The organism is Pseudomonas sp. MT92, from assembly GCF_058792515.1.
The window spans coordinates 57,366-105,710 of sequence record NZ_JBXAFA010000019.1; the positions used below are offsets into that span (position 1 = coordinate 57,366).

At 53.0% G+C, this 48,345-nt stretch carries 40 protein-coding genes and 9 pseudogenes; 19 read left to right on the top strand and 30 right to left on the bottom strand.

Annotated elements, in window-relative coordinates; all coding sequences use genetic code 11:
• Positions 1-236: 236 nt before the first annotated feature.
• The 6 genes from AC1Q6D_RS28650 to AC1Q6D_RS28675 all read left to right on the top strand — a co-directional run bounded on the left by AC1Q6D_RS28650 (position 237) and on the right by AC1Q6D_RS28675 (position 4,872).
• Entirely contained in the window at positions 237-842 is a 606-nt protein-coding gene (locus AC1Q6D_RS28650) for an RNA polymerase sigma factor (protein WP_103404573.1), read from the top strand.
• 11 nt (positions 843-853) lie between these two features.
• Positions 854-1,063 carry a hypothetical protein gene (locus tag AC1Q6D_RS28655; protein WP_483312756.1) on the top strand — a complete coding sequence of 70 codons (210 nt, stop codon included), beginning with the start codon at positions 854-856 and terminating at the stop codon, positions 1,061-1,063.
• A gap of 710 nt (positions 1,064-1,773) precedes the next feature.
• Complete coding sequence (locus tag AC1Q6D_RS28660; protein ID WP_103404571.1) at positions 1,774-2,472, top strand: TIGR04282 family arsenosugar biosynthesis glycosyltransferase; 699 nt, start codon at positions 1,774-1,776, stop codon at positions 2,470-2,472.
• Positions 2,465-3,166, top strand: coding sequence for a glycosyltransferase (locus tag AC1Q6D_RS28665; RefSeq protein WP_103404570.1), 702 nt, complete (start codon positions 2,465-2,467; stop codon positions 3,164-3,166). Before AC1Q6D_RS28660 ends, AC1Q6D_RS28665 begins: the two co-directional genes overlap by 8 nt.
• Positions 3,167-3,191: 25 nt before the next feature.
• Positions 3,192-3,983, top strand: coding sequence for a DUF547 domain-containing protein (locus AC1Q6D_RS28670; protein WP_103404569.1), 792 nt, complete (start codon positions 3,192-3,194; stop codon positions 3,981-3,983).
• 19 nt (positions 3,984-4,002) lie between these two features.
• Entirely contained in the window at positions 4,003-4,872 is an 870-nt protein-coding gene (locus AC1Q6D_RS28675) for a patatin-like phospholipase family protein (RefSeq protein ID WP_103404568.1), read from the top strand.
• 51 nt (positions 4,873-4,923) lie between these two features.
• Here the strand turns inward: AC1Q6D_RS28675 and AC1Q6D_RS28680 are convergent.
• The 3 genes and pseudogenes from AC1Q6D_RS28680 to AC1Q6D_RS28690 all read right to left on the bottom strand — a co-directional run.
• A pseudogene (locus tag AC1Q6D_RS28680) lies at positions 4,924-5,065 on the bottom strand (transposase domain-containing protein); the annotation flags it as partial.
• 199 nt (positions 5,066-5,264) lie between these two features.
• Entirely contained in the window at positions 5,265-7,622 is a 2,358-nt protein-coding gene (locus tag AC1Q6D_RS28685; protein ID WP_103404567.1) for a heavy metal translocating P-type ATPase, read from the bottom strand.
• Entirely contained in the window at positions 7,564-7,779 is a 216-nt protein-coding gene (locus AC1Q6D_RS28690; RefSeq protein ID WP_256590260.1) for a DUF2933 domain-containing protein, read from the bottom strand. The genes AC1Q6D_RS28685 and AC1Q6D_RS28690 overlap by 59 nt, the downstream gene beginning before the upstream one ends.
• Positions 7,780-8,002: 223 nt before the next feature.
• Here AC1Q6D_RS28690 and AC1Q6D_RS28695 point away from each other — a divergent pair.
• Positions 8,003-8,644: pseudogene (locus AC1Q6D_RS28695) on the top strand (Na+/H+ antiporter NhaA); the annotation flags it as partial.
• Between the two features lie 399 nt (positions 8,645-9,043).
• On the opposite strand, the gene AC1Q6D_RS28700 reads toward AC1Q6D_RS28695, so the two are convergent.
• The 4 genes and pseudogenes from AC1Q6D_RS28700 to AC1Q6D_RS28715 all read right to left on the bottom strand — a co-directional run bounded on the left by AC1Q6D_RS28700 (position 9,044) and on the right by AC1Q6D_RS28715 (position 11,283).
• A complete protein-coding gene (locus tag AC1Q6D_RS28700) occupies positions 9,044-9,316 on the bottom strand; it encodes a DUF202 domain-containing protein (RefSeq protein WP_103404565.1) in 273 nt (90 codons plus the stop codon).
• A 3-nt stretch (positions 9,317-9,319) separates the two neighbouring features.
• Positions 9,320-9,541, bottom strand: a pseudogene (locus AC1Q6D_RS28705) (transposase domain-containing protein); the annotation flags it as partial.
• 114 nt (positions 9,542-9,655) lie between these two features.
• Complete coding sequence (gene ltrA / locus AC1Q6D_RS28710) at positions 9,656-11,038, bottom strand: group II intron reverse transcriptase/maturase (protein ID WP_305887963.1); 1,383 nt, start codon at positions 11,036-11,038, stop codon at positions 9,656-9,658.
• A 113-nt stretch (positions 11,039-11,151) separates the two neighbouring features.
• Complete coding sequence (locus tag AC1Q6D_RS28715) at positions 11,152-11,283, bottom strand: reverse transcriptase N-terminal domain-containing protein (RefSeq protein WP_256590258.1); 132 nt, start codon at positions 11,281-11,283, stop codon at positions 11,152-11,154.
• A gap of 402 nt (positions 11,284-11,685) precedes the next feature.
• Between AC1Q6D_RS28715 and AC1Q6D_RS28720 the strand changes: the two genes are divergently transcribed.
• Complete coding sequence (locus tag AC1Q6D_RS28720; RefSeq protein ID WP_103404564.1) at positions 11,686-12,702, top strand: IS110 family RNA-guided transposase; 1,017 nt, start codon at positions 11,686-11,688, stop codon at positions 12,700-12,702.
• Positions 12,703-13,211: 509 nt separating this feature from the next.
• Here the strand turns inward: AC1Q6D_RS28720 and tnpC (AC1Q6D_RS28725) are convergent.
• Positions 13,212-14,457, bottom strand: a pseudogene (gene tnpC / locus AC1Q6D_RS28725) (IS66 family transposase); the annotation flags it as partial.
• Between the two features lie 56 nt (positions 14,458-14,513).
• Here tnpC (AC1Q6D_RS28725) and AC1Q6D_RS28730 point away from each other — a divergent pair.
• Positions 14,514-14,738 (top strand): annotated as a pseudogene (locus AC1Q6D_RS28730) (inorganic diphosphatase); the annotation flags it as partial.
• A 391-nt stretch (positions 14,739-15,129) separates the two neighbouring features.
• Here the strand turns inward: AC1Q6D_RS28730 and AC1Q6D_RS28735 are convergent.
• The 3 genes from AC1Q6D_RS28735 to AC1Q6D_RS28745 form a co-directional block, all read right to left on the bottom strand.
• Entirely contained in the window at positions 15,130-15,564 is a 435-nt protein-coding gene (locus AC1Q6D_RS28735; RefSeq protein ID WP_103404563.1) for a universal stress protein, read from the bottom strand.
• Between the two features lie 67 nt (positions 15,565-15,631).
• Positions 15,632-18,364, bottom strand: a complete 2,733-nt coding sequence (locus tag AC1Q6D_RS28740) for a cation-transporting P-type ATPase (RefSeq protein WP_103404562.1) — start codon at positions 18,362-18,364, stop codon at positions 15,632-15,634.
• A gap of 400 nt (positions 18,365-18,764) precedes the next feature.
• Positions 18,765-20,975: an LTA synthase family protein gene (locus tag AC1Q6D_RS28745; RefSeq protein ID WP_103404561.1), complete on the bottom strand. Its 2,211-nt coding sequence runs from the start codon at positions 20,973-20,975 to the stop codon at positions 18,765-18,767.
• Between the two features lie 295 nt (positions 20,976-21,270).
• On the opposite strand from AC1Q6D_RS28745, the gene nhaA reads away from it, so the two are divergent.
• Positions 21,271-22,467 (top strand): Na+/H+ antiporter NhaA, encoded by a 1,197-nt coding sequence (gene nhaA / locus AC1Q6D_RS28750; protein WP_103404560.1) that lies wholly within the window; start codon positions 21,271-21,273, stop codon positions 22,465-22,467.
• 169 nt (positions 22,468-22,636) lie between these two features.
• Here nhaA and AC1Q6D_RS28755 read toward each other — a convergent pair whose 3' ends face one another.
• The 3 genes from AC1Q6D_RS28755 to AC1Q6D_RS28765 all read right to left on the bottom strand — a co-directional run bounded on the left by AC1Q6D_RS28755 (position 22,637) and on the right by AC1Q6D_RS28765 (position 25,623).
• Entirely contained in the window at positions 22,637-23,179 is a 543-nt protein-coding gene (locus AC1Q6D_RS28755) for an NUDIX hydrolase (RefSeq protein ID WP_103404559.1), read from the bottom strand.
• 93 nt (positions 23,180-23,272) lie between these two features.
• Positions 23,273-24,124, bottom strand: coding sequence for a universal stress protein (locus AC1Q6D_RS28760; RefSeq protein ID WP_103404558.1), 852 nt, complete (start codon positions 24,122-24,124; stop codon positions 23,273-23,275).
• 11 nt (positions 24,125-24,135) lie between these two features.
• A complete protein-coding gene (locus AC1Q6D_RS28765; RefSeq protein WP_103404557.1) occupies positions 24,136-25,623 on the bottom strand; it encodes a SulP family inorganic anion transporter in 1,488 nt (495 codons plus the stop codon).
• A gap of 625 nt (positions 25,624-26,248) precedes the next feature.
• Here AC1Q6D_RS28765 and AC1Q6D_RS28770 point away from each other — a divergent pair.
• From AC1Q6D_RS28770 to AC1Q6D_RS28785, 4 genes and pseudogenes are all read left to right on the top strand, one after another.
• On the top strand, positions 26,249-27,706 hold the full coding sequence (locus AC1Q6D_RS28770) for a TrkH family potassium uptake protein (protein ID WP_103404556.1): 1,458 nt from the start codon (positions 26,249-26,251) through the stop codon (positions 27,704-27,706).
• Between the two features lie 145 nt (positions 27,707-27,851).
• The gene (locus AC1Q6D_RS28775; protein WP_103404555.1) at positions 27,852-28,217 is read left to right on the top strand and encodes a histone-like nucleoid-structuring protein, MvaT/MvaU family; all 366 of its coding nucleotides are present in this window, start codon (positions 27,852-27,854) and stop codon (positions 28,215-28,217) included.
• A 571-nt stretch (positions 28,218-28,788) separates the two neighbouring features.
• Positions 28,789-29,882: pseudogene (gene ltrA / locus AC1Q6D_RS28780) on the top strand (group II intron reverse transcriptase/maturase); the annotation flags it as partial.
• A gap of 29 nt (positions 29,883-29,911) precedes the next feature.
• Positions 29,912-30,785 (top strand): annotated as a pseudogene (locus AC1Q6D_RS28785) (IS5 family transposase); the annotation flags it as partial.
• A 246-nt stretch (positions 30,786-31,031) separates the two neighbouring features.
• Here the strand turns inward: AC1Q6D_RS28785 and nrtS are convergent.
• Complete coding sequence (gene nrtS, locus AC1Q6D_RS28790) at positions 31,032-31,262, bottom strand: nitrate/nitrite transporter NrtS (RefSeq protein WP_103404552.1); 231 nt, start codon at positions 31,260-31,262, stop codon at positions 31,032-31,034.
• A 567-nt stretch (positions 31,263-31,829) separates the two neighbouring features.
• Between nrtS and AC1Q6D_RS28795 the strand changes: the two genes are divergently transcribed.
• Positions 31,830-32,066 (top strand): site-specific integrase, encoded by a 237-nt coding sequence (locus tag AC1Q6D_RS28795; protein WP_207291509.1) that lies wholly within the window; start codon positions 31,830-31,832, stop codon positions 32,064-32,066.
• 73 nt (positions 32,067-32,139) lie between these two features.
• Here AC1Q6D_RS28795 and AC1Q6D_RS28800 read toward each other — a convergent pair.
• The 4 genes and pseudogenes from AC1Q6D_RS28800 to ltrA (AC1Q6D_RS28815) form a co-directional block, all read right to left on the bottom strand.
• Positions 32,140-33,201 (bottom strand): annotated as a pseudogene (locus AC1Q6D_RS28800) (IS630 family transposase).
• A 344-nt stretch (positions 33,202-33,545) separates the two neighbouring features.
• The gene (locus tag AC1Q6D_RS28805) at positions 33,546-34,130 is read right to left on the bottom strand and encodes a trypsin-like serine protease (RefSeq protein ID WP_158249390.1); all 585 of its coding nucleotides are present in this window, start codon (positions 34,128-34,130) and stop codon (positions 33,546-33,548) included.
• The gene (locus AC1Q6D_RS28810) at positions 34,127-35,242 is read right to left on the bottom strand and encodes a hypothetical protein (protein WP_103404550.1); all 1,116 of its coding nucleotides are present in this window, start codon (positions 35,240-35,242) and stop codon (positions 34,127-34,129) included. The genes AC1Q6D_RS28805 and AC1Q6D_RS28810 overlap by 4 nt, the downstream gene beginning before the upstream one ends.
• A gap of 34 nt (positions 35,243-35,276) precedes the next feature.
• Positions 35,277-36,827, bottom strand: coding sequence for a group II intron reverse transcriptase/maturase (gene ltrA / locus AC1Q6D_RS28815; protein WP_371919915.1), 1,551 nt, complete (start codon positions 36,825-36,827; stop codon positions 35,277-35,279).
• A gap of 389 nt (positions 36,828-37,216) precedes the next feature.
• Between ltrA (AC1Q6D_RS28815) and tnpB the strand changes: the two genes are divergently transcribed.
• Both tnpB and tnpC (AC1Q6D_RS28825) read left to right on the top strand, forming a co-directional pair.
• Positions 37,217-37,576 carry an IS66 family insertion sequence element accessory protein TnpB gene (gene tnpB, locus AC1Q6D_RS28820; protein WP_049285761.1) on the top strand — a complete coding sequence of 120 codons (360 nt, stop codon included), beginning with the start codon at positions 37,217-37,219 and terminating at the stop codon, positions 37,574-37,576.
• An 18-nt stretch (positions 37,577-37,594) separates the two neighbouring features.
• Positions 37,595-38,606: pseudogene (gene tnpC, locus AC1Q6D_RS28825) on the top strand (IS66 family transposase); the annotation flags it as partial.
• Between the two features lie 499 nt (positions 38,607-39,105).
• Here the strand turns inward: tnpC (AC1Q6D_RS28825) and AC1Q6D_RS28830 are convergent.
• Positions 39,106-39,324, bottom strand: coding sequence for a hypothetical protein (locus tag AC1Q6D_RS28830; RefSeq protein WP_146041495.1), 219 nt, complete (start codon positions 39,322-39,324; stop codon positions 39,106-39,108).
• Positions 39,325-39,751: 427 nt separating this feature from the next.
• Positions 39,752-41,107 carry a site-specific integrase gene (locus tag AC1Q6D_RS28835; protein ID WP_103404548.1) on the bottom strand — a complete coding sequence of 452 codons (1,356 nt, stop codon included), beginning with the start codon at positions 41,105-41,107 and terminating at the stop codon, positions 39,752-39,754.
• On the opposite strand from AC1Q6D_RS28835, the gene AC1Q6D_RS28840 reads away from it, so the two are divergent.
• Positions 41,106-41,429 (top strand): hypothetical protein, encoded by a 324-nt coding sequence (locus tag AC1Q6D_RS28840; protein ID WP_103404547.1) that lies wholly within the window; start codon positions 41,106-41,108, stop codon positions 41,427-41,429. The genes AC1Q6D_RS28835 and AC1Q6D_RS28840 overlap by 2 nt on opposite strands.
• Before the next feature lie 236 nt (positions 41,430-41,665).
• A complete protein-coding gene (locus tag AC1Q6D_RS28845; protein WP_050682290.1) occupies positions 41,666-42,454 on the top strand; it encodes a hypothetical protein in 789 nt (262 codons plus the stop codon).
• 27 nt (positions 42,455-42,481) lie between these two features.
• Here AC1Q6D_RS28845 and AC1Q6D_RS28850 read toward each other — a convergent pair whose 3' ends face one another.
• From AC1Q6D_RS28850 to AC1Q6D_RS28890, 9 genes are all read right to left on the bottom strand, one after another.
• The gene (locus AC1Q6D_RS28850) at positions 42,482-42,886 is read right to left on the bottom strand and encodes a hypothetical protein (protein ID WP_146041494.1); all 405 of its coding nucleotides are present in this window, start codon (positions 42,884-42,886) and stop codon (positions 42,482-42,484) included.
• 22 nt (positions 42,887-42,908) lie between these two features.
• Positions 42,909-43,634 carry a hypothetical protein gene (locus tag AC1Q6D_RS28855; protein WP_103404545.1) on the bottom strand — a complete coding sequence of 242 codons (726 nt, stop codon included), beginning with the start codon at positions 43,632-43,634 and terminating at the stop codon, positions 42,909-42,911.
• A gap of 114 nt (positions 43,635-43,748) precedes the next feature.
• Entirely contained in the window at positions 43,749-44,045 is a 297-nt protein-coding gene (locus tag AC1Q6D_RS28860; RefSeq protein WP_103404544.1) for a hypothetical protein, read from the bottom strand.
• A complete protein-coding gene (locus AC1Q6D_RS28865; RefSeq protein WP_050682294.1) occupies positions 44,045-45,172 on the bottom strand; it encodes a DUF7146 domain-containing protein in 1,128 nt (375 codons plus the stop codon). The genes AC1Q6D_RS28860 and AC1Q6D_RS28865 overlap by 1 nt, the downstream gene beginning before the upstream one ends.
• Positions 45,173-45,309: 137 nt before the next feature.
• Entirely contained in the window at positions 45,310-46,092 is a 783-nt protein-coding gene (locus tag AC1Q6D_RS28870; protein ID WP_103404543.1) for a hypothetical protein, read from the bottom strand.
• A gap of 69 nt (positions 46,093-46,161) precedes the next feature.
• The gene (locus AC1Q6D_RS28875) at positions 46,162-46,500 is read right to left on the bottom strand and encodes a hypothetical protein (protein WP_256590257.1); all 339 of its coding nucleotides are present in this window, start codon (positions 46,498-46,500) and stop codon (positions 46,162-46,164) included.
• Positions 46,497-46,655: a hypothetical protein gene (locus AC1Q6D_RS28880; protein ID WP_158249389.1), complete on the bottom strand. Its 159-nt coding sequence runs from the start codon at positions 46,653-46,655 to the stop codon at positions 46,497-46,499. Before AC1Q6D_RS28880 ends, AC1Q6D_RS28875 begins: the two co-directional genes overlap by 4 nt.
• A gap of 597 nt (positions 46,656-47,252) precedes the next feature.
• The gene (locus AC1Q6D_RS28885; RefSeq protein WP_103404542.1) at positions 47,253-47,624 is read right to left on the bottom strand and encodes a hypothetical protein; all 372 of its coding nucleotides are present in this window, start codon (positions 47,622-47,624) and stop codon (positions 47,253-47,255) included.
• Between the two features lie 102 nt (positions 47,625-47,726).
• A complete protein-coding gene (locus tag AC1Q6D_RS28890; RefSeq protein ID WP_050682298.1) occupies positions 47,727-48,044 on the bottom strand; it encodes a hypothetical protein in 318 nt (105 codons plus the stop codon).
• Positions 48,045-48,345: the final 301 nt, after the last annotated feature.

Below are 48,345 nucleotides of genomic sequence, written 5' to 3' on the forward strand. Positions count from 1 at the left end.
GATGGTTAGAAGTCTCAGGGAGCCTGTATACGTTTTCATGACGTCATCCTCCTTCGGATGTGACTGTCATGAATAGGATGACGCGCCGAGCTCGTCGTTACAGCTAATGCAGTTATTTCTATAACCTTAGAAATGACCTGTAACAAACCCTGCCTCGGAACACTCAATTTATGAGGGCACTGTCCTGTAGCTCATTTGGCCACTATGCTTGGCACCGCCATGACTAGGAGAGTGAGATGGACGACGAACAGGAAATGATCCAACGCTTAAAGCGTGGAGACCCAGCGGCGTGTGAGACGGCAATCAAAGCTCATCATCGTTTTTTGATTGCCATGACGGTCCCTTTGGTCGGTCGTGATCTGGCTGATGACGTGGCTCAGGAGACGTGGATCAAAGCTTTTGCAGCTGTTGAAAAATTTGAAGGAAGATCGGCGTTTCGTACGTGGCTAGCGAGAATTGCGCTCAATGAGGCTAGAGCGATGCGTCGCAAGTACAGTCGTGAGGTTTCTCTAGACAGTTGGGGAGTAGATCCTGGCTCCCCTATAACTCAACGCTTCACTGATGATGGGGCCTGGAGCACGCCTCCATCGCAATGGCACCATGAGACGCCAGAGGAGATCCTTACGGAAGCTGAGTTGCAAGAATGTATTCGTAAGCACTTGCACAAGCTTCCAAGTGATCAGCAATCGGTAGTCATGATGCGAGAGTTGGCAGGACTTGAGTTTAATGAAATTGCTCATGCATTGGGTCTTGCAGAGGGTAATATTCGTGTGTTGTTACACCGTGGACGACAACGAATGCATACAATGCTTGAGCACTTTGAGGAGGAAGGGACATGTTGACGTGTCGCGAAATGTCAGAACTTGGCTCAGATATTATTGATCATCGACTAACCTTTAAAACGCGTCTCGGGGTACTTATGCATTTAAGTATGTGTGTACGCTGCCGCAATTATATAAAACAGCTAGAGCTGACCTCGAACACACTTAAAAAAATCTCTATCGATGACGAATATGTCGATACAGACTCCATACTGAAGTCTGTCCGCAAGCCTGATGCCTGAGTTTGGAGGCTTCAAGCAATGACATTGATGCTGAAAATAAGTGTGTGTGATCTAACCCTCCTGCGTGGTGATGCCGCAATAGTGCGTCTGCGTGGGTGGCCACCTACGTGGGCCCGCAAGAAGTATACAGATTTCGCTTGTTGTGCATTATTGTTTAGAGTTGCTGAGACTAACTCTCTTGCGACCTTTAGTTGTACTGGGGTTTGAATTAATCATGTTTCTAGATTGCACTTCCGAACCATCCACTCTTTAGTGGTCTCAATACAATATTCACGTGATGGGTAAATTAATGGTTATAGTTTTTCGCTAATTGATCATCAACATATTCATTCCGCTACGACAGGTGCTGCGCGTTATTTCTTTACTGGTGTGTTAGCACGATTTCAGGTTGATATTTAGGCTGATATCCTTGCGTGCAGCATTGCGGCATCCTGTTAATCACTTACAATGTTATTATAGCCGAAATTGCGAGATGAATCTGCTGCCAGTCTTCAGCTTTCGTCCTTCTGAATCGGACATTATCATTTTCTCAAGATGCAGGACCGTAAGCCGCCCTTAGAGCATACAGGGCTGCGCGAGGGAAGGGAGAGAGCGGAAATCTTCACTGTGGCCGTAACATTTTCAAACCTTTTCTATCTGATGTAGATAGCCGCGCTCCATACTGGGTTGAATGGAGGCTTTTTTGTTCAACGTAAACGACGGAGATCTGTATGACCCATAGCTTTTTTGAGCAGACTCCTACACCGACGCCAACGCTGGTGCTGGTTTGTAAGCGACCCTCCCTAGGTTTCGGTAAGCAACGGCTTGCGGCCCAGATAGGCATAGAGCGTGCGTACGTGGTCGCTGAGTGCTTGCTCGACTGTGGTGTTGAAGATCTGTATCAATGGCCTGGTATTGCCATAATTGCACCTGATCATGCCGATCATCTCGGCTGGGCAAAATCGAGGGCACCTTTTGCTCAATGCATACCCCAAGCTCAAGGAAATCTTGGTGAACGATTAAATACCCTTGACCAGACACTTCGAACTCAAAGCCATGAGCGTTTAATTTTCATTGGTAGTGATTCGCCGGCAATCACGCTGACAGACTATCAAAATGTGCTCAATGCGCTCTGTGAGCACGATACAGTGTTAATCAACGCTCGTGATGGAGGTGTTGTGCTTATGGCCTCATCCAAACCGTGGCCAAGCCTAGTAAATCTACCGTGGAGTACTGCGAGTTTAGGAGGTGCACTACGAAGCACCTGTCTAGATAACGGTCACTCTGTTGTGTGTATCGGTGAATGCTTCGACATTGATGAGGCAATAGACTTCGATATATTACGATCAAGTTTAAAGTTTGATTTGCGCCCCGCAAGATTACGATTGATTGAAGCGATTTCTGACCTTAAAGAAGCACTTTATGACTAATCACAATCGCCTCAGTGTTGTGATCCCTTGCTGGCATGATGAACTGGAGCTTCCAAGACTGCTCACCGAACTGGCTGAGTGCTCTTTCACAAGTCTCACTGAGTTGCAGGTGATAGTCGTCGATTCTGGAAATAGTGAGCTCTGTCGAGAAATCTGCCGGAACCACAATGCAACATGGGTGTCATCTCAACCTAATCGTGGGCTTCAACTGCGTTTCGGTGCAAGTTTGGCGGAATCTGACTTGCTGTGGTTCTTGCATGCTGATGCCAAGCTCACTGGTGATCCTATCGGCAATATAAGAATCGCTCTACAGAATGGTGCAGTGGGGGGCTATTTTGCTTTTCGCTTTGCAGGCAAGCCTGAGTGGCAAGGACGTCTGCTTGAGTATCTAATCAACTTGCGAAATACGTTCGGTGTCCCCTATGGTGACCAAGGTATTTTCGTTCGACGATCAGCTTACTTGGCGGCGGGACAACATGCCTCCTGGCCATTGTTCGAAGAGGTCCCTCTCATCAAAGGACTTCGATGTTTGGGTAGAGTCGATAAAGTCAGTCAAGGTCTATTAGTCAATCCTCGTCGCTGGCACCGCGACGGTTGGTGGCGCCGATCACTAAAAAACCGAGTCCTCGCTCTCGGTTTTGCATTAGGCATTCCTGCAGTTCGTCTAGCCAAATTCTATGCTAAAAATAGTTAGCGTCAACTTCCCCAAAGGTAAAATAATGCGCTATCTAATGATTTGGGTTATGCTTTGTGTTAGCGGTCTAACACATGCGCAAACAACATACGACCACAGAAATATAACATGGAACACATTGCTTCAGAATAACGTCCACTGGGTTCGTGGCGGACTTGCCAGCGAGGTCGATTACTCTGGCTTCAAGCGAAATGAAAAAGACCTCACTGATTTCTTAGATGAACTGTCAGCGGTCAAGCGGCAAGAATTTGATGTTTGGAGTAAATATCAACAGTTAGCTTTCCTTATTAATGCGTACAACGCTTTTACCGTTAAATTGGTTCTCGAACACTACCCAGTCAAGTCGATCAAGGATGTTGGTAGTATCTTCCAGAGCCCATGGAGTCAGGCGTTTATTCCCCTTCTGGGGCAAACCATAAGTCTCGACTATCTTGAACACTCTTTGATCCGACGACCTGGTGTGTATAACGATCCTCGTATTCATTTCGCGGTAAATTGCGCTTCCATAGGTTGCCCTGCGCTTCGTAATGAGGCATTTAATGCAAACCAACTGGACACACAACTTGCGGACGGACAGAGGCGGTTTCTCAGCGACCGGACCCGAAACAGATTCAATCCCAAGACCGGCAGATTAGAGCTTTCCAAAATATTTGATTGGTATGGTCAAGACTTTGCGGGTAAGTGGGGGTCTCTAGAAAAATTTCTGAGTCTCAATGACCAATTGTTGACTGATGAACCTTCGGTTCGGGAGCGAATAGAGCAAGGCATTCAACTAGACTTTCTTGAATACGACTGGTCGTTAAATCAATCGAGTTGAAATGACATGGAGTATCCGCATGAAAAACAATAAAACTGCACTCGTTCTCGCCGGGGGCGGCAGCTTAGGGGCTGTTCAGGTGGGTATGCTCCGGGCGCTAGTAGAAGCGAAAATATCGTTCGACATGGTTGTAGGTGCCTCAGTTGGCGCTATCAATGGCGCATATTTTGCTTCTAAACCAACTGAAGAAGGTATAGCCGAGCTCGCCGATATCTGGCGCGGCTTGCGAAGAACAGATATATTTCCACTTTCAATGCTGGACACCCTAACTGCGCTGATCACTCATCGAGGCTATCTGCTTGAGCCTTCAGCATTGAAGCGATTGGTAGCTCGGGCACTACCCGTAAAACTCATAGAAAATACCCAGCTACCACTACATATAGTAACCACCGATTTGCTCAGTGGCGCTGAAGTCCTTTTATCCAGTGGTGATGTCGAATTGGCGTTACTTGCCAGTGCTGCGATTCCACTGGTATTTCCTTATGTACAGGTCGCAGATAAGTTATTGATAGACGGTGGAGTGGCAAGTAACACACCAATCGCAAGTGCTATAGGGCTGGGTGCGACTCGGGTCATTGTAGTACCAACAGGCTTTGGTTGTGCGTGTATCAAACCACCAATTGGCCTGGTTGCGTTAGCTTTACACAGCATAAACCTGATGAGCATGCGACAGTTGGTACGTGACATAGAACTTTTCTCTTCACGTGCCAATATTCATGTAGTTGCTCCACTGTGCCCACTAGGTGTTTCTGTGTTTGACTTCAATCAAACAGAGCTTCTGCTTCAGAGGGCTTATGCACAGACTATAAGCTGGCTAGAGGCCGGAGGCTTAGAGTCATCTGGTGTGCCGGATTCACTTCAGGCGCATACTCACGCCGAGATGCATTAGTTCTGATTGCTTTAAATAATGGTACGCGAGCGGCGAAGCTACTCTGCGTGACTACGTCGGCTGCCACTTATGTGGCAACAACTCGTCTACTCGACTGATTTTCTGCGTTGGCAGCAACGTGAGGATGCCTTCAGATAGGCTTATGGATCATGGCCGTTGAAACTACCGACGGGATCAGCCTCATCAGGGCCGCCATTAACACAGTACAATTGCAGACTGTACATAGTGACGTCCAATTGCCAGCGACCGGATATGATTATCGAGTAGTCGGACACGGTCACGTCTGCCCGCCATCCTCTTTCGGATCAGCGCTTGATTGGCTTAAACAATTAACGCTTACACAACGGCAAGGTTAAGAGTTATCTTTTTTTGGCTGCGAGCATCGATGAAGCTCAATCGATTCGGGTATTCCTCAGTCTCAATGCATTGAAAACTACAGATGCAGAACTGATGCTCATGGCTATGGCGGCGATCATTGGCGACAGGAGATGTCCCGTCAGTGGGTAGAGTAGACCTGCGGCGAGGGGAATACCCATCGAGTTGTAAAGAAAGGCGAAACCCAAGTTTTGCCGCATGTTTTTTACTGTTGCAACTGAAAGTGCCCGTGCTCGTAGAATTCCCATCAGGTCGCCTTTTACCAGCGTGAGTTGCGCGCTATTCATCGCAACGTCAGTCCCTGTCCCCATGGCGATGCCCACATCTGCTCGCGCCAGGGCCGGTGCGTCATTGATTCCGTCGCCAACCATGGCAACCTTCCGGCCGTATTGCTGGAGGTCAGCGACCAAGCGTTCCTTGTCCTGAGGTTTTACTTCACCATGAACCTCTTCAATACCCATTACCCTGGCGACAGCTCGAGCGGTGGTGAGCCCATCTCCAGTAGCCATGATGATTTTAATGTCATCAGCCTTGAGCTTGGTGACTGCTTCTTTGGAGGTCGGTTTTATCGGGTCTGACACCGCCAGTAACCCTGCCAATACCCCGTCAACTGCGAGATAGATAATGCTGATGCCTTCAAGGCGTAACAACTCTGCACGGTCTTGTAAGGCCTTGGTACTCACGCCGGCGGCTCCCATCAACGCGGTATTGCCTAGCTGAATCTTCTTGCCATCAACCAGGCCACTGACCCCAATACCTGAACCAGAGTCAAAGGATTCAGGCTTGGTGAGCGCAATGTTCTCGGTTCGGGCGTGATCGACGATGGCATGAGCCAGGGGATGTTCGCTGCCTTGATCAAGGCTGGCTGCTAGTTGAAGAACATCGCTGGGGGTGAAATTAGGTGTGGCCTCCACGCTGTGAAACACCGGCCGCCCCTCTGTAAGGGTGCCTGTCTTATCGACAATCAATGTGTCGATCTTGCAAAGGTTTTCGATGGCGCTGGCATCCCTGAATAGCACCCCCATGCTGGCTGCTTTACCCGTCGAAACCATGATTGACATGGGCGTCGCAAGACCCAATGCACAGGGGCAAGCGATGATCAGCACGGCGACAGCATTAATTAGACCAAAGACCCAGCTGGGTTCCGGGCCGAAGAGCCCCCAGCCTATGAGTGTCAGTATCGCAATCGTGATAACCCCCATCACAAAGTAGCCGGCAATCGAGTCGGCCATTCGTTGCATTGGTGCTTTGGAGCGTTGAGCCCGAGCGACCATTTGTACGATCTGTGAAAGTATGGTCTCGGCGCCGACCTTCTGCGCCTCCATTACCAAGCTGCCATGGGTATTGAGCGTGGCGCCGATCAAGCTATTTCCAGCTCTTTTCATTACCGGCACAGGCTCGCCAGTGAGCATGGATTCATCCACTGCACTTTCACCCTCCAGTACTGAGCCATCAACTGGCACCTTTTCACCTGGTCTGACCCGCAAATGGTCACCCAAGTGAACATGGGTGAGAGGAATGTCTTCCTCCTGGCCATCGGCGTTGATCCTGCGTGCTGTCTTGGGAGATAGGCCGAGGAGAGACTTAATGGCGGCAGAGGTTTGCGATCGGGCTTTGAGCTCAAGAATCTGCCCAAGCAAGGTGAGCGAGATGATGACCGCGGCAGCTTCGAAGTAGACGCCGATGCGTCCATTTTGCATGAAGGTGGTGGGGAAACTTTGGGGAAATAACGTTGCCACGACGCTGTAAAGATAGGCTGCGGCGGTACCCAAACCAATAAGAGTCCACATGTTTGGACTGCGATTTCTAACAGATGCTACGCCCCTTACAAAAAAAGGCCAACCTGCCCATAAGGTCACCGGTGTCGCCAGCGCTAGCTCGATCCAGTTCTGGATCGAACCATGGAAGAGTTGTAACGAGTGTCCCGCCATAGCGAGCACGGTCACTATCACGGTTAGTGGCATCGACCACCAAAAACGGCGGGTGAACTCCCGGAGCTCGGGGTTTTCATCTTCATCGAGTGCGGGCATGACCGGTTCTAATGTCATGCCACATTTAGGGCAATTACCGGGACCGGGCTGGCGTATTTCCGGGTGCATAGGACAGGTGAACTCAGTGGCCGCTTGTACCGCAGGCTCTGGAGCGGTGACGTTCGGTTCTGCTCTCGGATGAGTACCACTGTAGCGCTCAGGATCTGCTCTAAACTTATCTTGGCATTTCAGGCTACAAAATTGATAAGTCTGTCCGTTATAGAGTTCGCCATACTTGAATGGGGGTGTAACAGCCATGCCGCACACCGGGTCACGCAGATCACCGTCATTGGGCGAGGTAGCATGGGCGTGACGGTGGTCGTGGTTGCTCGGTGTGGCTGGCATGGCTATTCCCCTTTTTCGTCCTTGTTGGTTGCTGACTGATCGCCATGACCAAAAAATGCTTTAATGGACAGATAAGCAGAAACAGACAGGGCAAATACGGACAAACGTGGTTGAAGTGCTCTCGAAGCACGTATAAGACACCGATCACAATGAGCATAATCGGTACAACGTCTGCTTTACTGCTCCAAAATTGGGGGAGCGCCTCCAGCCGGATGCTGAGGGTTATTAATAGTCTAAACACCCACGGTGTAAGCGAGCAGCAATGATCTCTGCGACAGAGAGTAGCCAACTCTTGCGTCGACGTGGTGTTAGCGATCAGCTCAAGCTTACTTCAGGTCAAACTGACCAACCAGCTCTGTTTGGTAATGACCTGATACTACATGCCGATGTTGCTGGCCTCGCTCGCGACCCAGGTCATTCTGATCGCACTGAATCGACTGGGCGTAAGACGGCTGTTCCCCTATCTCCTGGTCGGGGGCGTGTTGTCGTTCTTCGTTCTGACATCGGGCGTGCATGCAACGCTGGCAGGTGTCGCCCGTGCGCTGTGCATCCCCATGGGCAGGCCAGAAGAAGCGCGGTCTCCGCTGCTGTTTCTCGAAGAAAAGCTGCACATGTGGGTAGCGTTCTCAGTGGTTCCGATTTTTGGCTTCGCCAACGCGGGCGTTTCATTGACCGGTATTTCCATGGAGAACCTGGTCGATCCGGTTCCACTGGGCGTAGCTCTGGAGCTGTTGGTGGGCAAGCAGGTCGGTATTTTCCTACTGGCTGCTCTGGCCATTCGTCTGGGGCTGGCCAAGTTGGCGGAAGGGAGCACCTGGACGCAGCTCTATGTCGCAGCGTTGTTGGGCGGCATTGGTTTCACCATGAACCTGATCATTGGCAACCATGCATTCGCCGGATCAGCTCATTTGATTGATGAAGTCAAAGTCGGGGTATTGATCGGTTCGATCCTGGCTGCGATTGGTGGTGTTATAGTTCTACGCCGCAGCAGCACCCTCGTGGGGGCCGTCGTAGCTAGGTAATATCGCTTGGATTGACCATCGTATTTCTTAAATCGGATAGATACGGTGGTTTGAGAAAGGGGCTGTCAAAATGAATGCATACCAGCGCCACCGACGCATCGTCTTCTGGTGTGGCTCATTCCCCGTATTAGTAGGTTTTACTATTCTAATGCTTGCCTTGATTCTGGCTGACCAAGTAGCTCCGCTAAATCTTCAAGACTTCGATGGCGTTGAGTTGAGTCAGCAAGTGAGACACGCCCCAAAATTGATGAATCTGAGAGCCGAATCAATTCTGGAGATGCCTCATTAGTAGGTATCCCGCTAATGCCTTTTCCTTTAGCGCCTTGAGGCTGAGCTTTGCTCATATGACGGCAAGATAAACCATGAGGAAGGCTCCCAGGACAGCGGTGAGCACATTTACTATAGGGCCAGAATTGATGCGTAGCCCTCTCGGATTTCAATTGGCTTCTGAGCTTTAACCACTCGTTTGTACTTCCAAGATGACCAGCATGCGGCCCATGAGTCCAGCATTAGGAAAACCAGTCCGATCCAGAAGGAAAAATGTCTTTCTGGGCTGCCCAAAGCATCTGGTTTTAGCATCTGTAACAATAGGCCGGATCGTTCAATCACAAAGCCAAAGGCCATAAGTGAAAGACCGGTTCGGTGTAAGCGTCCGCCGAAGTCACCTTGCATGACTCAGGCAGATACCCACTGATGCGGCAGCAGTTGGTCGATCTCACTCGCTCGCTGCATCGGCAACCGCGTCAGCACATCTTTGAGATAGGCATACGGATCATGTCCATTCAGTCGCGCTGACTGGATCAAGCTCATGATCGACGCCGCTCGTTTGCCGCTGCGAAGCGACCCGACAAACAATCAGTTTGAACGCCCGAACGCCCACGGACGGATCTGATTGTCGGGTAGTCAGACGCGGTTACCCACGTCCAACCCCCTAAGAACCGTGCATGCGAGTTTCCCAGCACACGACTCGAGCCTCTACAAAGGCACTATCAAGCACCCGGCAATACCTCTTTAACATTGGCACTGCTGATCTCTGGGGCAGCGCAGGTGATAGATTTCAAGATTGACTGCCGCGTCCGTTCCGCCATGAGCCAGCTTTAGAATGTGGCGACTATGCCACGGCGTATCTTTGGTGACCGGTTTAACGCATGCGCAGCAGCGGCCACCTTGCTGTGGCCACACCCGATACAGCTTGGCTCGACCCTTTGGGGAGATAAGCATTCTTTTGCCCCATCGGGATTCGAAGTACTCATCCCATGCGGGGTCGTGAGGGTTGGCAGCGGCCTTGATCTTGAAATGTCGCACAATTGGCGTGTTCGAGGCGTCCAATAACGTGTACTGACGCTTCCGACCATCGGCGGATTTTTCAGCACATGAGAACACCCATCGACGCGCCCCTTGTACTTTGAAATACCGATCCTTAACCCATCGGCGTGTCTTGCGAGGGTGGCGACGTACCGCCCATCGCCAGAGCATTTCCCACACTGCGCTGTCCACCTGGTTGAAGACCTTCTTGGCGACGACATGACTGTGATAGTTCGCCCAGCCCCGTAGAACCGGGTTGAGCAAACCTATCAAATTTGTCTGCCGTGTCGTTCTGTTCGCCTTGATCAACTCTCGTAGCTTGGCAAGGTGAGCGTTGATGTTCGCCTTTGACGGCTTGATCAGTAGCTTGCCTTTGTACTTGCGCACGTTCCATCCGAGAAAGTCTAACCCGTTCCCTATATGCGTGATTTTGGTCTTTTCCTGAGAGAGCACGAGACCGCGCTCCGCCAGAAATTCAACCACGGCAGGGCGAAATTCATTTTCGAGCCACTCTTTGGAATACCCATTGATGATGAAATCGTCCGCATACCGTACCAATCGCAGCTTCTTACCTGTCCATTTGGCGGTAGGGAACCTCTTCGCCAGCATCGTTTCCAGCCCGTCCAACGTCATGTTGGCCAACACCGGGGAGATGATGTCTCCTTGCGGTGTTCCGGCGTGGCTGGGGAACAGCTTGCTTTGGTAGACATAACCGGCCTTGAGCCATTTCCGTAAAATCGCCTTGTCCATAGGGATGTTGGCGATCAACCAGTCATGACTGATATTGTCGAAACAGCGTTGAATGTCGCCCTCTAACACCCACTTCGCATTTGCTCTTCGTGACAGCACACCAAAGCACTGCGCTGCGGCATCCGCTGTTGAGCGTTCCGGTCTGAACCCGTAAGAGTTCGGATCGGCGGTGGTCTCCTCGATGGGTTCCAGAGCCAACAAATGCAGCGCCTGCATGGCCCGGCATTTCATGGCGGGTATCCCGAGAGGTCTCGTCTTATCGTTTTTCTTCGGAATAAGGACTCTCCGAAGCGGAAGCGGTGAGTAGCCTCGCCTCTTCAACGACGTAATCGCACCGATCTTGGCCCTGGGCGTATTCCAAGTAACCTTGTCGACCCCAGGAGTGTTTTTCCTTTGTTTTCAGACACCCGTTTCAAGGCCAATGCCTTGCCACTGAACGAGTGAGTCAGCAGTCATTGCGGGGCTTTCGCCTTGTTATGCCTGCCGTCTTGTACGCCCTTCACAATACGCGCTTGCAGCCCTCTGACACGACGCTGTACGGCAATCCAATCGATGCTGTCCCACGACGTGCCGGAAGTGCACACGCGAATATTGTTGCGTTCATTTGCTCTCCCTCCGTTGAAAGGGTTCTACACACTCTCTTGTGATGAGAGACCATGAGGACGTCAGCCCGCTTTCGCGTAAGGTGATGTTTCAACCTCCATCCAGCCCGTTACAGGCTGGCGTTCGCTTTTTCCTCGTTCCTTCGCCCGCACCGCCATGGGCAGTTTTTGCAAACGGCTTTCCCTCACGGGAGCGATACGGGATTTCCACGTTCCGCTTACTGAAGTACGTCGGGTTAGGTGCCTGCTATCGACCGGGAGGCATGTGGGTCACGAACGCGTAGTCGAAAGACGCTATTCCCACCTCCATTACCGTTAATGAGATGGTCAGCTCGGCGAGTCTAAACTTGCCGAGGCGCGCTCTTTACCGAAGGAGGATCTCTCATGAATACCGTGACGCTTCTGGGTATCGACATCGGCAAGAACACTTTCCACCTGCATGGACAGGACGCCAGGGGCCATCAGGTGCTGCGTAAAAAGCTCAACCGCAACCAATTGCTCCCTTATCTGGCGCAGCTTTCGACCTGCAAAATTGCCATGGAGTCCTGCGGCGGTTCTCAGTGGCTTGCCCGGAAAATCAAGGAGCAAGGCCATCAAGTGCAGTTGATCGCACCGCAACATGTGAAGGCCTATGTCACCGGCAACAAAAACGACTTCATTGATGCCGAGGCCATTTGTGAAGCAACCTCGCGCCCTAGAACCCGTTTGGTCCAAGTCAAAACCGTAGAACAGCAGATGCTGTGCACTGAGCACCGACTGCGCAAGTCATTGGTCAGTCGACGCACCGCCGTCATCAATCAAGTGCATGGATTTCTCCTAGAGTTCGGCGTCATCTTTCCCGCCGGATACGCCGCCCTTGATCGGGTCTCGGGCCTGATGCAAAGCCGTGAACTTCCCATCCGTTTGATAAACGCCATTGAGCGCATGCTTGAAGATATTCGGCAGCTGACTGGCGAGATCAAAAAACTTGATGTCGAGATCAAGCAAAACCTCGCCCAAAGTGACGCCGGCCAACGCCTGCAAAGCATCCCTGGCATCGGCCCCCTCATCGCTAGCGCTCTGGTGGCCGATGTTGGCGACGCTTCGGTGTTCAAATCGTCCCGCGACTTCGCCGCATCGTTGGGGTTGGTGCCGCGACAGTATTCAACAGGTGGCGAAACGGTCCTCCTCGGCATCAGCAAACGGGGCGACAAATACCTAAGAAGCCTGCTGGTACAGGGCGCTCACACTGTTTTGTATCGAGTCGATCACCGCACCGACGCCCTTGGTAGGTGGGCCAAAAACTTGCTCGCCCGCAAGCCTCTGAACAAAGTGGCCTGTGCCCTAGCGAACAAGATGGCCAGAATCGTCTGGGTGATATTAACCAAGGGCGGCACCTACAACTCACAGCTTTTGGCTTGATCCGTACGCTTCACCACCGGCTTTTGCGACGTCAGTAGCTGATGACGATAAACGGCAGACATCCTGGCTGAAAACCTGAGAACCAAAAGAGCTTTGGAGGCTGAAGCGTTTTTAAAGGACAGGCAGGAGCGACTTCTCATCAAGGGCCGAGCACTATCCGTGCTCACACTGAGCCCGAATACATTAGCGCAAGCTCGATTTACCGTTCATCAATGCTGGGTGGCAGAAGATGGGCTGACCATACATTTGGTTCGAGCGTATAAGCCATTTCCGCTCGCTCAACTTAACGATCGTTGCGCAGATTCACATGCGTTCACCATACCGACTATCTAGCCCTTGTCCGGCTATGGCTGCCAGAAAGGTACGCCTCTCACGATTGGTACCCCGCACCTTGCGGTTGCCTCGTTCCATTGTCGAAGGCGCTCTTGATTCAGCCTTCTAGATTCACCCGGTGACACGGGTGGTTCCCGCCGGGGGGAACAACTTCATTAAGCGACTTCGTGTCGCACCTCGACTGGGTTGTTGTCGATGGGCACGGCCCCATCTTCCAAGTGGCGCGTCAGAGCGACCCAGCGTTTAAGGCTGTAATCCAAGGCTTTGGCCGTCGCTGATCCGTTGGGTACAAGATCGCGCTGGGCCAACATCCAGTCGTGCAGCGCTTTTGCTAACGGCGCAGCTTTTTCTTGCCGTATCCGCCAGCGATCCTCATCACTCATGTCGCACGCTTGGCGTTCAACTTCGTACAAGGCGCCAATCGAGTACCGCGCTTGCTCAGCCAGTTGGCTTTTGTTCGCCACGTGCAGATCGAAAAACTTGCGGCGGGCGTGGGCCATGCAGCCAATTTCGGTCATGCACTTCTCAAAACCGGCTTTGTAGCCCCTGAAATCGTCGCACACCAGCTTGCCATTCCACGAGCCGAGGAAGTTACGTGCATGCTCCCCGGCGCAGCTCGGGCTGAAGTCATAAACCACTGCCTTAAGCGCCGAGAACGGCGTGGTGCAGTAACCCCAGACATAAGCGCGGTGAGTTTTCTTCACTCCGGGCGCAAGCATCTGCACCGGAGTTTTGTCGGCATGGACGACTTGTTGGGCCAGAACAGCTTCTCGCAAGGCATCAACCAATGGCTGAAGCTGTACACCGGTCTGTCCCACCCATTGCGCCAGCGTCGAGCGGGCAATGGATAAGCCGGCGCGCCCAAAGATTTTCTCCTGCCGGTACAGCGGCAAGTGGTCGGCGAATTTCGCCACCATTACGTGAGCAAGCAGGCCTGCGGTGGGTATTCCCTTGTCGATTACCTGGGCCGGCACCGGTGCCTGGATCAGTGTTTCGCACTGACGGCAGGCCCATTTTCCGCGCACATGCTGTTCGACGGTGAACACGCCCGGCGTGTATCCAGCTTCTCGCTGACGTCCTCGCCAATGCGCTGGAGTTGGCAGCGCAGGCGCACTGGGTGTTTTCCGGTTCGTGATGAATTACGGTGCGTGGAAACTGCGGTGGCAGCGGCGCGCGCTTGGGTTGCAGGCGCTTCTCTTCTGGAGCGGGAGCTGGTCGGAGGGCCTTCAACTCGGCGTCGATAGCCTCAAGATCAGTGTTGAGCAGATCGTCGAGCAAGGTGCCTTGCTCAGGGCTGATCTGCTCGCTGCGCTTGGCAAACCTGTGCCGCTTGAGGATGGCGGTCTCGTGGGTCAGCTGTTCGATGATGGTTTGATCGCGGTGGATCTTTCTGTCCATGGTGCCGACCTTCGACATCAACTGCGCAGGTCGAGACCATGGGCAAGACGGTCGAAACGCTGGGCAAGAAGATCAACCGCGATCAAACGGTGATCGCGGTGCCTCATGACAAGCTCAGCTCTATGTACAGCGATGTGAAGGAGTGCTCAGACCTTCCCCCTTTGCTACTCGCGCAGATCCAGCACTTCTTCGAAAACTACAAGGCATTAGAGCTCGGCAATTGGGTAAAGAAGGGGCGCTGGGGAACTGCTATTGTGGCTCGGGAAGAGATTCGTAAGTCGGTGGATGCTTATGTCTTGAAATAGACTTTTGGGCCTGATTAATCACTATAAAAAACAAGCTCTGCTTCCGAAGAGTTGAGGGTGGGCAAAGCCGCGAAGGTTGGAGTGCCGACCACGAGGGCCGACCACCCTTTCGGGTGCCGACGCGACCCCGCCCATAACGCAGACAACGCGATAACATGGTCACAAAGGCCCTAAACATTATTGGATTCGCCGAGGGTCTTCTATTGGGGAGCGATCCTAGGCTAATCGATATCAAATCATTGTCGAGAAGGCATTTGATTCAAAAAATATCAACACCCCCGCTCGTAATAGTGCTTCATGGTCGGTTACTGAAGGGCAAGGCCTCAATCAAAATCTTCAAAACACCCGTCCTTGACAAATGGGGCCGTGCTATCAAACCATTCACGATCTCTTATTTGACTAAGGTGATTGGTACATCTGAGAGCTGAATCACTTTTGCCGCGACAGAGCCCAGAAAGATCCCCGCCAGAAAACCATTGCCATGCGAGCCTAGGATGATGCTGTCACATCCTAGGGAATGCGAGCACGCCACAATTTGGCTGGCTGCATCGCCTTGTAAGGTATGGAGTGTGAATGCAATCCCTTCTTGCTTCAGAAGCGCCACAGCCTTTTGCGAGTCTTCAGCACTTTTATCACCGTAGTAACGATCAATCTCATCTTCGCTCATGTCGTGTGCGATTCGAGTTGGTAAAAGAGACTGCACGTTAACCAGATGTACCTCAACGCTCCCGCCGAGTAATCCGCCATCTTGGATCAGCCCAATAAGGTAACGCACCGCGCGCTCCGAATGCTCGGAACCATCGACAGCTACAAGTATTTTATGCATTTTCTCAATCCTCTTTCAGTAGCATGAAGATGCTTGTCGTTAGGGTATGGCCAGGTTGCAACGCGTGCTACTCGGACAAGCGGATTCGAATCTGTTTTTCAATCTCGATGACCGCAAACAGCGCAAGGCCAACCCCGATGATCAGTAGGCCATCAAGGAAGGGGATCGCTTCAGTGGCAAACACCTTTTGCAGCGGTGGTGCATACGTGATGGCGAACTGGGCCAAGGTCACCACTGCGACGGTCATCCACACGACCCTGGTGCCACGAATGCCTTTCCAGGTAAGTGATGTGCTGTAGAGATTGCGAATGAAGAACAGATGGAATATTTCCATCACGACTAGCGTGTTCACCGCGATGGTTCGGGCCAACTCCACGGAGTAGCCACGGTCGAGTGCATACGAAAAAATGCCGTAAACACCACAGAGGAACAGAATAGAAACAAGCACCATATGCCAAACCAATGCACCGCTTATGAGTGGCTCTTTGCGTGAGCGGGGAGGTCTGCGCATAGTGTTTTCTTCGGTAGGCTCGAACGCCAGTGCAATGCCAAGTGTCACGGCGGTAATCAGATTGATCCACAGAATCTGTATCGGCGTCACCGGCAGCGTAAGGCCGAGTAGCAGGGCGACGATGATGGTCATGGTCTCGCCCGCGTTGGTGGGCAGCGTCCAGCTCAGCACTTTCTTGATGTTGTCGTAGACCGTCCGGCCTTCGCGCACCGCTGCCACGATGGACGCGAAGTTGTCATCGGCCAGCACCAAGTCTGCGGCTTCCTTGGCGGCTTCACTGCCTTTTCCACCCATGGCGATACCGGCATCGGCTCGCTTTAGCGCTGGGGCATCGTTCACGCCATCGCCGGTCATGGCCACTGTCATGCCATTCGATTGCAGCAGCATTACCAGTCTGAGCTTATGTTCAGGGCTGGTGCGCGCAAAAATATTGACGTGCTTTACCGCCTCCTTCAGAGCGGCATCGTTCATGGTGTCGAGGTCTACGCCGGTCAACACACTGTCGGGATTTTGCAGGCCAATCTGGCGACCGATAGCGGCGGCGGTACCGCCGTGATCGCCAGTGATCATTTTTACGACAATGCCTGCTGCTTGGCATTGTTGAACTGCCTTTATCGTCTCGGGTCTAGGCGGGTCAATCAGTCCGACCATGCCTAGCAGGGTTAACCTTCCTTGTACGTCCCCAAACTCCAACACGGTATGCTCGGGAGGAACTGATCTAACTGCAAACGCCAATACACGCTGCCCCTTGGCAGCAATGGCGTTTGCCTGTTCGTGCCAGTAGTCCGCATTGAGCGGTTCAGTTCCGCCAGCGTTTACGAGCTGCTGCGTGCTCATGGCCAGTATTTGCTCTGGAGCGCCCTTCACATAGATAGAGGCATGTCGATCATGGTTGTGATGCAGTGTCGCCATGAAGCGGTGTTTCGCGTCAAACGGAATGGCATCGGTGCGGGGCCAGGCCCGATGATCTTCATCACTATCGATACCGGTCTTTCCGGAAAATGCCAGCAAGGCACCTTCCATTGGATCACCCTCTACCTTCCATAAGTCATCATGCAGGCGCAGTCCAGCATCGTTGCACAGGCCGGCTGCTCTCCCCAGTTCAGCCAACGCAGGGTGAGCCGATATGTCGACTAACTGATTTGCGAGGCTGATGCTTCCCGCTGGCTGATAACCAGCGCCATCGACCGTGAAGATGAGGTCGTTCGTCACTATCGATGCCACCATCATTTCGTTGCGGGTCAGTGTGCCGGTCTTGTCCGTGCAGATGACAGAGACCGAGCCGAGCGTTTCGATGGCCGGCAGGCGACGTACGATGGCGTTGCGGCGAGCCATTGCCCGAACGCCGACAGCCAGCGTAATGGTCAGGACGGCGGGTAGCCCTTCAGGTATCGCCGCTACTGACATCCCGACCACGACCATAAAGATATCGGTGAACGCGTAGTGCCCGACATAATGGCCGAACACGAGCAACAACCCGCCGACTAACAAGATCAAGATTGTCAGCCAGCGCGCAAATACGTTCATTTGCTGCACCAGCGGAGTGGTCAGCGTCTCTACTCCCGCAAGCAGCGTGCTGATGCGCCCGATTTCAGCAGCTGCTGCGGTAGCAACGACAACCCCTGTTGCTTGCCCGCACGTCACGAGTGTGCCGCTGAATGCCATGCAAGTACGATCACCCAAGGCTGATTCGAGGCCCACTGGTTGGGTATGTTTCTCTACTGGTACGGATTCCCCGGTAAGAATGGCTTCTTGAACCTGTAGTCTGTTCGCGTGCAGCAGGCGTAAATCAGCAGGGACTTTGTCTCCCGCTTCCAGCAATACGATATCGCCTGGTACCAGCTCCTCGCCCACAATACTTAAGCGTTGGCCTGCGCGAATCACGGCGGCGTGCGGTGCCAGCATCTGCCGGATAGCGTCCATGGCTTTTTCCGCTTTGCCTTCCTGGACGTAACCAATGATTGCGTTTGCAATGACCACCGCCAGAATCACCACCGTATCCCACAGATGTTGCAGCATCGCGGTAATCGCAGCGGATCCTAGAAGCACGTAAATAAGAATGTTGTGAAATTGCAGCAAGAATCGCAGCCACGCGGGTCGCCGTGCTGCTTTTGGCAAGCGATTGAAACCAGTACGGTCAAGCCGGGCTTGAACTTCGGCGGCGTCCAGCCCGACATGCTCATTGACCTCAAGCAGGTTCGTCACCTGCTCTGCAGGCAGGGAGTGCCAGGCAACGGAATGCGGGGGGATTGGTGTTTGCTCAGCTGCTGCGTCGACCACCTGATTCATCAATGATTATCTCCTGTGCGCACATCTCAACTGAAACGGGCTGAGGTGGTCATGAGCGGGCGTGGCTATATCAGAATGCTGAAAAATCGTTCGTCGTTCTTAAATTCTCTCCGCCATCTAGCTGATACGAACTAAAAGATCCATGCAACCAACCGCTTGATGATTATTGACTTAAATCAAATTGTTGGCCGTCGGTAGTGTGACAAGATATTTACTAAGAAATCTATTCTTCGATCTAAGTCTCTTGTGATTTGTGGTGCCAGCACCCTAATACTGTTTTTTAGTAAGTTCGACCTGCCAAAAATTCAGAATGCAGTTGCTGCAATACTTCGATAAATCATTACGTTACAACCCGCATATTGGTTGCACTCAAAGTATCAGTGCAACCATACGGGGGTACCTAACTTGATTGAGCACCGCTATCGAGCGGTGTCTCGTCCAGTACCTCTAGTGTCTCTGGCAACTCGGTAATCACGCTGAAGTCACTCACCTCGACGGCACCCAATCCATAGCCCAGCAAATGGAACGAAAACGCCTTACGCGACTGCGGATTGCCGAAGCTGAAGTCCATCTCCAGTGGCTGGTCTGCAGTGACGAGCATTTCGGCGGGGAGGCCCAACTGGACATCCTGCTCCAGTTCCTTGGCCTTAAGCAGAATGTAGGCGTTCTGTTGTGGATCTACCGAGCGCACGGTCAGGCGCACGCGAGTGTGTGAGCCCTTGGGCATTTCCAGATACTGCGCGCCAATGAGGTTGTCGGCCCAGTCATCCTTGATCTGCGCCTGAAGCGGGATGATGGCGGGACTGCCGAACTGGTAGTGCTGGTTCAACGGTGTCCGGAGCAGAGAATGATCCAGTTCCGTCGCTCTGGCTGCGATTTGGCGGGCGCGTTTGCCTCCATACTGACCAGTCAAAGTTGCACGCTCGGCAATGAAGCCTGCGCTGGCGTAATACCGACAGCGCTGTTGAAAGTCGCACTCGGTCAACGTTCCCTGTCCATCGTGATAGCGAAGCTTGTCGTTAGTGAACGAGATGATCTCGCGGCCAGTTTCATAGTCACGAAATAGGGAGCGACCGCTCAACGCTGAAGGGACGGGTAAGGCAAAGTAGTCGAGTATTGAGGCGCTCAGATCGACATGCCCGTAGACCCCGGACGTCACCTTGGGCAATTGTGCCTGCTCGGGGGCCAGCATCAGGTTGAAGCCCCAAGAGGAGGCCAGCCGCACCCCGTCGATGCCGTGGGATTCGTCCGAGGTGATCACCACCAGGGTGTCTTTCAAGATGCCCTGACGTTCCAGACCGCTGAGGAATTGCCCAAGCGCATCATCCAGATACCCCACGGCGGCTTGCTTGGGCGTGTCGTAGCGCTGCAGGTAGTCTTCAGGAGCCGAATAGGGCAGGTGGGTGCCAACGGTCAGTAGCGTCAGCATCCACGGTTTTTTTTGTTTTTTCAGCTGGCCGACGTAGTCCAGCGCCCCTTCAAAGAAGGCCTTGTCATCCTTGCCCCAAGGGAACTCCAGGTAGTTGCTGTTGGTGAACCATTCCAGGCCATGGGTGGCATCGAAGCCGATGTGCGGCATGATCTTGTCTTTGGCCATGAAGCGCAGGCCCGCACCCTGAAGGTAGTGCGTGGCGAATCCGTTCTTGTGCAACTGGGCCGGCAGGCACGCCTGGTTGCGTTGGTTCTGGGTCAACATTTCCACCCCCTTGGGCGTGCCGTTGTCCAGTTTGTCGTAATCGCCGCAAAGCATTGCGTACAGACCACGAATGGTTTGATGGCTGTGTAGGACATAGTCGGGTGTAGTCATACCGCGCTCTGCCCAACGACTGAGATTGGGCATGAGATTTTCCTGATAGCTGCTGCGCAGGGCTTCGCGGTTGACGCCTACGTAGGCGCCGGGAATACCTTCAAGTGCGATGATCAACACATTGCGCGCACGCCCCGGTGCGGCAAGCAGTTTCTGTCCGTCCAGATCGAGTTGGGTGAGCCCTGCCATTTGTGGAGGGACATCGGCAACATCACCTGCCAACCATTCTTCCGCGCTTGTCTGTACATCACCAACGCTCGCGACCAGTAACTGATGCGGGAGATTGAACAAGTGCCACTGGTCTTCGTCGGAGGGGTATAGCTGTTGGGCGCCCCCATGGGCGATTAATAGCAGCAGCGGTGCTGCCCACGCGCTTCGTGGTAAGCCCGGAGCGGGATTGGTGCGGCCCATCCACTGCGTTATAAGCCAAATCACCAGTCCAAGGCTCAGGGTGGCGGCTAGCCATGGCTGAGCGAAATCACCACCGGTAGAGTTTTCCAAAAACTGAGGGTCGATCAGGTAGTGAAGGTCTGAGGAGTTTGGAAGCCTACCGACTGCGCTGACCAGTTCGGCAGTCGCCAGCGTCATAAGTCCCCAAGCCAGCAACACTGGAAGTGCTAACCACCAGGGACGGCGATGCAGGAGTACGATGAGCAGGCTCGCGATTCCGAGATCTGAAAGGTAGCCCAGTGGATTCGACCAACCCAGTGCCGCACGCAGGCATAAAGGCACGATCAGAACCAATCCGATCAGAGCGATGAGACGCGCATAGGGTTGTCGTAACCAGTGACGGATAACGTTCACAAAAAGACCTTTCAGACATCAAATCTTCATACAAGTGTGCTGGATGGTATCAAGCGATGGGAAGACTGATCGGGATATTCGAAAAGGGCGTGGGGTATTGAGCCGATAGACGGCATGGGTTTTTTTTGCGTGCCAATAGCTTCTGTTCTTAAACCCCATTCCAGAGCGCTGAGTGGAAGACATTAATGCCTGGTTATGGCCTTGAGCATTAACTGTTTCAGGCTGTTTAACGCCGCCATGTTCGTGGAGGCCAGGTGTTAATATATTACCTTTTTAAGTAATACCAAGGACGTTGATGACCAAGCACCAAGCTTCAGCCGAAACCCCTAGAGCAGCCGCAATTCTGGCCCGCTTTTTGTCGTCGGAATCCGCTGGCGGTCTTGTGCTGATGGGCGCAGCACTGGCCGCACTGATTGTTGCTAACTCGCCTTTATCCCAGAGTTACTTTGCAGCCTTGCACAGTGTCTGGATGGGCATGTCTGTCGAGCATTGGGTGAATGATGGCCTGATGGCGATCTTCTTCCTGATGGTCGGCCTCGAAATCAAAAGAGAAGTGCTGGCAGGTGGACTTTCTACTTGGGGCCAACGCGCCTTACCGGGATTTGGTGCATTGGGCGGCATGGTTGTTCCTGCGTTGATTTACATCGCAATCAACTGGGGGAATCCTGAGACCTTGGGCGGGTGGGCGATCCCAGCTGCCACTGACATCGCATTTGCCTTGGGTGTTTTGTCGCTACTGGGTAAGCGCGTCCCCACTTCGCTGAAGGTATTCCTCGCTGCCCTGGCGATCATTGACGACCTGGGCGCGGTGGTCATCATCGCCTTTTTCTATACCTCGGGCCTTTCCATGCCGATGTTGCTGGCCTCGTTTGCGACCTTGATTATTCTGGTCGCAATGAATCGACTGGGCGTAAGACGGTTGTTTCCGTATCTCCTGGTCGGGGGCGTGCTGTGGTTCTTCGTGCTGCAATCGGGCGTACACGCCACGTTGGCGGGTGTCGCTGTGGCACTGTGCATCCCCATGGGCAGGCCTGAGGAAGAGGCCCGATCTCCGCTGCTCTTTCTCGAAGAGAAACTACATTTATGGGTGGCGTTCGCTGTGGTTCCGATTTTTGGCTTCGCCAACGCAGGTGTTTCATTGGCTGGTATTTCCATGGAGAACTTGGTTGATACGGTTCCCTTGGGTGTAGCGCTGGGGCTGTTGGTGGGTAAGCAAGTCGGCATTTTTCTATTGACTGCTCTGGCCATTCGTATGGGGTTGGCCAAGCTGCCGGAAGGGAGTACCTGGGTGCAGCTGTACGGCGTGGCACTGTTGTGCGGCATTGGCTTCACCATGAGTCTGTTCATTGGCAATCTGGCGTTCGCCGGATCACCTCTTTTGATTGATGAAGTCAAAGTAGGGGTATTGATCGGCTCGATCTTGGCGGCGATGGGTGGAGTCTTAGTCCTACGCCGTAGCAGCGTTCTAGCAGGTGCTGCCGTAGCCAAATAATCTCGCTTGAGATGACCACAGTATTTCTCGAAGCCTAGAAATACTGTGGCATCCAATATTTGAGTGCCCCGCTCTTCATATAGGGCGCTCAACCCTTGAACTGAGCGAATGAAAGTCTGCAGTAGAAAATTTGGGTAGCAACGTGCGACGGGTGTAAGAAGTGCGGCGCTTAACCTCTCAAAAGACGACTGGACGCCAGCAGCTCTGAAGCGACTTTTCTCAGCATAAAAGTCTCGCGCTGAATTGATTGCCCCATCGAAGACTCTTGACGCTGCATAACGGCCTGATTGTGTGCGATGGCTTCATGCAGGTTGATCCAGACAGGCCGCATACCATTAGCGATTTCATGGCTCTCCATTCTCACGGGCTCTAGCTGGAGCGCTACCTCGCATAGATAAAAATGCGAGGTCATGTGCATCAGGTCGTACTGGGACTTCCGGTAGGGCCGGTACTCCTCAATGTAACCGTAGTGCTGGAGCACCTTTATTTCACGAGCACCAGTCTCTTCCTCAAGCTCGCGCTTCAGGCCTGTGACAATGTCCTCGTCAGCATCAAGGCCGCCTCCAGGAAAGCTGAAGTCGTTATAGCGCTCAGTGAACAGCAACAGGATTTGTTTGTCCCGCAACACGATGCCGCGTGCGGCATGACGACGGAACACTCTCCCTTGTATGGATTTCAGTTCTGGATGAATAATTTCGGTTATGAGTTGCATGAGGTCTCAGCCAAGACTTGTTCAGGTAAGCATCATTTAGGATGTCCACAGTATTTCCGAACTCCTGAAAATACTGTGGACAGAAGCGACACTTCAGCGAAGCAGCAATACAGGCATGGTGGCTGTCCGAAGCATCGTAGTAGTCGTGCTTCCTACCAGAAATTGTCTGATGCGCGAGTGCCCATAAGCGCCCATGACTAGCAGATCAATCCCATGCTCGGCTTGATAAACGTGCAAAGCCGCCTCCACTTCTCCTTGTCGGATCTGGGCGTGTACTTCAAAGCCTGCAGTAAGGAGCATGCTTACAGCCTTCGCCAGAACCTCTCTATTGGCTTCTGAGTCTGCTTCTACCATGACGAGATGAATGGGCAGGCCTCCGCAAAGCTGGCTGGCGGCAAGCATCTGAACTGTTTTGTAGGCCGTAGAGCTGCCATCAAACGCAAGCATCACTTTTTCTGGTTTTCTATAGCTGTTGGCTGTGATCAAGATGGGCCGGTGAATTGTCCGCACGACAGCTTCTATCTGGCTACCAAGGGTTCGCATACTGCGTGTGCTGTCTTCGCCCACCCGGCCAATGACCAATAGTCGAATATCGTCCTGAAGGTCGCTCAGGCTCTCTACCAAGTGTCCGTGGCGCTGCTTCAGCTCAGGAAAGGCAGCGCCGGATATGACAGTTCGCTCCCTGGCCTTTTCAAGCATGAGTTTACCCTGCTCCAAAGCGAGCCTGGCACGGCGGGCATCTAACGTAGCCAGTTCCTCCAGTAGATGCTCTCGACTGCCGAGACCAATATTTCCACTCAGGTCAGCTGATGCCGGGTATTTCTCTTCATCCAGTATATGCAGCAAGGTAAGTGGCGCATCTAATTGCTGCGACGCCCATGCTGCGTAATCGCAGACCGCCAATGAGGATTGTGAGTTATCAATGCATGCCATTACGTGGGTCATTGTTGATCTCCTTAGTGGCTCATGAGCTTGTCGATGGCACCGGGTTTGTCATGCACGCCAAAGCGGTCAACGATTGTTGCACTGGCTTCATTGAGACCTAGCACTTCAACCTCAGCGCCTTCACGGCGGAACTTGATCACGACCTTATCCAGCGCTGCGACAGCGGTGATATCCCAGAAATGCGCCTGTGTGAGATCTATGGTGACCTTGTTGAGCGCTTCCTTGAAGTCAAAAACTTCGGTGAACTTGTCTGCCGAACTGAAGAACACCTGGCCCACCACTTGGTAAGTCCGATGCGATTCCGCCTCTTCAAGAGCGCTCTTGATATCCAGGTAGTGCCCGACCTTGTTGGCAAAGAACAGGGAGGCCAGCAGCACGCCTACCAGTACGCCGTATGCCAAGTTGTGAGTGGCCACGACGACCACAACGGTCGCGACCATGACGAGATTGGTCGACAACGGATGCTCTTTCAGATTGCGTAAGGAATCCCAACTGAAGGTGCCGATGGACACCATAATCATCACTGCGACGAGTGCCGCCATTGGAATCTTGGAGAGCCATTCGCCCAGGAACACCACCATAAGCAGCAAGAAGATACCCGCGCACAATGTGGAGAGACGGGTACGGCCACCGGACTTCACGTTGATGATTGACTGGCCGATCATGGCGCAACCTGCCATGCCACCGAGCATCCCGGCAGTTATGTTGGCAATGCCTTGCCCCTTGCATTCTCGATTTTTGTTGCTGGTGGTATCGGTCAGATCATCGACGATTGTTGCGGTCATCATGGACTCAAGCAGACCTACTACGGCCAAGGCAGCTGAGTATGGGAAGATGATCCGCAGGGTTTCAAAGTTCAGCGGGACTTCAGGCCAGAGGAAGATTGGGAGCGTGTCCGGCAGTTGGCCCATGTCACCCACGGTGCGGATATCCAGACCGAGATAAATAGCAATCGCGGTTAGAGTCAGGATGCACACCAGTGGCGAGGGGATCACCTTGCCGATCTTAGGTACATAGGGAAATAGATAGATGATTCCAAGGCCCGCTGCCGTCATCGCGTAGACGTGCCAAGTGACATTCGTAAGCTCAGGCAACTGCGCCATGAAAATTAGGATTGCCAAGGCGTTTACAAAACCAGTGACGACTGAGCGAGAGACAAAACGCATCAGCGAGCCAAGCTTCAGGTAACCGGCAAGGATTTGGAGAACACCACATAGAAGAGTCGCGGCAAGTAGGTATTGAAGCCCGTGGTCTTTAACCAGCGTGACCATGAGCAGTGCCATGGCACCGGTTGCCGCGGAGATCATGCCAGGACGACCGCCGACAAATGCGATAACAGCACAGATACAGAAGGAGGCATAAAGACCGACCTTGGGGTCGACGCCGGCGATGATGGAAAAAGCGATGGCTTCCGGGATCAGCGCGAGTGCGACCACGAGCCCCGCGAGCACATCTCCACGGACGTTGGAAAGCCACGTTTGTCTGAGTTTTTGCAGCATAGAAAATATCCAAGGCAAAGCATCGCGCACGCCAAATGGATGGCGAGCGAATCGATACAAATTCAAATTTTGAGGATTTTTTGCTGTGTGCTTAAGGTGTAAAACCAGGCGTACAGCAGTGCGCGCCCGCGAGCGAAGCTAGCGGAAGCAAGGTGTTGCGAGGGGGCGTAGCGCTAAGGCGGCGTAGGCTGCCAGTAAATCGTTTGGAGTACAGTCATGCTGGTGTTCCTGTAGCTCAAGGGTAAGGCTGAACGATAAGTATACAGTCAAGTTATCGTCGATTGCGACCCGCTACCTCGCCTTGGGCGGTTTGCGTTGAGTAATGCCTTTTGGCAATATCTCTCGCCTGCGCTTTTTTGTCAGTTCTCCATCCCTCTCAGTTGGGAGCTGCGTAGTTGAGACGCGCAGGTAAAACCCGGCCAAGTGCCGGGTTTTTGATTTTTCTGGTCAAATTTTGATCAGTGTGACTCGGAGAGATTTTTGAGCGGATGAAGGCGAGCTAGCGTCTGCTACATACTGGCGAACCTTGGCTCACTGATTGCCTGAAGAAATTTTACGCAAAATTTACGGGGCTTAAAGATTGGGCATCCGATACTGCGCGGCGCTAATTCGGCAGGCTAGTTCTATGTCCCACGCAGCACTGCGGCTTATCGGCTTCATCTTAGGCATTTTTCTGATCACGCTGGCCATAAGCATGGCTATTCCCATGATCACGCTGGTGGTCTATGAGCGTAGTAGTGACGATCTCTCGGCCTTTCTCTGGTCGAGTTTGATCACCTTCATCTGTGGGCTCCTGTTGATCGTGCGGGGACGTCCCGACAATGCTCAGCTTCGTCCGAGGGATATGTATCTACTGACGACTGGCAGTTGGGTGGTGGTGTGTACCTTCGCGGCGTTGCCTATGGTGTTCATCAGCCACATCAGTTACACCGACGCTTTTTTTGAAACGATGTCCGGCATTACAACCACGGGCTCAACTGTCTTGAGTGGTTTGGATACGGCTTCACCTGGATTGTTGATCTGGCGCTCGATGCTGCACTGGCTGGGTGGTATCGGCTTCATCGGCATGGCTGTGGCGATCCTTCCACTGTTGCGAGTGGGTGGCATGCGTCTTTTCCAGACAGAATCCTCAGACTGGTCGGAGAAAGTGACACCTCGCTCCCATGTGGCCGCCAAGTACATCCTCTTTCTCTATCTGGGACTCACGGGCCTCGGAGCACTAGCTCTCTGGATCGCTGGAATGACGCCGTTTGAAGCGATCAACCACGCCATGTCCTTGATCTCAACTGGCGGATTCTCTACTTCGGACGCCTCACTGGGGCATTGGACGCAGCCAGCGATTCACTGGGTAGCGGTGGTCATCATGATTCTGGGTAGCCTGCCGTTCACTTTGTACGTTGCGACATTGCGCGGCCATCGGCGTGCGCTGATCAAGGATCACCAGGTACGCGGATTTATTGGTTTCTTGATTGTCACCTGGCTGGCTGTCGGGACATGGCTGTGTTTCCACAGCGACTACGGATGGTGGGATGCGTTTCGTATCGTGGCGGTCAATGTGACCTCGGTAGTCACGACTACCGGAGTAGCAGTTGGCGACTACACGCTATGGGGGAGTTTTGCCGTTCTTTTGTTCTTCTATTTGACCTTTGTCGGTGGGTGTTCGGGCTCCACGGCTGGAAGCCTCAAAATTTTCCGCTTTCAGGTTGCTGCCGCTCTATTGGTCAGTAGTTTGAAGCAGTTGATCCATCCTCGAGCCGTGATTCAGAAGAAGTACAACGGTCATCCCATTGACGAGGAGATCTTGCGTTCGCTTTTGACCTTCTCGTTTTTCTTCACCATCACTATTGCCGCTATCGCCTTGGGCTTGGCTCTCATTGGACTTGATTGGACAACAGCATTGAGCGGCGCAGCTACTGCGGTGTGTAACGTCGGGCCAGGACTGGGCACGATTATCGGGCCAGCAGGAAATTTCTCATCATTACCTGATGCCGCCAAATGGCTACTGACCGTTGGGATGCTACTAGGGAGGCTGGAAATCCTAACGGTGCTGGTGCTCGTAACTCCAGTTTTCTGGAGATATTGACCCTCACAACTATTGAGCGGTTTCGCCCACTTTGTCGGAGCTCCGTAGGCCAGTTTAAAAAGGGCATGGGTGACGAAAATCAAATCATCACTTAGCATGGGAAATGTGCATTCCGCGCAGCCCTAAACCTTAAGGAAAGTTTCCCATGTCTCGTTTGGCTGAATTTCGCAAGCTTGAACAACAACTGGCCGAACAGCTCGCAGAGCTCGAGTCGATGAAAAGTGATTCTGGCCTCAAGGCCGAAATGGAATTTGAGAGCAAACTCCGCGCATTGCTTGGTGAGTACGGCTTCAGTCTACAAAACGTCATCAGCCTGCTTGACCCTCATGCAGGTCGTCGCTCGCCAGTCGCTACCGCACCGAAAACAGTCCGTAAGGCGCGCGACGTGAAGATTTACAAGAACCCGAATTCGGGTGAGCTGATTGAAACAAAGGGTGGTAACCACCGTCATCTGAAAGAATGGAAAGCCGAGTTTGGTGCAGACATTGTCGAGTCGTGGCGCATTCAGTAAGTTTGTTTTGGTTGCCAAGGGGCCTGCATGGACCCTTTTATGTTGGTGCGCCAGGCATGGCGCATAGCGCCGTAACTGGCGCTATTCAGTTCATTATGGTGATGAGTCGGACGACTTGGAGGTGGAAGTCCTCTACACACCCGGCAAGTGGAAGTGTTAGCCAGAGGCAAGGATGCCGCGGGTGACTGCAAATCTGAAGGAAACCCGAGGCAAAATGCTGGCCTGACGAACAGGAAGCGAATTAGGCGGCGTAGCTGGGTAAGAAGGCCAACATCTTCGGAGTCCAATACTTGCATGGAACGCTACGACGTATATCCGACAGGCATAAGCAGGAAGGTCACGCGAATTACCCTGGGAGATCTGTACGCTTGCCATTGTGCTACCGAGCGTCGTGAGGCGACGGGATGAGCGTGCAAAAGCCAGCCGAGGCCGTAGTAAGTGGCGAATAACCACGCCTCCAAGGGCCGAACAGGTTATGCCGCCAGTAGGCGCCAGAGTCTCGTCGAATGCTGAACCGCAGAATATTCTCCAAGAGAAGACTGTCACCTCAAGTCCCGGACGGTATCCGAGGATGACGGCTTACAGGGCGCAAGCATCGACGGCGTCTGTGACGTGGACGAACGCGGAGCCGGACACGCTGATGGAGCGGGTGCTTGCACCGGCCAACCTCAAGCGTGCGTATCAACGCGTGGTCAGCAACAAGGGAGCGCCGGGTGCCGATGGTATGACAGTCGACCAGTTGGCGGGCTACGTGAAACAGTATTGGCCGATCTTCAAGACTCGGTTGCTGGCCGGTGAGTAGCACCCGCAAGGTGTGCGCGCCGTCGACATCCCCAAACCCAAAGGCGGAACCCGTCAGTTGGGTATCCCTAATGTGATGGATCGCCTGATCCAGCAGGCTCTGCTGCAACAACTCACGCCGATCTTTGACCCGCTGTTCTCGGACTATAGCTCAAGCGCCCACCAAGCCCTCGAAACAGCCCGTGCCCATGTGGTGGCGGGTCACCGCTGGTGCGTGGAACTTGATCTGGAAAAGCTCATTGATCTAGTCAACCACGATGTGCTGATGGCCCATGTGCAGCCCCAGGCCGAAGATAAGCTGGTACTCAAGCTGATCCGTCGCTATCTCGAGGCCGGAGTGATGTCGGGCGGGATCGCCAGTCGACGGCAGGAAGGGACGCCGCAAGGCGGCCCGCTGTCGCACAGCCTGCTCAACGAACTCGACTGCGAGCTGGAGCGTCGGGGCCATCGCTTTGTGCGTTATGCCAATGATGTGAACACTTATGTGCACAGTCATCGTGCTGGAGAGCGCGTGATGGCAGGCGTCGAGCGGTTCCTGAGGCAGCGTTTGAAACTGACGCTGAACCGGGAAAAGAGCCGCGTGGCACGACCTTGGGTCTGCGACTATCTGGGTTATGGGACGAACTGGCATCAACAGCCGAGTCTGAGAGTGGCGACTATGAGTCTGGGTCGCTTTCGTGACCGGCTCAGAGACCTGCTGCGTCGATTACGGGGCTGCAAGATGGCGACTGTCATCGAGCGAATAAACCTGTACTGCGTGGTTGGGCAGGCTATTTCAAGCTAAGTCAGAGCAAGCGGCCACTTGGGGAGCTGGACGGCTGGGTGCGTCACAAACTTCGCTGTGTCATGCCTAATACGCGGGCAAACGTAAGCAGATGCGCCGCTAGCGTTTCCTGATTGAGATGGATCAGATCGTGCCCTGGAAAGGCCTGATTGCGTAGATCGAACCGCATTATCTGAAGGGTGAAGGCGGTCGTCCGGCGTATCCGTTGATGCTCATGTTGCGGGCAACATCTGATGCAAAGCTGGTTCGGCTACAGCGACCCGGCGAGGGAAGAGGCCCTCTATGAAACCGCAATTCTGTGCCAGTTTGCCCAGCTTCATTTGGATCGGATTCCGGATGAAACCGAGATCTTCAACTTCCGCCGATTGTTGTAAAAGCATGAACTGGCCGACGTGATTTTGCAGGTCATCAACGGCTCTTTTGGCGACCGCGGTTTGCTGCTACGCCAAAGTACTGTGGTCGATGCGACGATCATTCATGCGCCAAGTTCGACCAAGAACAAGGACGGCAAACGCGTCCCCTAAATGCATCAGACGAATGAAAAATGTATTTCTTCGGGTTGAAAGTGCACATCGGTGTCGAGGCCGAATCCGACTTGGTACATAACCTGGTGGGTACGGCGGCGAATGTGGCGCACGTTACACAGGTCAATCAATTGTTGCACGGCGAGGAAACTAACGTCTCTGGCGATGCCAGTTACACCGGCGTAGAGAGGCGTGTGGAGCATCAACATCGCTAGATGAACGGGTCGATTGCAGCGCGGCCCAGCAGCTATAAGAAGCGTGAAAAAAAAGAACCTAACAGGTCGTATGCGACGCGTATATCGAATACGCGAAAGCTCAAGTCCAGGCCAAGGTGCGCATCCATTCCTGGTGATCAAGCGCCAGTTTTGTTATACGAAAGTCCGCTTCCGAGGCTTGGTTAAAAATACCCCGCAGCAGACCACACTGCTTTCCTTGTCGGGCCTGTGGATGATGCGAAAGGCTGTTGAATGCAGGCGAGGCGTGCCTGTGACGCGGACAATGAGCCCTGAAAAGGCGCTACTCCGCAAAAAACAGCGCATTGAGAGGAGGAAAGGTCTGATTTTCGATTAAGTCGGCATTTTTAAATCTCAAACAGCGAGGCCGTTAAAAACTGCTATTTACTTCAGACCGATAGTCCCCGTCCATTTGCTCAATGCTATCTACATAGAACGGAGCATGTGTGTAACCTTAAGATTCTACTATGAATTATAGACGGCTTTGTGATCGTGCTTTTTGTTCGTGTCGAGCCGCACTGTAACTCGATACTGTAAAGGGTACAGCGTAATTTAGCAGCAAATTCCACCAGGAAATATTTTGGTTGTTCCAAATTGCATCGCTTTGGTTAATAAGATTGAGCACTGTACCGACAGCCAGTGCGACCCAAGCTGCCCCACTTAAAATAGCTAGTTTGCACCATATGCTAAAAAAAACGGCCATTCACTATCTTCCTATATGTAGTACAAATTCTTGGGTTTGGCTTAAGCGCACGCTACAAATTTGGTTGGCACGTCCCTGTGCCTAGGGCGGAGATGCCTGCGTTGTCGGAACCTCCTCTCATTCTTGAAATTCATACAATCAATTAGCATTACCGCATTTCTGTTATTTAGAGACATTCAGGGGTGGTTTGTTACAAAAAAAGATATGTATTTGTGCGGGTAAATATCAGGTCGAATACTTATCTGTTGCAACAGTGGCATAGAGCATGTCGTAAACTGGGGTACATTGGTGGAGTAGACATGCTAGCTACTTTTCCATTGCCGCTTATCAACATGAGCTCATGAAATTAGTAACTGCACAGTATTTTTAAGTGAACGCCATGGCATATATTTGGTAACGGCGACTACCCAAATACGCTGAGTTAGTGTGACATTACCTTCAGTGGGAGCGGGAAGGTCTGCGGATCTCGCTGCCACGCTCAAAGACCGATCAGGAGGGCGAGGGACTGGACAAGGCGATCCCGTTCGGCGACAGCGTCTGCTGCCCGGCAAAGGCACTACGGTGTTGGTGGATGCCGCTCCGATCGAGCAAGGGCCACTGTTCCGGCGCATCAGTCGCTGGGGAGTACTCGGTGAGGTGGCACTGCACGAGGGTAGCGTGAATACCATCCTGGCGGCACGTGCCAAAGCAGCAGGGCTGTTGTATGTGCCAGAGATGAGTAGCCACAGCCTGCGACGTGGACTGGCCACCAGCGCCCATCGGGCTGGGGCGGACTTTCTCGAGATCAAACGGCAGGGCGGTTGACGTCACGATGGCACCGTACACGGCTATATCGAAGAGGCTAGTGTGCTGTTTTCGAAATAACTTGCCCTTCCATCTACGTCTCCATCGCCTCGCGTGCTCGCGATATCTTGCTCAAAATTTCCTCGCCCTTTGCGTTCCAAACGTACCGGGTCGGTCGTGCGTGCCGTAATGCCAGGAAGGCGGTAATCGAGCTTTCCAATTCACGTACGGAGCCGAAGCTGCCCTCGCACAAGAACACGGCAATATCCCTGAAAAACCGCTTGACCATGTTCATCCACGAGCTGGAGGTCGGTGTGAAATGCACATGGAAGCGCTGATGTTTCGCCAGCCAAGCCTTCACCTTTGCGTGCTTGTGTGTCGCATAGTTATCCACGATCAGATGCAGCTGGAGGTGCTTGGGCGTTTCCTTGTCGATTTTCTTGAGGAAAGCCAACCACTCCTGATGGCGGTGCTGGCGCTCGATGCTACTGATCAGTTTGCCCTGGAGATAATCCAGCGCTGCGAACAGCGTGACCGTGCCGTGGCGAGTGTAATCATGAGATTTTGTTTGGATATGACCGATCCCCAGAGGTAGGCCAGGCTGCGTGCATTACAAGGCTTGCACCTGACTTTTCTCGTCGCAGCAGAGCACCAACGCCCTGTCTGGCGGGGCCAGGTACAGGCCGATGACATCCCAGAATTTCTCCTCGAACTGCGGGTCGTTCGACAGCGTGAAGGTACGTGTCAGATGAGGCTTCAAGTCATTGGCCGCCCAAAGTTTATGCAAGGTGGTCGCTGATATGCCGGCGGCACGGGCCATGCTTCGGCAGCTCCAGCGGGGCTCGCCGATACGAGGTTGAGTGACCTGTTCGAGCACGCGGCGTATCGTGTCGGCAGGCAGAGGGGATTTGCGTCCTCGGCCAGGCTTGTCGAGCAGGCCTTCCAATCTGAGCGCCTGAAAACGCTGGCACCAGTCGGTGACCGTAGGGCGAAAGAAACCTGTCAATCGTACGATTTCTTCTCGCGTTGATCCTTGCGCTGCCAGCAAGATGACGCGAGCTCGACGGCCATCACGCTGACTGATGGTGGCGGAACGTACGCGACGGCTCAGTTCGGCAAATTCTTCGGGGCTAAGCGTAATGTCCAGAGCGCTCACCAGGAACTATCCAAGGTAGGAATGGCATCTGAAGTGTAGTGCAAACATGGAGAAATTTATTTCGCGAACAGCACACTAGAGCCTTCGAGGAAAACGCCGCCGGCTCGCTCTTACGACGTAATCCATTAATCTAGATCCTCGATCTTGAGGGCACCGGGTTGGATGCTCTACTAGGCGGCTAAATATGGGTTTTCTAAAGTCACATGCTCGAAGCGTGGTTTACCTATACCGCCAAAACCTTGAACTCAGTCCATGCCAATTTTGGTGTAGGTAAACCAGCTCCAGGCCTATGCTGACTACGTCAGGGAGTAGCATCCGGAAAACTTATGCATTGACGACGGGCCTCAAGAAGGGCCTATAACCATTGCAGAAGAGGCCGAATCATGTTTTTTGTTTGTGTGAAATGACGACAGAAAAACTAATAAGATCATGTAGTTACAGATATATTGTCCTAATTTTCCCTTATCTCGACATGACCTCATCACCATCAAGTCAAGGCCGCCCAGGTTTCTTCCTTGTGCAACGGCACTTGGATCCATTACTGCGAACGAAGCTACTGCAGCCGATTGAACCTGCGGAACGCCGGTGGATGGTTGCCTCGCATACCCACCAGCCCCAAGTTTAAGGGCCTGGCTCAAGTTTGTTGCCGCTGTGACTCGCACTGGTACCAACTTCCGGTACCCACAGTGGGCTGCCGTCAGTACTGCGTTCGTACCTACAAGCACACCGGAACAATACGCTTGTTCCGAGGCGCTTTTGAATTCCACCACGACGGTCTCAGTGAATTCGCTGGGGCTGGCCTGGTCGCCACCTCTAACCAGAATATCAGCCCCTCTGTCGACCGTTGCCCAACCCATCACAGTCGCCTGGCCGTTGGCAGTCAGAATCACCCCCATAGTACCGAGAGCGATCCATTTCAAAGCGTTCATGGCAGCACCTTGCATCTACCAGGATCGTTGAGGAATTCAGCTGGTACGCCCATTTGAGAAAACAATGGTTCAGCTGCTGATACCGATGCAGCCGCTGTGACCCTTGCTGATGCGAAAGCCAGAACCGCGTCTCTCTTATCATTGGAGGAAGCACCTGGCGCATCCATAGTGGTGATACATGCATCATGGGCATTCTGAGCAGCCTTAACATCGGCAATAGCTTTCACAACTGCGACGGCAGCGTTGGTTTTCGCCGTATTTTCCGCGGTTCTCGCTGTTTCCTCTGCAGTAGCCCGTTGAGCAGGGTCCAAAGAGTCAACGTAACTTTTTGCTGTGGTGTCAGCGGTTCCCTCGAGCGCCGTTCCCAATACACCCAAGAGCTTACTACCTGCAGTGGTTTCAAGAAGTCCGGTCACAAGAGTAGTAGGCGTTGTCTTGTCCGGCGGCAGGGTATACCAAGGGCTATCCCAAGCATTCCGCCCCCCGTCTTCGCCATTTGGAGAGAGTAAGTCAGAACTCACCCAAGTCTGGCCAACGGGGACGTCCGATTGGAGAACTGAATAACCATTCTTAAGATTTTCGACTAACGACTTTGATACATCGAATCCGGAAACAGTTAGAACAACTGCTTTGGATTTTGATCGCGGCCACCACCCCTTGTCCAAGCGCTCGCCGTAGTAGAAAGCCCTCAAACGGAAGGCCACCTTTGAGGCGTCAGGAGATCGGATAATTTTCAATTCAGCGAAGAAGCTTGGCTTCTCTGCAAGCATTGCCCCGCTGTTAGCGAGTGTCGTCTTCGCAGCGAGCAAAACTTGCGGCAACCTGCCAACGGTGGCATCGGCCGATTCCCCGGTTGTACCGTTAGCCCGTGCTACGGCCAGCCATGGCAACGGCAGAATATTCTCCAGCTTCACCGATGGATCAAGGAAGTCTGCTGAATCGGTGAATACGCTGCCGTAGACTACATGCAAGCAACCCCTCACATCCTCGCCACTATTAAAATTCAGCGTGGAGGCAAACTTGGCATCGGAGTCTTCACCATACTTCTTCAGACCGGCGCCGAGGGCCTTGAGGCCACCGGAAATAACGGTCGCGGTAGGAATGGCAGTCACCTGCCACCCCCCGCACAGATCCGTACGTGCGGAATTACCGCATACGGCTCCTGCCTTGGGTTTTGACGCCGAAGCGAGTTATGGGATAAGGATGCATCGGTAACTCACGCGGATAGGGGATGAATAGTCTTGCCAGAGCAGTCATGCGCTCCCAATTCAGACGGTGTCGCTGACTCCGCCGTTTAAGAGCATGCCGCCATGCACTGATAATTTCACGGCGAAAAGTATCCAGCCGCCGTCGATTACCCGGTACATGGTAATAATTGCAATACCCTCTAAACAGCCGACTCAACCACTGCCCGATCACTGGGACTGGCTCGTGCCTGCGTTTATGCAACTGCGCCCGTATTTCCTTGAGCGTTGCCCTTATACGCTTGCTGATAGTGACCCGTCCTACCTCGAACATGCCGTTCTTGGATCGGCTACAGAAATGCGTGAACCCGAGAAAATCGAAAGTCTCCGGTTTCCCCAACCCATGATTCCTGCGGTCTTCGGCCGCATACCAACCGAAGCGCAGAAGGCGTGTTTTCTCTGGGTGTAACGTCAGGTTGAACTGGGCAAGTCTGGCAGCCAAAGCATCCTGAAAAACCAGTGCTTCACCAAGCCTTTCAAACCCCAGCACGCTGTCGTCTGCATACCGCACGACGATCATCTCGCCTTGTGCTGTACGCGCACGCCATTGCCTGACCCACAGGTCCATCACGTAGTGCAGATAGATATTGGCCAGCAGCGGTGAGAGAGGCGCGCCTTGCGGTGTGCCCTGCTTCGCCGGGATTCGCTGTCCATTCTCAATAACTCCGACACGGAGCCATCGAGCTATCAATCCAAGCACTCGCTTATCTGCGATTCGGTGCTGCAAGAAGCACATCATCCACTCGTGATCAATGGTGTCAAAGAACGCACGAATATCTACGTCCAGTATCCATCGAACGCGAGTTTTCTGTATTCCCACCGATAAAGCATCCAGTGCATCATGTTGCCCTCGACCAGGGCGAAACCCATACGAGAATCCGAGAAAGCTCTCTTCGTAGATCGCTTCAAGCACTTTCACCACCGCTGTCTGGACAATCTTGTCTTCCAGCGCTGTGACACCCAGCGGTCGCTCACTGCCATCTGCCTTCGGGATGTACACCCGCCGAACAGGTTTGGCTCGATAGCGACCACTGTGCACTTTTCCGTGTAAGGCTTTCAGCTTCGCGAGAAGATCCTGCTCGTACTCTCGCCACAATATTCCATCCACGCCACTAGCCGCGTCTCGCTTGAGATTGTAGAAACTCTCGTGCAAAAGCTCGACCGTTACGTGGTGCAACAAGCTCGTGAACTTGACCCGGCGATCCTGCCGGGCTGCTTGACGTACAGCGGGCAACCCTGACAACGCGCTTGTTCGGCTCTGCGTCCGGGGCGCGGAAAGTTGCTCACTGTTCCCCTTGGCTAGCCCCCTTTCCTCCATCACCTCCGCCGGGCCAGGCCCATTGTTCGGCAACTTCTCAGGTACTACGGGGCTATCCGACTTCTCATTCGCGTAGACGGCAGACGCTCGGCTTGTGGCCTTTCCTGCCCCGTCTGGCTTGTCAGCACCAGACACGAATGAGATCTCCCAGCTTCCGTACAGTTGACTTCCCAGCATGCTCAGGGTCTACGACCGCGCAGGGCGTGACACATGACTTGCGATTATCGTCATGCGCACTATGGCCTTCCGCTTCGCTTAACAGCGTCGGCGCCCCGGACTCATGATTTCGCGGCTCAATGGCTGGCCTGCTGGTTTCCCCTGCCAACGCTTCGCCGTACACCTCACGGTGCACAACGCATGACTCGGGGTCGAGGTGTTCCGCCATAACTTCTCTCGTAGGGACTTTCACCCTTTATCAACTGCCAGCTTGGCTGGCGCACTAAGCGCTCCATGAACCCCACATTCAAAGCGCTTAGCTGATGCCGGATGCTGTGCTCCCGATTCTCTCAGGAGGCCAGCTCGTCATGATGCGACCCGACGCCAAAGTTGAAAAAGTTTATCTCTACCCCAAGCCCGTGGACTTCAGAAAGTCCATTGATGGCCTCGCTGCGCTGGTCGAGCTGGACATAAAAGTGGCGGTGTTCGATCCCGTGCTCTTCGTTTTTCTCAACAAGCCCCGTAACCGCGTGAAGATTTTGTACTGGGAGCGCAACGGCTTCTGCCTTTGGCTTAAGCGCTTGGAGTCCGAGCGATTCAAAACATCGCCTGATCTCAGCGATGAAGTGATCGTTCTGACCGTCCAGGAACTGAACTGGCTGCTCGACGGTTTTGACCTGTGGCGCAACCGTCCTCACCAGGTTTTGACTCCACGCTACGTAGCCTGACCCGGTATAATCCGGGCCATGATTTCTCTGCCCGACGATCCCTGATGACCCCGTTTTGCTCAAGCAGATGCTGCTTGAGGTACTCAATCGCCAGGAAGAAGTTGCCCAGTCTTATCAGGCTCACATCGTCGACCTGAAAGGACAGATTAAGCTGTTGCGCGACCGCTTGTTCGGGCGTAAGTCCGAGCAGACAGCGCAGCCCAATACGCCGCAACTTGCACTGTTCAATGAGCCTGAAAGCGAGCCGATGCCATTGATCGGCGATGCTGAAGAGGAAGTCGTTTCCCCGGGGCCGCGCCGAGGAAAACGTAAGGCATTGTCGGCTGAGCTGCCGCGTGTCGAGGTCATCCACGAACTGCCCGAGCACGAACTGACCTGTGCCTGCGGTTGCCGCAAGCACGTGATCAGCGAAGAAATCAGCGAACAGCTGGATATCGTGCCGATGCAGATCCGTGTCATCAAACATATCCGCAAGGTTTACGGTTGCCGTGGCTGCGAAACGGCACCGGTCACCGCCGACAAACCGGCTCAACTGATCGAAAAGAGCATGGCCAGCCCAAGCGTTCTGGCCATGTTGCTGACCACCAAGTACGTCGATGGCTTGCCGCTGCATCGTTTCGAGACGGTGTTAAGTCGACACGGTATCGATATACCAAGGCAAACACTGGCGCGCTGGGTGATGCAGTGCAGCGAACACTTTCAGCCACTGCTGAACCTAATGCGCGACCGATTACTGGAAAGCCCGGTGATCCACTGCGATGAAACCCGTGTTCAAGTATTGAAAGAGCCAGGTCGAGACCCGACCAGCCAATCCTGGATGTGGGTACAAGCCAGCGGCCCGCCAGATCGCAAAGTCGTGTTGTTCGAGTACACGTCCAGCCGTGCGCAGGAGGTTCCGTTGCGTCTGCTGGAAAGTTATCGCGGCTATGTTATGACCGATGATTACGCGGGCTATAACGCCTTGGCGTTGCAACCGGGGGTTGAACGGACTATGAAGCACTGCTGCCGTGGAACTGTTCGCCAGAGATACGACGTTAAGCCTGACCCTATCGTGGGTGGTTGGATCGTACGCTATCGAGACCTTTCGATACCCTTTGCTGTACCGACAAATCCACCCAACACGTAATAGACTCGGTACGTTTTTTGGGCCTCCAAAGCCCTGTAAAAACGGAAAATCCTACCCCCGGTACAAAAATAGTCCTACCCCCGGTACAGGTCCAAAATGGCTCACATGAGCACAGATAGGGCGTACTTCTCCATTTTCGTGGCATTTATGTGGCATTTGAATGGCATTTAAATACCACAGAAATAGGGCCCATCTTTTGTACCACCTGAAATACCTGGCCTTGGCATTTTTGTGCCACTGAAATAACCAAACTTTGGCATTTTTGTGCCACTAAAATAGCCAAACATTGGCATTCTTATGCCAGCAAAATAGTAAGTGAGCTATTTATGTGCCACAGGTAGAGAAATATGGGGCACCGCGTCTGGGACAGGTGGTGACTTTGAATGTGGGGTTCATGGAGCGCTTACGAAATAACATTGGTCAGCAGTGGAAGCAGCAGAGGGTTAACATTATCAGCATCGGTGTTGAAGCATTCGCCACGAAACACCCGAAAACCTGAGGTGGTACCCGCACTGATCTTAATGGGATCAGGACTTACTGAAACCTGGCTTTGAGAGCTTGTACATCCCGCCAGCAATCCTGACAGCAGCACGCAATGAACCCATGAGCGTTTTAGATCCATCGTCGCACTCTCCGTTTCATGATCGAGCCAAGGGCTCCGGTCACCGCTTCGGAGCGCTGATGTCAGATTAGCTTGCGCATATAATTCTGCTGCTCAAATCGTTCTGACGCAGAGGAGTCAACCTCTCTGGCCTCAACCTGACAGGTCGAATGCTTAGCGTACGATTTTTTCCGTGTTCTCTATCGTCCCCTTGTGGGGCTAAAAGTATAACTGCTGAGCAGCCCGACGCCTCAAAGCTGTGGCCCAGTTGATGAAGGTGGGAGGCTGGCTCAAGGAGCGTGTTATCCCGGGCGCTAACTTTAGCCAATGGGAATGCTAGGCCGAAGCCGAGAGCGAGTTCGGATCAAAACCGTTTGGTGAGCCGACGCCATTGGCGTAAGAGTTCTACTGTTAGCGTTTTCCTTGGTCACAGCACCGTGACGATGTTTTATCGATCCTCGATGCTGAGATTTTTGTTAGATCGATGTCGCTCCTCATCCCGGCTGTTGTAGTACGTATCGACCGTGGTTGCCAAGCTTTGGTGGCGCAGGTCAGCCTGGAGATCCTTGTGATCCCGCACCTTGGCGTCAGCTGTTGCCGAGGTGTGACGGAGCCAGTGGAGTGATGCTGAACGGAGGTTTTTAATGTCGTCATCAGGAAAACCTTCCGCACGCATTCGTTCCAGTGCGTAATCGAAGACCTCCTGAACAAGGCTCCTGATATGACCCTCTGACAAACCTGCCCGGCCTTTGAGGGACTGTAGGAGCGGTGCAGAATCATTAGGGTAGGGCGCCGGTGTTAGTTTCAAGAACGTCCTATATCGAGCCATCCAAACGTTCATGTACTCGTCTTTAACACTGATCTTGGCAGACTTATTTCCTTTGCCTATTACATGGAACCACCAGTTGCCATGATCATCCTTACGAAAGTCGCTCATCATGGGTTGCCAGTTGTCCCGACCAACAATATCTGAAACGCGGAGATACATTGAATAGATGGTGGCGACGATGAAAAGCGTGCGCTCGTAAAATTTGCGTTTCGTCTTAAGTGCTTCTTTTTCCGCATCGTCCAATTCGTTGTCCGGTTCGGCTGGTACTTGATCAGCCATTAATTTAGCTGTCTCTAATACAAAACTCCACTGCAACACGGTCAAAGCCTTCGCTTTTTCGTCCGCCACAACCCTCTGCTTGTAGTTTGATTTCTGTTTGATTGCGCGGATTGGATTGGCGTTATTTGAGAGACCTTCGTCAGCTGCCCATTGAAAGAAGCTACCGCATACGGCAAAGATCTGAGCGATTGAGTCCTGTTTCATCTTGTAAGGTTTAACCTCAGGCTCTCTGTTTTGCTCCATGGCGAGTTTGAGATCAGGTTTTTTTACTGTCAGGAAGAATGGCCGCCACTGAGTGTTGATTGTGTAGGTGTCAGTAGGTTTGGGGGTGCGTCCGCCAACACGGTGATAGCGAGCCTTTACCACCGGGCCGATCCAGTCTACAGGTGGCTTAATGCAAAACTCCATGAATCGTTCGCCATCCTGACGGGTCATTTCCAATAGTGGCTTTTTGCAAACCAGAAGCGTCCAGAGCAGCAAACGCTCAACGTGAGTACGATAGGAATTGAAGGTTGCCGAATTGCGTTCATAAGAGCGCAGGAAGCTCCTGACAGCTCGATAGCCATCGATGGCACAGAGATCACCTGGGAAGGACTCCAGGTAGCTGATGACCACCGGCTGCTCTTGAGAAAGGTTGTTGTGGTTAAGCTCAAGGAATCGGTCGTGCGATTCGAACAACGGGATCAGGTTTGCCATGAAATTTCCATTCGCGGATGGTGGTCACGCCGATAATCTATCCATGTTCCGCGAGGAATGCAAAATACGGTTCTACCCATTATCGAATATTGCATTATCTAAGTACGCCCTTTTAGCGGATTTGCGGTTGGTTAGCTGCAATGCATATACAAACTGGAATCCTTTGCAAATCAACAAGATTGGCATCTCCATGTTCTCGGTCCGTGAATTTTTCCAGCAGCAGCTTGGTGCCAACAGATTTAGCGCTTTCATCGATTACATTTGTTGTTTACCACTGGACGCGCCTAAAGCAACCGTCTTCGATTCGCCAGCAGTCAGTTGAACGCCAACATTTAAAAGTTAGACTGGATCGCGAGTCGACATCTAAAAATTATAGTGGGCTACAGATCGCATGGCAGCTCTAGCACGATACTTTCAGAAATCAGCGTCCATGCCGCGACATTCGAAAATCATTTACGTTAAAAGTCAGAATCACTCAGATTTTTGAGAAATTTGGGAGATCTTGCAAAGCATCCTCTAATCTCAATACCTAACCCGACTAATCTCTGCGAGCTCATTATGATCATTCTCACGCCCAACCCGACTGACCCGGGATCAGATGTCCTTGCAGATTCGGTTTCCCCACAGCAGCACATCGTTGGTTTGAAAAATCACTTCAAGTCGAGCCCTCGTGTCACGGTGAAGCTTGATCTCAAGGATTTGCTAATTGAACAGGTATTGCTGGATTTAATGAAAAAAGAGATGGGTAATCAATCGTTTCGCATGGACAACCAGGGATCATTCAACGGAAAAGTCGTAGACGTTTTGAGACTATTCAAGGAGTTTCCTGCTGGCGGCGCCAAAATCACGTTTCCACAATATCAATACTGCGAAGAGTCGTGCAGAGTAACCCTAGTTGTAGATCCCTATGACAGTGGCATTGTCATGGAACGGATTATAGGCCACTACAAAGAATGCAACTTGGGAACACCTATCTCGCTGAATCACCTTGCAGCAAACCTAGAGTTCTCGAAAAAAGACACGCAGTATTTTCCCAGAGCATCACCCTATCAATTCTTCAGGCGAGACACTATTACACTGACATGGCCATGGGACGTCACGGCAAAACATCCCGGAGAACTGATTTGTAACGTTCTGCTATACAAGGCCGGTCAAGACAATTCATTGCACCAGAGAGAAACCGCTTGGCCTACATTCAAACCGCCATCAATCAGAATGGACGTACGCCCAAAGCGATTGAGCGTTTTGGAACATTTTTCGGCTCTGATCATGCACCCCTATGCCCTAGGGATTTTTACGGCCGTTGTAGGTGGTCTGATTCTTCATTTTGGGTTTGGTATTGGATGATTTGCTATGAGCTTAAATGCTGAATTTTTAAAGCTCTAACAAATCTAAAATTTCAGATCCGAGGATTTGAAGCCCGGTTTCCATGCTGGTGAACTCATCGATCCTGCCGATAACTCTGGCAGAAGCGTTATCGAGTCCATTTTTGACGCCGATCAGTCCAACCGTCAGCGGCAAACCACGTTCGTCGAAGGACACCTGGCACCGAATCAGCCGGTAAACCTCGCCGTCGCGCGCGCATTGAAGGTAAGCCCCTTCCCCGAACCCGGCCTCTCCCAAGATCTGGTATGAGATTCCTTGCATGATATGGGGTCTTGAGACCAGGAAGCTAACGACGTCCTCCCGGGAAAGATTCTTTGCTTGCTCCCACCCTTCTGGATCTACTGATCTCAACAGCGCCAGAAGCTCAGCTCTCAACCGCTCCACGTACGCCATTACCCTCTCCATCGCGAACTCATTACTCGACTCGCTGAAAAACCGTCATAGCAATAAGGCCCTTCCCGTCGGCGGTCGGTCGAGTGGTTATATGCCAGCCCGACGCCGTGCCAAGATTTCTCACACCCTTTTGCTGCTCACCATACCGGCGAACCTTGTCTTTCTCCTGCTTCGCAGTCAGCACTTTTACCCTATCCGCCTCCCGAACAATCCGTGTCAGCCTCGAAAAAACGTTGTCGAGCTTACACTCGCCTTTCGTTTCATCCAGGTACTCGATAACGGCATGGTACGTAAGGTAGATGCGGCCAAAGGTAGGATTATCGACGAAAGGTTGTGGCGGTGGCTCCCCGTCCCATTTCACGCAGATACCTGGATGCTCCTCCAACACCCACGCCTCCCCTTTCTCGACAGAGATGTTGTCCAAGCCGAGGAGTTGTGTCCGGAGAGCGTACGCGTATTGGTAGAGCTCTTCTTTTGAGCTGGTCACAAGCAGGAGACGCTTTACAGCGCCACGGGAAACCACGAGCTTCAAATTACGTGAGGTTCGATTTGACCCAGCGAGCTCCAGCCAGATCAGGCAGCACCAGGCGCCGTACAGTTCTACAAAGTCCAGGGCATTTGGCCCGAGGTCTTTTGAGACATGGACATCCACAGTGCGGAAAAAACGATCGTCGCCATTGAACTTGACCTGGTACAGGCCTGGCGTATCGGTTGTTGAGGTGCTGAGCTTGACCACTTTGAATGTCATTGTTCGGATCTCGATTGCGATGCTTGAAGACTCGCACGTCTTACTGGAATGCAAGCGGACGATTCTACCCGACTCCTGATCGATCTCATGGCCATAAAAAAAGGGCCAGCTAAATTAGCCGGCCCTTTTGGTTTCTTGCGCGCGGTCGCTAGCGACAATCTTTTCGAGAATGTCGGCAGCCTCCATTATGTATGGCCCTTCAAAGATGACGTTGAGTCCATCTTGAAGGGCCTTTGCATGGGCCATGATGTACCGACGCGACGCCGGTACCCGGTACCGGCTTACCAACAGCAATCGGTAATCCCCTGCGCTCCCACTAAAACCGCTGGGCGGTGAGAATGGATCGAGGGCATTAGCGCCTGGCGAGGTGACAACACGCACTGGGTCATACAGATAAGAGGTGACGCTCATCAAGCCGCCCTCCTCATCTGTGGAAACCCCATGCATCCAAGCTGCACCAGCACATCATTCCAGTCGACCGACTTTTCGCCTTCCAGCAGCGGCAATGACGGAGTCAGTATCTGAGCTTGGATACCCTTCTCCCAGAGACGCTTTTTCAGGTTCATGCCCGCCTCTTCGCCGCGGCCGGAACGGTCTTTGTCGATCCAGATCCTGACGCGTTTAGTGCGAGGGCCAGGCTCGAAACCCTCCAACAGCGTTGCATTCACCAGCGAGTGAACCTGCACTGCGAAGTTGGTACCGGTTTCTATAGCCCAAGCTGTTTCCAGCCCCTCACAAACATCAATTTCCTCCTTGTCCCAGGCCCCAACGAAAATGCCACCGCCAGTAACCAGCCTATCGGTAGGATACATGCACATTTTCTTGGCACTTTGGACGGGAGCTTTCAGCCCCTTCGGGGTTAGAAAGTACCGGTGGAGCGTGATGGGAAGCCCTGCCTTTGTAACTTTCGCGACAATGCCGGGAAAATCACCTTCGAACTCACCATCCTCGTTGTAGCTCGAGAGGCTCGGATGAAACCGAACCACCCTTTCGACGCCCTCACGATCCCAACAGAGAATCTTGCGGCTGGCCAAGTACAGACGGGCCGGCTCAGCATCTGGGTGCGTAAGTGGAAGGCTGCCCTTCCATAGCTCATTGAGTTTCTTGCTGTGATAGAGGTTTGAAGCAGCCTCTTTTTCCTCAAGCTCTTTGCGACGAGCTGCGAGCGCCTGCTCGTTGGCCCGGTTTACCTTCTCCTGCTGATTCTCATCTTCAGTCGAGCGGATCCCCAGAAAGTCACCAACGTCGGCCACAGCATCTGCAAATCCGTAGTTCTTCACCCACATCAGCAAGCTGAATCCATCGGGGTACGTTCCACAGGTGTTGCACATGCCGCCGCCGGAGTCTTGAAAGTCCTTACGGAAGAACTTGAATCCATCGCCGCCACGACCAGCCACCCCATGGACAGGGCACTTCGTGTGTCGACCTGGCTTATCAAACGCTCTGGAATCGATCTCAGGGCACAAGTCCCTCAAAATCACATCCCAGCCTTTAAGCTTCGCCGCATTTCGTACAACTTCGGCTTTCAAATTTCTCATAGTGCACCTCCAGGTAAGCCCAACTCGGGACTTCCCCAAGCCACCGAAACGGGAGCTTGGGGAAGCCCCGAGCCGGGGGAATAGGACACCTGAAGGAACTCCACCCCTTGAAGGGGGCAAAGCCCCCCAGGGGATGGTTAAGCTGCTAACCGCAACCGCGGTTTCATCAGCTTCAAATAGGTATCGCGCGCTTCAGCAATCGCCTCGCGCACAACATCACGTGTGTCTGTACAGAGCCCCTTGATCGAGGGATTACGACTGAACCCGTAGATATCAAGCTCAGCCAGTTCAGCGATATCGTCGCCATCATCAAGCATGGTGACAGTGACTTTGAGGCTGAAACATTCGATCTCCCCATCCATGATTTGCTGGATAGTTTGGTCTAGGTATACGAGCTCCTCCTCCGTTTCAAAGACATCGAAGTCATCCGGGCACTTAAAAACATCAACCCGGAAGTTGGCAGTTTGAAAGGTCCGCAGCTTTGTCTTCTCTGAGACGTACGCATCGAGGAGCTTGTACCCTCGGTGCGCAAGTTCCGCGCCGGTGGCGACAACATCATCGGCAAGCGCAGAAACCAGTCGATGAAGAGCAACTTTTTGAGCGGGTCCACCTAGTTCATCAGCCGGAGTGAGCTCGACGTAAACTGGATCGATGCTCAGGGAGGTCGATCGCTCATGTACATAGCGCATTCCAGAGTCCCGAGTAATCTCCAGCTTTTCGGGTAGCACCAGGCCATCCCAAACAGTCGAAGAAACATCCGGCACAAGACGCGAAGCAAGACGCTTCACATCCAACTCACCAGTGAAGCTGGCACCATCGCCCTGACAACAGCTCAGCGAAAAATGGACGTCTTCAGCTGGGTAGCCGTTTAACACCAAGTGGCGCTGCATCAGGGTTGTGATTGCACGGTTAGTAGACATATATGGACTCCAGTAATTGGAGCCCACCGCCCCTAATGGGGCATGTAGGCCCCGATAGGGTTAGGTGAATCAGTGGGGTTGCTTCGTTCGAATTCGAGTGAGAAAGACATCCCAGGCCAGATGGCCGTGGGAAACCACCTTCCCATCATCCACCAGCACACGGCGCTTGCCGGTGAAGCCGGTGTCGATGGCGAAAGCAGTCTTGTCTTGAGCATTCGGGTAACGAGCGAGCAGTACACGCAGCGCTGCATAGTGTCGAAGTGCAAAGGCACGGCGAACAACGTTCGCGATACCTCCACAGCGGGACACGGCTTCAGCTTCGACGCCACGTGTCAATGCTTCAGCCTCACCGGTAGTGAGGGTCATCGTTTCACGGAGTAGCGCGACCAGACGGGGGTAGGACTTCATTTCTTGGTCCCATCCTTCTGTTTGATCGGCAAGCCGCAAATGCTGCTCATCATGCTGACAAAGCTTTCATCACTGAGAGCCTCTTGATAATGAGCAACCCGATTTTGGGCGTGGGGCTTTGCAGGTGTTGGAACGGGCTTCTGTGCATTACTCATACACGTTGCTCCATCTTCACAACCAGGTCACCCCGCGTCACATACGACCAGCTACAGCCGAAGGATGATGACGCTCCAATCAGCTTTGCAGGCGAAAAAATCATAGATGTACCTCCAGAATGGAGGTGAGATGCCAACCCCTAGTGGGGAAGGACCCCACCAGAAAGGTTGGAACAACGGTGTTACGACAGGCTTAGACCCAATGTCCGGCGAGAGCCAAGCACAGGGCCGTGTGAATCAAATTACGTCAAACACGAAGTCGACGATGATGATCACGAGATTCAGTAAGTCAGACATGTTGCACCTCAATTTTAGTTTTAGTGCAAGGTCTCCCCTACAGGGAGAAATCCCTGCAGGGAGTGAAAGCCAGAGTGGCCAAGTTGATGCTGCTTTAGGGACGCGCAGCTAACGCCATCTCCGATCGCAACAGAGCGATTGGAAGAATCTTTGCTTGGGAAAACTGGAGCTTTCCGAAACAACCCTTGAGGTCGGTCGGTGGCCTGGTGGCCGAGAGGATGCTGATAACAGCTGGTTGAAATATAGCACCCGGAATTTTGAGATGGAAGCAGGGAGGTGTCCCCCCCCTGCTCCAATCACCTACGCACGTTTCTGAACCATCTCGTCCCTCATCGCCCGGAGCAAGTCCAGGTGATAGGAGCGAAGCTCTGAAGCAGCAATCGTTGAGCATGCCGCCGAGATTTCGTGAACCAGTTGAATGAATTCACGAAGATGCGCCGTGGTGGTGATCCCGCGCTCACAGTAGCTGGCTTCTATCTCTTGCTGAGTAACGTCAACTTGAGACGCCAGGTAGAGAGGACGGTCCCTCCTATCCAGTCGCAGAACTTCCGTAACCCCATCATGGCCACCTTTAGGAAAGAGAGCCGCTTTTCTGCGTTCGATGATCTCGTTGAAATGCGAGAGCACCAGCGCTGGGTTACTGGAAATATGAGAAACCGGAAAATTGTTCATGAAGCCTCCAACACGAAAGTCGAGGCCTCTCCCCTATCGGGAAAAGGACCCGACGGGGTTTGCTGCTTACGCAGCGTTACGCCACAGATGTGGCATGTAGGATCACCAGGATGCTTCGACTGCGTCCATCATGATTTGCAGTCGCACCAGCGGCAGCTTCATCAGCCACGCCCTGGATTCAGTAGTGTAATTCGCCAGCAAATTCACCAGTCGACCATGCTCCTCGAGCTCAGCGTACGTGGCGACCTTTGCCAGGCGCATCCTGCATTTAATTGAACGGAACTCGTCGCGCTCAATCGTCGTCAATAACGTCACCTCATCACATTCAATACCGTTTGAGCGCATGCGCTCCATACGCAAAGGAAGTGACTGAGCGACCTTATCGAACCCAGCTGCTACGAGCTGTTGGGAAATGTTCATGTTGCCTCCGATGATTAGAGACAACATTCCCGATCGGGAGCGATTGTCCCAATGGGTTGAATGGCGAGTGCCAAGTTGATGCTGCATAGAGTTGCAGCTGACTATCGTCCTGGAAACGCATTGTTCACAGGTGGATTCGGTTGAGAGACTCGCCTCGTTAGAGGAGGTTCTCCAAACCGAACACTCTCCCCAGACCGGGAGAGATTCGGAAGTGCCCCTCTTGCGTTATTCCCCCCAGTCTGCAATACATAATTAGGGCTTTACAGGCGATTTCCTCTATCGATACCCCTCTATTGAGGGG

Bases quoted from the DNA above. Each gene is read 5' to 3' on its own strand.
- AC1Q6D_RS28890 (WP_050682298.1), bottom strand. From the start codon at position 48,044: ATGAACATTTCCCAACAGCTCGTAGCAGCTGGGTTCGATAAGGTCGCT.
- AC1Q6D_RS28760 (WP_103404558.1), bottom strand. From the start codon at position 24,124: ATGACCCACGTAATGGCATGCATTGATAACTCACAATCCTCATTGGCG.
- AC1Q6D_RS28665 (WP_103404570.1), top strand. From the start codon at position 2,465: ATGACTAATCACAATCGCCTCAGTGTTGTGATCCCTTGCTGGCATGAT.
- AC1Q6D_RS28720 (WP_103404564.1), top strand. From the start codon at position 11,686: ATGAATACCGTGACGCTTCTGGGTATCGACATCGGCAAGAACACTTTC.
- AC1Q6D_RS28850 (WP_146041494.1), bottom strand. From the start codon at position 42,886: ATGGCGTACGTGGAGCGGTTGAGAGCTGAGCTTCTGGCGCTGTTGAGA.
- AC1Q6D_RS28690 (WP_256590260.1), bottom strand. From the start codon at position 7,779: ATGCTCATTGTGATCGGTGTCTTATACGTGCTTCGAGAGCACTTCAAC.
- AC1Q6D_RS28885 (WP_103404542.1), bottom strand. From the start codon at position 47,624: ATGAACAATTTTCCGGTTTCTCATATTTCCAGTAACCCAGCGCTGGTG.
- AC1Q6D_RS28830 (WP_146041495.1), bottom strand. From the start codon at position 39,324: ATGGATCTAAAACGCTCATGGGTTCATTGCGTGCTGCTGTCAGGATTG.
- AC1Q6D_RS28775 (WP_103404555.1), top strand. From the start codon at position 27,852: ATGTCTCGTTTGGCTGAATTTCGCAAGCTTGAACAACAACTGGCCGAA.
- AC1Q6D_RS28740 (WP_103404562.1), bottom strand. From the start codon at position 18,364: ATGAATCAGGTGGTCGACGCAGCAGCTGAGCAAACACCAATCCCCCCG.
- AC1Q6D_RS28670 (WP_103404569.1), top strand. From the start codon at position 3,192: ATGCGCTATCTAATGATTTGGGTTATGCTTTGTGTTAGCGGTCTAACA.
- AC1Q6D_RS28650 (WP_103404573.1), top strand. From the start codon at position 237: ATGGACGACGAACAGGAAATGATCCAACGCTTAAAGCGTGGAGACCCA.
- AC1Q6D_RS28675 (WP_103404568.1), top strand. From the start codon at position 4,003: ATGAAAAACAATAAAACTGCACTCGTTCTCGCCGGGGGCGGCAGCTTA.
- AC1Q6D_RS28840 (WP_103404547.1), top strand. From the start codon at position 41,106: ATGAAATTTCCATTCGCGGATGGTGGTCACGCCGATAATCTATCCATG.
- AC1Q6D_RS28660 (WP_103404571.1), top strand. From the start codon at position 1,774: ATGACCCATAGCTTTTTTGAGCAGACTCCTACACCGACGCCAACGCTG.
- AC1Q6D_RS28845 (WP_050682290.1), top strand. From the start codon at position 41,666: ATGATCATTCTCACGCCCAACCCGACTGACCCGGGATCAGATGTCCTT.
- AC1Q6D_RS28870 (WP_103404543.1), bottom strand. From the start codon at position 46,092: ATGTCTACTAACCGTGCAATCACAACCCTGATGCAGCGCCACTTGGTG.
- AC1Q6D_RS28765 (WP_103404557.1), bottom strand. From the start codon at position 25,623: ATGCTGCAAAAACTCAGACAAACGTGGCTTTCCAACGTCCGTGGAGAT.
- AC1Q6D_RS28880 (WP_158249389.1), bottom strand. From the start codon at position 46,655: ATGAGTAATGCACAGAAGCCCGTTCCAACACCTGCAAAGCCCCACGCC.
- AC1Q6D_RS28755 (WP_103404559.1), bottom strand. From the start codon at position 23,179: ATGCAACTCATAACCGAAATTATTCATCCAGAACTGAAATCCATACAA.
- AC1Q6D_RS28700 (WP_103404565.1), bottom strand. From the start codon at position 9,316: ATGCAAGGTGACTTCGGCGGACGCTTACACCGAACCGGTCTTTCACTT.
- AC1Q6D_RS28855 (WP_103404545.1), bottom strand. From the start codon at position 43,634: ATGACATTCAAAGTGGTCAAGCTCAGCACCTCAACAACCGATACGCCA.
- nrtS (WP_103404552.1), bottom strand. From the start codon at position 31,262: ATGGCCGTTTTTTTTAGCATATGGTGCAAACTAGCTATTTTAAGTGGG.
- nhaA (WP_103404560.1), top strand. From the start codon at position 21,271: ATGACCAAGCACCAAGCTTCAGCCGAAACCCCTAGAGCAGCCGCAATT.
- AC1Q6D_RS28865 (WP_050682294.1), bottom strand. From the start codon at position 45,172: ATGAGAAATTTGAAAGCCGAAGTTGTACGAAATGCGGCGAAGCTTAAA.
- AC1Q6D_RS28835 (WP_103404548.1), bottom strand. From the start codon at position 41,107: ATGGCAAACCTGATCCCGTTGTTCGAATCGCACGACCGATTCCTTGAG.
- AC1Q6D_RS28805 (WP_158249390.1), bottom strand. From the start codon at position 34,130: ATGAACGCTTTGAAATGGATCGCTCTCGGTACTATGGGGGTGATTCTG.
- AC1Q6D_RS28685 (WP_103404567.1), bottom strand. From the start codon at position 7,622: ATGCCAGCCACACCGAGCAACCACGACCACCGTCACGCCCATGCTACC.
- AC1Q6D_RS28655 (WP_483312756.1), top strand. From the start codon at position 854: ATGTCAGAACTTGGCTCAGATATTATTGATCATCGACTAACCTTTAAA.
- AC1Q6D_RS28770 (WP_103404556.1), top strand. From the start codon at position 26,249: ATGTCCCACGCAGCACTGCGGCTTATCGGCTTCATCTTAGGCATTTTT.
- tnpB (WP_049285761.1), top strand. From the start codon at position 37,217: ATGATGCGACCCGACGCCAAAGTTGAAAAAGTTTATCTCTACCCCAAG.
- AC1Q6D_RS28875 (WP_256590257.1), bottom strand. From the start codon at position 46,500: ATGAAGTCCTACCCCCGTCTGGTCGCGCTACTCCGTGAAACGATGACC.
- AC1Q6D_RS28860 (WP_103404544.1), bottom strand. From the start codon at position 44,045: ATGAGCGTCACCTCTTATCTGTATGACCCAGTGCGTGTTGTCACCTCG.
- AC1Q6D_RS28735 (WP_103404563.1), bottom strand. From the start codon at position 15,564: ATGCATAAAATACTTGTAGCTGTCGATGGTTCCGAGCATTCGGAGCGC.